Genomic DNA, 48414 nt, shown 5'->3' with positions numbered 1-48414 from the left:
TCGCTGGTGAACGCGACCACGCCTTCCAGTCCGCTGACGAAATCGTCCGGTACTGCCGCGCTAGCTGACATAGCTCGTGGACTCTCCTCGTTCGAGTGCCCCCGGTCAGAGCGGCACTGTCTCGGCGTTCGACAATTGCGCTGGGCGTGCATGCGGGATGGGCAGGCACCCTCGTCCGCGCAATCGACTTCCCTTCCCCGGGCATCGCACGATCGCGGCTGCAATCCGAGGGGACGGGTTCGGTCCCCAAAACTTTAGCCGGTGTCACCGGAGAGTTGATCAGTGCATACCCGGGAGTAGCGTTCTCGGCTGTGTCTCCAGATGCAGAACAGCCGAAACCGGTGAACAAGGACCTCGCGGCCATGCGCGTCGGTTACGCACACCAGGGCGCTGACGGACGGTACGTCGACTCCGATCTGGATGCCGACCAGCTGGGCGACGGCTGGCTTCCCCTGATGCGCCTGTGGCTCGAGGACGCCGTGGAGGCCGGGGTTCCCGAACCCAACGCGATGACACTCGGAACCGTCGACGAGCACGGACATCCGTGCACCCGCACCGTCCTCTGCAAGGGATTGAGTACGGACGGTGTGCTGTTCTTCACCAACTACGACTCGGACAAGGGCCGCCAGCTGGACGCGGTGCCCTACGCGTCGGTGACGTTCACGTGGGTGCCCGTCGCCCGGCAGATCACCGTCCGCGGTCCGGTCGAGCGCGTGAGCGCCGAGGTCACGGACGAGTACTGGCACAGCAGGCCCCGTGGATCCCGGCTGGGGGCGTGGGCGTCCGAACAGTCGAAGCCGATCGGTTCGCGGGCCGAACTGGACGCCGCGCTGCTGCACGCGGCGGAGCGCTTCCCCGTCGACGTCGACATCCCGGTCCGGCCTGACTGGGGCGGAATCCTGATCCGCCCCGCGGTCGTGGAGTTCTGGCAGGGCCGCGCCAACCGGATGCACAACCGCATCCGGACGTCGCTGGTCGACGGCTCGTGGACGGTGGAGCGACTGCAGCCGTGACGGTCGGGGAATAGTGAGCATGGGAAACGAGCTAAGGGAAGAATGACCGAGACCGTCACCGAGAAGAAGAAGCGGCGGCTGCTCGCCGACACCGCGCCGCTGCAGAACCGGGACTACCGCCGCCTGTGGGCGGCCGGGATCGTGACGGTGATCGGCGGGCAGCTCAGTGTCGTCGCCGTGCCTCAGCAGGTGTACGAGATCACCCGCAGCTCGGCGTACGTGGGTCTGACCGGCGTGTTCGCGCTGGTACCGCTGATCGTGTTCGGGTTGTGGGGCGGCGCGCTGGCCGACGTCATGGACCGGCGGAAACTGCTGACGATCACCACCGTCGGACTCGGTGTGACGTCGGTGCTGTTCTGGGTGCAGGCGGCGCTCGGACTGGACAACGTGTGGCTGGTACTCGGACTGCTGGGGTTGCAGCAGGCGTTCTTCGCGGTCAATCAGCCCACCCGCAGCGCGATCATCCCGCGGCTCATTCCGGCGGAACAGCTGGCCGCCGCCAACTCGCTCAACATGACGGTCATGCAGTTCGGCGCCATCGCCGGACCATTGCTTGCCGGTGTGATGATTCCGACGGTCGGGTTGTCGACGCTGTATCTCGTCGATTCGATCGCCCTCCTGGCCACGCTGTGGGCGGTGCTCCGGCTGCCTGCCATCCCGCCGACGGGGGAGTCGCGCCGGGCCGGGCTGCGCGAGGTGTTCGACGGGTTCGCCTACCTCGCGACACAGAAGGTGCTGCTCGCGTCGTTCGTCGTCGACATCATCGCGATGGTGTTCGGCATGCCGCGGGCGTTGTTCCCGCAGATCGCGCACGACACGTTCGGCGACCCGGCATCGGGCGGTGTGGCACTCGGACTGCTGTTCGCGGCGATGTCCTTCGGCGCGGTGGCCGGTGGGGTGTTCTCCGGTTGGCTGCCGAGGGTCCGGCGCCAGGGCCTCGCCGTGATCGTGTGCATCGTGCTGTGGGGTCTCGCGATGGTCGGCTTCGGCGTGGTGGTCGGGATCGCGTCACCCGGCGACAGTCCGGTCCTGTTGTGGATCGCGCTCGCGTTCCTCGCATTCGGTGGTGCCGTCGACATGGTCTCGGCCGCGTTCCGCAGCACCATGCTCCAGCAGGTCGCCACGGACGAGATGCGCGGACGACTCCAGGGCGTGTTCATCGTCGTCGTGGCCGGAGGCCCGCGGATCGGTGACGTCGTGCACGGCGCGGCCGCGGCGGCGGTCGGGACGAGCGTGGCGGCCGCGGGCGGCGGCGTCCTCGTCGTCGTCGGTGTGGTGATCGCCGCGCTCGCGTTCCCGGCACTGGTGCGTTACAAGGTCACCCGCTAGGTTCCTGTGCGCCATCACATATCTCGTGCCCATCTCGGGCACACTGAAGTGCATGGGTGAACCGCAGTCTTCGAAGACGGACAGGCCTTCCACGGCCGGATTCGAGATCCGGGGAGGCGGCTACCGGGCCGGTATCGCGGCCACCGGCGCCGGGCTCCGGCTACTCGAATGGGACGGTCCGGAGGGGCCGATGGCGCTCACCGAGACGTGGGACATCGGAACCCGGCCACCGTTGTCGGCCGGGTTGATCCTCGCGCCGTGGCCCAACCGGATCCGCGACGGCCAGTTCGTCTTCGACGGCATCGACCATCAGCTCGAGATCACGGAGCCGACGTTCGGCAATGCGAGTCACGGATTCGTCCGCCGCCGGGACTGGCGTGTCGCGAATCACACCGACGACCGCATCGAGTTGTCGATCGACGTCGGCCTCCACAAGGGGTGGCCGTACCCGCTGCGGCTCACCGTCGCATACGTCCTCGACGACGACGGCCTGACCGTGACGCACACGGCGACCAACACGGGAGCCATCCCGGCGCCGTTCGGGATGGGCTTCCACTCCTACGTCCGCGCCGGCGACGTCCCGCTCGACGAGTGCACGCTGCGACTGTCCGCCGGGACCCGGCTGCCCCTCGACGAGCGCATGCTGCCGAGTGGGGGCTCGCAGGCCGTGGCAGGCACCGAATACGACTTCACCAGCCCGCGCACGCTGGCGGGCGTCGCTCTCGACACTCCGTTCAGTGCACTGGACGTCGACGCGGACGGCAGGTCGCGGCACGAATTGCGCGCGCCGGACGGCACCGGAACGGTCCTCTGGGCGGCCCGTGAGTTCGGCTGGCTGCAGGCGTTCGTCGCGGATCCCGACGCCGGTAAGTCGTATCCGGGACGCGGGCGGGCGCTGGCGCTCGAACCGATGACGTGCCCGCCGGACGCGTTCAACTCCGGGATCGATCAGTTGGTGCTCGCTCCGGGGCAGCAGTGGACCGGTGTGTGGGGCATGTCCGCGCTGGGGTCGTAGCGGTTCAACTTTCGAGCATCGAGTGCCCACTTGGTGAGACGGTGTAACACCGGTCGCGGTCCGGCCGATACGTCGGGCGGGGGTTCTTCTGTCGCGGCTGCGGGGCTCTGTCCCACCCTCTGTTCTTCCCTCACCCCGTCTGGCGTCGCGGTGTGCGTTCTGCGCCGTCTCCGGCATCGGTGCAGGTAACGCGGCCGGTCCAGTCTCGGGAAACTGGCCCTCACCGATTCGACGCCCGCGCCGTGCGGGCAAATCGGACACTCGCCGATCCAGTTCGGCGACCCTTCTCCGTGGTCGCCGCGCATCCCGCGGCGGACCCGGATCACGGCCTCTGAGCGGACCCGCCTTCGGCACGCAGGCCAGAGTGGGACTAGTTTCTACCTGAATGAAGTTGTTACTCATTGGTTTGAGCTTGAGAGGGATGCTTCGTGCCTGACAATGACACAAAGCCCACGCTTACCTACCCTGGTGGTGAGCACACGATGTCCATTGCCAGGGCAACCGAGGGCAATGACGGTATCGAACTGGGCAAGCTGCTCGCCAGCACCGGGTACACCACCTTGGACCCGGGTTTCGTCAATACCGCCTCCACCAGCTCCGCGATCACCTACATCGACGGTGAGCACGGGATTCTCCGCTACCGCGGGTACCCGATCGAACAGCTGGCCGGGAAGTCGACCTTCATCGAGGTCAGCTATCTGCTGATCTACGGTGAGCTGCCCACCACGGCGCAGCTCGAGTCGTTCACCGACCGGATCCGGCGGCACACGCTGCTGCACGAGGACCTCAAGAGGTTCTTCGACGGATTCCCGCGGAACGCACACCCGATGCCGGTCCTGTCCAGCGCCGTCAACGCGCTGTCCGCGTACTACCAGGATTCCCTGGACCCGGCCGACCCGGAACAGGTCGAGTTGTCGACCATCCGTCTTCTCGCGAAGCTGCCGACCATCGCGGCGTACGCGTACAAGAAGTCCGTCGGGCAGCCGTTCCTGTACCCGGACAACTCCCTGAACCTGGTCGAGAACTTCCTCCGGATGACGTTCGGCTTCCCCGCGGAGCCCTACGAGATCGATCCCGAGATCGCCAAGGCGCTCGACATGCTGCTGATCCTGCACGCCGACCACGAGCAGAACTGCTCGACGTCGACGGTGCGGCTGGTCGGCTCGTCCGACGCCAACCTGTTCACCTCGATCTCCGGTGGCATCAACGCACTCTGGGGCCCGCTGCACGGCGGCGCCAACCAGGCCGTGCTGGAGATGCTCGACGAGATCAAGGCCAGCGGCAGCAACGCGGACGACTTCGTCCGCAAGGTCAAGAACAAGGAAGACGGTGTGAAGCTCATGGGCTTCGGGCACCGCGTCTACCGCAACTACGACCCGCGTGCGGCGATCGTCAAGCAGACAGCACACACCATCCTCGAGAAGCTCGGCGGCGACGACGAGCTGCTCGATATCGCGATGGCACTCGAAGAGGCGGCGCTCACCGACGACTACTTCGTCGAGCGCAAGCTGTACCCGAACGTCGACTTCTACACGGGTCTGATCTACCGCGCGATGGGCTTCCCCACCCGCATGTTCACCGTTCTGTTCGCCATGGGCCGCTTGCCCGGGTGGATTGCACACTGGCGCGAGATGCACGAAGATCCCGCTACGAAGATCGGCCGTCCACGCCAGATCTACACCGGTTACACCGAGCGTGACTACAAGGACGTCACAGGTCGCTGATCGCGAATACCTGTGCCGAACCATAGAGCCCTCACCGAGGAGGACATATGACCAAGCCCGAGATCGAGTTCCAAGACGGACCCGCCCCGACCGACCTGGTCATCAAGGACGTGGTGGTCGGAGACGGCGCAGAGGCCGTCCCCGGGGGCACCGTCGAGGTGCACTACGTCGGCGTCGAGTTCGAGTCCGGCGAGGAGTTCGACTCCTCCTGGAGCCGCGGCGAGTCCATCCAGTTCCCGCTTCGCGGCCTCATCAAGGGCTGGCAGGACGGCATCCCCGGCATGAAGGTGGGCGGACGCCGTCAGCTCACGATCCCGCCGGAGCTGGCCTACGGTCCCGCCGGCGCCGGACATCAGCTGTCCGGCAAGACGCTGGTCTTCATGATCGACCTGCTGGACGTGAAGGAATAGTCTCCGCAGCACGAAAAGCCCCGCATCACCTCAGGGTGAGGCGGGGCTTTCTGCTTTCGGTGTTTCCGGTCCCGGTGACTGGTGTGCCGTGTCGGTATGGAGTTCGACGACGAGGCGTGCGCCGCCGAGCGGGCTGACCTCGAAACGTGCGCTGCCGTTGTGCAGTGCCGCCTGCTGCGCGACGAGCGCGAGGCCGAGGCCCGACCCGCTCTTCGTCGCGTTGGAACCGCGGTGGAACCGTTCGAACACCGCGGCCCGTTCGGCCTCGGGCACCCCCGAGCCGTTGTCGTCGACGACGACGGTGGTGATGCCGTCGGCCGCTCTCAGCGTGATCGTCACCGCGGTGGCGCCGCCGTGCCGGACCGCGTTCTTGATGGCGTTGTCCAAAGTGAGGTGCAGTCCACCGGGCATGCCGCGGACCGTCACCGGGGTCGCGTCGACGGTCACCTGCAGGCCCGGATTGTGACGCATCGCCTCCTCGGCGGCGAGGTCGCTGATGTCGACGAGGTCGCAGTCCACGAAGTCCTTGTCGGTGGACAGTTCACCGCGGGCGAGGCGCTCGAGGTCGGACAGCGTCGATTCCACCCGGCCCTGTGAGCGGGCGAGGTCGCGGAGGATCTCGTGCTGCTGTTCCGGCGTCAGGTCGAGAGTGGTGAGGACCTCGAGGTCGGTGCGCATCGCGGTGAGAGGGGTCCGGAGTTCGTGTGCCGAGACGGCGGCGAAGTCGCGTGCGGTGGCGAGCGCGGCGGTGGTCGCGTCCTGCGCCTCCGCGACGTCGCGCAGCATCGACTCCGCGGCGGAGGCCAGTTCGTCCGCCTCCCGGACACCGGACGTCGTGGGGGTCAGCTTCGGTTCGCGGCGCACGATGCGGCCGGTCAAGTCGACCAGCGGGCGCACGGCACGACCGCCGAACAACCAGCCGAGACCGCTGGCCGCGGCGATGGCGAGCGCTCCGACGAGGGCCACCTGCCGTTGCTGCTCCGACGTCACATCCTGGGCTTCGGCGTACGGCACGGCCAGGGAGATCCGGGTGCCGAGGAGCGGCACGGTCGCGGTGTACGCCCGGTACGTCGTGTCACCCACCTCGACGGTCTGCTGGCCCGGGTCGAGTTCGGGCAGCTGGGTGGGGGTACTGACGAGCACGGTGTCGCCGTCGGCCGAACGGATCGTGATGGCGAACGCACCCTTGTCGCCGAGTGCCCCGAGGAACAGACCGGCGGTGGCGGCGTTGGGAACCAGGACGTCCGACGCCGTCTCCAGCCGCCGGTCGAGTTGCGACAGGTTGTTCCGGTTGATCGCCAGCGACACCAGGATGCCGAGCGCCACGACGATGATCGTCGCCCCCAGCGCGGTCGCGGCGGCCACACGGGTTCGGAGCGAGAACGACCGTCTCACGACGGTTCCCGGAGCACGAACCCGACTCCGCGGACCGTGTGCAGGAGGCGCGGCTGACCACCGACTTCGAACTTGCGACGCAGGTAGCCGACGAACACGTCCACCACGTTGGTGTCGGCGACGAAGTCGTACCCCCACACCAGTTCGAGGAGCCGCTCACGGCTCAGCACGATGCCGACGTTGCGGGCGAGAACCTCGAGGAGTTCGAATTCCCGTTTGGTCAGTGTGACCTCCTCGCCCGCAATGAAGACCCTTCGTGCGGACGTCCGGATCTCCAGCGCACCGACGCGGATCGGTGGGGTCGCGGGCGAGTCGGCCGGCGCGGCGGCCGTCGTACCGTGCCGCCGCAGCATCGCCCGGATCCGGGCGATCAGTTCGGCGAGGACGAACGGCTTGACCAGGTAGTCGTCGGCACCCGACTCCAGGCCGGAGATGCGGTCGTCGACGGTGTCGCGGGCGCTGAGCACGCAGATCGGGATGTCGTTGTTCATCGCGCGGAGCGCGGTCACGACACCGGTGCCGTCGATGACCGGCATGTTCATGTCGAGCACCATCGCGTCCGGACGTCGTTCGCTGACCACCCGGAGCGCGTCGGCGCCGTCGACGGCCGTGAGGACGGTGAATCCGGACAGGCGCAGGCCGCGTTCGAGGGACGTCCGCACGTCCTCGTCGTCGTCGACCACGAGGACACTGGCTGAGTCGGTGACGGTCACTCCTGCATTGTGCCGTGGGCGCGACCACTGAGCGTGCGGATGGCAGTTGTGAGAGCGTGTCTCGTCCGTACACTCGTTGGAGATGTTTTCTTCGCTGCAGGCATTCGAACTGACCGAAACCAACCGTGACTGGCTGATTCACCGCCCGGCCGAGATCGCGGCCTACGTCGTCCTGGCGCTGGTGCTGCGTTTCGCGTTGCACCGGATGATCGACCGGATGACGCGGCCCCGGGAACCTTCCGACAAACCGCCGATGCTCCGTCCCCTGCGGGAACGCGCCCCGCGGGGCGTCAAGGAGGCGATGGTCAACGAGCGTCGCGCGCAACGCGCCCGGACGATCGGGTCCGTCCTCAAATCGACGGTGTCGATCGTGGTGCTCATCTGGGTGGTGCTCCAGGTTCTCGCCGTCCTCGGCGTCAATGTGGCGCCGTTCATCGCGTCCGCCGGTGTGATCGGTGTCGCACTCGGTTTCGGTGCGCAGAACCTCGTCCGGGACTTCCTGTCGGGCATCTTCATGCTGCTCGAGGATCAGTACGGCGTCGGGGACGTCGTGGACCTCGGCGAGGCCGTGGGAACGGTCGAGACGGTGGGTCTGCGGGTCACCACGATCCGTGACGTCAACGGCACCCTGTGGTACTGCCGCAACGGTGAGATCGTGCGTGTCGGCAACATGAGCCAGGGTTACGCGGTCGCGGTGGTCGATCTGCCGATCGCGCACGCCGCCAACGTGCAACGGGCGTGCGAGGTGGCGCTGGAGGCCGTCACCGAGGCGGCCAAGGGCGACGCGATCGCCGCCGACGTACTGGAACCCCCGGAACTGCTGGGCGTCAACTCGGTGACCGCGGAATCGGTCACGCTGCGGATCACCGCGCGGACCAAGCCGGGCAGGCAGTGGGCGGTGCAGCGGGCGTTCGCCCGCGCGGCGCTGTCGGCGTTCGAGCACTACGACATCGACGCGCCGTACCTGTCGGTGCTGTCCTCGGCTCGCTCCATGAACTGATCGGCCCGCGCTTCGTTACCGTGGCAGGTATGGACACCGCACTCGTCTGGTTCCGGCGCGACCTCCGGCTCGGTGATCTGCCGACGCTCCACACGGTGGCCGAGTCGGGGGCGCGTGCGCTCGGGTTGTTCGTCCTCGACGATCGGCTGCTGACAACATCGGGCGGTGCGCGCCGGGACTTCCTCTTCCGCAGCCTCGCCGCGTTGGACGACCAACTCGACGGCCGGTTGCTGGTGGTGAAGGGCGATCCCGTCGACGTGGTCCCGAGGGTGGCGGAGAAGGTGTCGGCCGAAGAGGTGCATGTCAGCGCCGACTACGGGCCGTACGGTCGCGAGCGTGACGCCGCGGTCGCCGAGCACGTCGAACTCGTGGCCACCGGGTCGCCCTACGCGGTGGCACCGGGCCGGGTGACCAAGACGGACGGGGAGCCGTACCGCGTGTTCACCCCGTACTTCCGGCAGTGGCTCGAACACGGGTGGCGCGCCCCGATCGACACCGGTCCGGCGACGGTGGAGTGGGTGGACCCGGACGACGTGAAGGCGCGGCGGGTGCAGATCCCCGAACCCGAATCCGACGGGTACGCCGCGGGTGAGGCGGCGGCGCTGGAGCGGTGGGCGGAGTTCTGCGAGGACGACCTCGCCGGGTACGAGGACGCGCGCGATCGTCCCGGTCTCGACGCGACCAGCCGGATGTCGGTGTACCTGAAGTACGGCAACATTCATCCGCGCACGATGCTCCGTGATCTCGCGCGCCGCCGCAGCAAGAGCGCCGAACAGTACCGGCGGCAGCTCGCGTGGCGGGACTTCTACGCCGACATCCTCTTCCAGCGCCCCGACAGCGCCCGCGGAAACTACGACCGTCGCTTCGACCACATCCGCTACGACAGTGGGCCCGACGCCGAGGAGGCGTTCACGGCGTGGTGCGAGGGCCGGACCGGGTTCCCGATCGTCGACGCCGGGATGCGTCAGCTGAAAGCCGAAGCCTGGATGCACAATCGGGTGCGGATGATCGTCGCGTCGTTCTTCGTCAAGGATCTGCACCTGCCGTGGTGGCGGGGTGCCCGCTACTTCATGAACCAGCTCGTCGACGGCGATCTGGCGAACAATCAGCACGGCTGGCAGTGGACCGCGGGATCGGGGACGGACGCGTCGCCGTACTTCCGGGTGTTCAACCCGACGACGCAGGGGGAGAAGTTCGACCCCGACGGCGAGTACGTCCGGCGGTGGGTGCCCGAACTGCGTGGCATCTCCGGGAAGGCCGTTCACGCCCTGAAAGACGGTCGCCCCGAGGACTATCCGCCGCCGATCGTCGACCACGCCCACGAACGGCAGGAGGCGCTCGCCCGCTACGGCGAGATCAAGGCCCCGTGAGTACTTCTCAACCGCGGGCGGTTAAGCCTGGATCCACCGATGAAGTGTTGGTCGGGTGACGGATCCGGGTGTGGGCGTTGATGGGCTTATGGGTGTGGGTGATCGTCCGACCTCGGTGTCGGATTGTTCCACTGGGTCTTTCGGGTCGGGCCGGGGGTGGCCGGGCGGATTAGGTGGCCTGCGGTTTTCGTCTCCAGGTGTCGGTGAAGAGTTGGTTCCATTCGGTTTCCCAGGGCCAGTTCCGAGGCAGATGCAGGGTGAGGCGGCGTGCCGAGGACGCGATCCGGGCCGGGACGGTGATCAGGGTGCGGCGGATGGTGGCGGTCGTCGCCCGTGCCAGGCGGGTCCCGGTGATGGTGGCGGCGGCGCGGGTGAGATTGAACGCCATCACCGCGAGCACCAGCCAGGCACTGTTGGCGGCGAACCGTCCCGACGGCAGGTGCGCGAGCGCGGAATTCTTCAGATCGGCGTGGACCTGCTCGATGATCGCGTGCCCGCGGTGGACCTTGTCCGCGGCCACCGTATCCAGCACGGCGGGGTCGGTGGTAGTGAAAAACGCGTGGAACCGCCAGGTATCGAATAACGTGCCCTGCCCGTCCCCGGCCCGGGGATTGAGGTCGGGGATCCGGCGCACCACCAATCGGCCCGGTGTCCGCTCGGACGCGAGCCGGGTGAACGCGGTGAAGTCGATCTCGGCGACCTCGGCCCGGGAAATCCACCGGCCGCTCGGTTCGTCGTAGACGGCGTCGGTGTACTCGATCGGTGTCCACGTGCGCTCGTCGATGGCGGCGATCGCCGCTTTCACCTTCGCCGTCATCCGCACGGTGACCGACACATCCGCCCCGGCCCGGATCGCCGCGGACACCATCTTGTGCCCGTAGAACGCCGAATCTGCCCGCACCAGCACCCCACCCGGTGTGCGCGGGTGCAGGCGGCGGACGGTAGCGACGGCATCGGTGACCATCCGCGCTGCCCCGCGCGGGGACCCGCAGCCGCCGCGGCGCAGACGCTGCCCGACAATCACCGGAGCCCGTCCCTCGGTGGTCGCGGTGGCGATCAGCGCATTCAACCCCCGGACCCCGGTATATCCGTAGCCCGAACCCTGCTTACCGTGCCCGTGCACCGGCACGATGGTGTCGTCGAGGTCGACCAGCACAGACCCACCGACTTCGGGCCCATCTACCAGCGGTGTCCGTTCGGCCAAGCCATGCAGGAATCGGGTGGCGACCGCATCGAGTTGGCGGACGTGCCCGAAGGTGAACGACCGCAGAAATGAGCCCAGCGTCGACGGGGCGTACGGGCGGTCGAACACCGTCGGCATGGCACCGTGCCGCAACACTGCCATGTCGTCGATGCTGTCGGCGCCGGCGACCATACCGGCCACCAGTGCGGACACCTTCCGGCCCGGATGCGAGCCCTTGTCGGTCGGCACCGACACATGCTCGTCCGCCAGGTCAGCGAGCCCGCTTTCTTGGGCCAACCCCAGCACCGGAATCAGACCGGCCGAGGCGAGGAGGTTGCGGTCATCGAACGCCGCGGCCGTCACTGGCCGGGTATGGGATAGTTGCACCCTAGAGATGCCCTTCGTGTCGATCGAACTGGTTCTGTGAGAAGTCCAATTCTTTCAGCACGCAAGGGCATCTCGCCGTTCCGACTCACCTACCCCGACACTGCATCGGTGGATCTAGGTTAAGAAGTACTCACGGGCGCTGGGCGCATGAGGAGCCCGAGGAACGCCGCCGCGGCGAGGACGATGACGAGCCCGCCGTAGATGCGGGTGGTGTCGACGAGCCCGACCTTTCCGACGAGGTATCCGGCGATCAGTGCGGGAACGCTGTTGGCGAGATAGGCGATCACGTAGATGCTCGACAGCAATCCCGCGCGCTCGTGCGGTTCGGCCAGGGGCATGACGGTGCGGATGGTGCCCTGGAAGCCGGCGCCGAACCCGATGCCGGCCACCGCGGTTCCGGCGAGAATCCACAGCGCCGACGAGGTTTCGGCGCCGACCAGCGTGATGGCGACCCCGGCGACGAGGGCGGACGCTCCGACGTACAGGATGCGCCGTGCCGCCACGTTGCGCAGCAGGAACACCGCGAATGCGCCGGTCCCGGTGAGCGTCGCGACCATGATGGCGCCGATCAGCGACGTGTGGACGTCGAGCGCGTTGCGGGCGAGCGAAGGTCCGAGGGACAGGTAGAAGCCGCCCAGCGCCCACACCGCCACCAGGCAGGGTCCGGTGAGGACGAGCATTCCCAGTGCCGTGGACGGGACCGCGAGCGTCGGCCGCATCGACGCCAGAGCCCCCTTCTGCCGGACCGCCGTCTCGGGTGCGGCCCAGATGCCGAGGATCTCGACGACGAACAGCGCGCAGAACACCAGGAACACCGTGCTGGTGGGCCGGGGAAGGTGCTCGCTGATCAGGCTCGATCCGATGGCGCCGAGTGCGAGGCCGACCGTGGGCGCGATGCTGTTCACGGTGGCGCCGCGTCCGGGCGCGCGTTCGAGGTCGAGGAGGGTGGAACCGAGCGCGCTGATCGCGGCGCCGGTCGCGAAACCCTGCACGACTCGGGCGATCAGCAGGAGTCCGATGCCCTCGGCCGTCGCGAACATGATCATCGAGGCCGCCTCGAACACGAGTGCCGTGATCAGCACGGGCCGGCGGCCGACGTAGTCCGAGAGCGAGCCGACGGTGAGCAGCGCCAGCAGCAGGCTCACCGCGTAGATGCCGAAGACCAGCGTCGACTGCAGCGACGAGAAACCCCAGTTCGACTGGTACACCTCGTACAGCGGTGTCGGTGCGGCAGACGCGCCGAGCAGGGTGGCGATCACGACCGCGACGAGCGTGAAGGCGGCTCCTCGGCGCAGTGCGGGTCGAGACGTCGATGGTGCTTCGGGCGCGGCAAGCGTCGTCATGGCGTACTCCCCGGAGAACATTAATGCAAAGGGTTTGCGTTAATGGACGCTACGCCGCCACCATTCTTAATGCAACGTCTTTGCGTTAGCATGGGGGCATGAGTCCGGCTCCAGGCCCGCGCCCCGGTGGTCGCAGCGCCCGCATCCAGCAGGCGGTGCATGCGTCCACGCGCAAACTTCTCGACGAGCGCGACCGAGCGGACATCACCGTCCCCATGATCGCCGCCGACGCCGGGGTCACCCCGTCGACCATCTACCGGCGCTGGGGGGACATCACCGAATTGTTCGCGGACGTCGCGCTCGAGCGTCTGCATCCCGACGCGCCCCCGCGTGAAACCGGCAGTGTGCGAGGCGACCTAGTTGCCTGGGCGCAGGACTACCTCGAGGAGATGTCCTCGCCGGTGGGGCGGGCGGCACTGCGCGACGTCGTGATGAGTGCCGACACCGTCAGGTCGGAGGACGGCACCAATCAGTTCAGGTGCGCGACGTTCTGCCGCACCCAGATCGAAACGATCCTCGGACGGGGCGAACCCGTGCAGGGCGTGGTCGAGCACGTGATCGACCACGTCGTGGCGCCGATCATCTACCGCATCCTGTTCGACCTCGACCCTCTCGAAGCGGACCGCGTCGGGGAACTGGTGGATCACGCACTCGACGCGGCCGTCCGGGTCTGAGAGGTCAGCCGCCCAGCTGCTTCTTCAGCGCGTCGAGAACGGCGACGTCCTCGATGGTGGAGGGCACCGTGTACTCCTCGTGGTCGGCGATCTGCCGCATCGTCTTGCGCAGGATCTTGCCCGAGCGGGTCTTGGGCAGTGCCTGCACGACCGTCACGTCACGGAACGTGGCGACGGCGCCGATCTGCTCGCGCACCATCGCGACCAGTTCGTTGCGGAGTGTTTCCGGGTCGATCTCGACCCCGGCCTTGAGTACGACGTAGCCACTGGGCCGCTGGCCCTTGAGTTCGTCGCGGATCCCGACCACCGCGCATTCGGCCACCGCGGGGTGTCCCGCGACCACCGCTTCCATGCTGCCCGTCGAAAGCCGATGTCCGGCAACGTTGATGACGTCGTCGCTACGCCCGAGGACGTACACGTACCCGTCGTCGTCGATGTAACCGGAGTCGCCGGTCAGGTAGTAGCCCTCGAACGTGGCGAGGTACGACCGCACGTACCGCTCCGGGTCACGCCACAACCCGGCCAGGGTGCCCGGAGGCAGCGGCAGCCCGATCACGATGTTGCCCTCAGCCCCCGCCGGAACCGCGTTCCCCTCAGCGTCGACCACCTCGACCCGGTACCCGGGCACCGGAACAGTGGGGGAGCCCGCCTTCAGCGGCATGGGTTCGAGCCCGCGAAGGTTGGCGCAGATCGCCCAGCCGGTCTCGGTCTGCCACCAGTGGTCGACGACGGGACGGTCCAGGACACGGGTGGCCCACGCGTACGTGTCGGGGTCGAGGCGCTCGCCCGCCGCGAACAGCGTCTTCAGGGAGGAGATGTCGTACTTCTCGATCTCCTTCGCGTCCGGATCGGCCTTGCGCACGGCGCGGATCGCGGTCGGTGCGGTGAACAGTGCCGACACACCGTGTTCGGAGATCACCCGCCAGAACGCGCCCGCATCCGGGGTTCCGACCGGCTTGCCCTCGTAGAGCACGGACGTGGCACCGGCCAGCAGCGGCCCGTAGACGATGTACGAGTGCCCGACCACCCAGCCCACGTCGGACGCGGTCCACCACACGTCGCCCGGGCCGATGTCGTAGATGTTGCGCATCGACCACGTCAGCGCGACGGCGTGCCCACCGTTGTCGCGGATCACGCCCTTCGGCTTCCCGGTGGTGCCGGACGTGTAGAGGATGTACAGCGGGTCCGTCGCGGCCACCGGAACCGGCTCCGCGGGTGCCGCATCCGCCATCAGCGCATCCCAGTCGAACCACGCCGCGTTGCCGTCCCGGTAGTCGGCGGCCGAACCCGGGATCTGCTCCCGGTCCTTGACGATCACCGTGTGCGGAGGGGTTCCGGACAGCTCGAGCGCCTTCGCCACCATCGGCAGGTAGTCGACAGTGCGCCCCGGCTCGAGGCCGCCCGATGCCGTCAACAGGACCACCGGTCCGGCGTCGTCGATGCGGGTCGCGAGTTCCTTCGCGGCGAAGCCGCCGAACACCACCGAGTGCACGGCACCGATGCGGGCGCAGGCCAGCATCGCGATCGCCGCTTCGGGGATCATCGGCATGTAGACGATCACCCGGTCACCGGCCACCACACCCTGGTCCTTCAGGACGCCGGCGAACCGGGACACCTCGTCGAGAAGTTCTGCGTACGTGTAGGTGCGGGACGCATCGGGGGCCATCGCCGAGTCGTAGATCAACGCCGCCCGATCCCCGTTGCCGTCCCGCACGTGCCGATCGAGAGTGTTGAAGCAGGTGTTCAGCGACGCGTCCGGGAACCACCGGTACATCGGGGCGGCGGAATCGTCGAGCGCCCGCGTCGGCGGCGTCTCCCATTCCACGGCCTCGGCGGCGGCGAGCCAGAAGACCTCGGGACGTTCGGCGCTCTCGCGGTAGACCTCCGCGTAGCTGTGACCGGCGTGCTCAGTCGCGGAGCTCATCGATGTCCGTCCTCTCGTCGTCCTTGTGACCTGAAACACCCTATGTGACGTCGGTGTCCGGCGACACCGTCCGGACGGCCGGGACGCAGGCCTGCGCTGGGCGGCGGGTTTTCGTCGCCCAGTGGAGTTGCGGTGAACCGGTCAGAGACCGAGGGAACCGGCGATCATGGGCCAGGAGTTGTGCAGGTCGTCCTGCCAATAGCCCCACGAGTGGGTGCCGGCGGGCCGGAAGTCGTACGTGGCCGGGATCCCCAGAGCGTTCAGCCGGTCGGCGAGTGCATGGGTGCACTGATTGGTGCCCGCCTCGATGATGCCGCCGATTATCACTTGGTTGGCCAGGGTCCCCACATCTCCGTTGATATCCGGGCCGTTGAGGTTCTCGTGGACGCCGGGCAGTCCGGTGGCATTGCTGATGTACAAGTCGATTCCGCGCAGCTTCTCGGCGTTGACCACCGGGTCGTTGGCCACCCAGGCAGGGTCGTCGGGCGGTCCCCACATGTTCTCGACATCTCCGCCTCGGAAGCTGACGACGAAGGTGACGTAGTCCCGCCCCGGTTTGGTGCTCGTCTGGGCGCACCCGCTGAACGCGCCGACCGCGCGGTACAGCGAGGGGGCGGCCTCGGCCAAGCTCAGGACGGACGTGCCCGACATCGACAGTCCCGCGATGGCGTTTTCACCGTTCGTTCCGAGCGCGGCGTCGACGATCGGGGGAAGTTCTTCGGTGAGGAAGGTGGTCCACTCGTTCACGCCGAGGACGGGATCGGGCTTCTGCCAGTCGGTGTAGTAGCTGTACGCGCCGCCGACGGGAGTGACGACATTGACGTTCTTGTCGGCGAAGAAGTCGACCACGTCGGTCCTCGCCTGCCAGGTTGCCGAGTCCTCGCCGCCACCGGCGCCGTTGAGCAGGTACAGCGTCGGCCGGGGCACGCTCGTATCGGCGGGGCGGATCACCTCGAGGAGAATCACTTTCTCCATCGCCGCGGAGTAGACGTACATGTTCAGCTGACGGTCGTCGATCTCCTCGATGTGGTCGAGGACGGATCCGTCTGCCGATGCCGGCTTGTCGGCGGGAAGGGTCCGCCACTCGTCCGCCGACGCCGTGGCCACCTGACCGAACATGGCAGACGACGCAACGACGGCGACCGCCAGGACTGCCCGACAGTGTCCGATCGCGCTCATAGCCGCTCCTCGTGCTTGACTGCGGTGCCCGACAACCGTCTGGTGAATACTCCGAATATTCCCCCTTCACGGTAACCGGCAAACATTCCCCGGGGCGGCTGAACGGACACCGGACTTCGCCGCGACGCCCGCCCTATCGTGGAAGCATGACGCTGCTCGCCGAAGATCTGCTGTTGCTGCTGCTGGACGACACTTCGGGGAAGCCCGTCGTCGACGGGACCCGGATGCCGCGTGTCCTCGCCGGCGCCGTTCTTCTGGAACTGGCCCTGGGTCACGTCGTCACCCCGGCCGAACTCGGCGACGACGTGAAGAAGGGGCGGCTCGTCGTCCGGGGCGGAGTGCGACCGCAGGATCCGCTGCTCGCGCGTGCCGTCGACCTCATCGGTACGTCCAAGCCGATGAAACCGGAAGCAGCCATCGAGAAGCTCGCCAAGAACCTGCGCGACGAACTCGCGAAACGCATCGTCGACGCGGGATGGGTCCGCGAGGAGAGGGGCAAGGTGCTGGGAATCTTCCCCACCACGCGGTGGCCGGAAGTCGACGGCAGCCACGAACGCGCGCTGCGGTCCGAACTGAGCGCCGCGCTCCTCGACGGGGTCACCCCCACTCCGCGCACCGCCGCGCTCGTCTCGCTCCTGTCCGCGGTCGACGCGGCCCCGAAGCTGTTCCCGGACGCCGATCGTCGGGCCGTGAAGAAACGGGCGAGGGAGATCGCCGAAGGCGACTGGGCAGGCAAGGCCGTGCGCAAATCCGTCGAGGCCGTCAACGCCGCGATCGTCGTCGCCGCCACCGTGCCCGCCATCGTCGCGGGGAGTGGCTAGGCGGCGTGCGGTTCTGCGAGGCGTAGCGAGGGTTGTGGGGTCTTGTGGAGCGCAACAACTTTCGCTACTGTAGAACACATGTTCGATACGGGGGTATTCGATCGGGGGATTCGGGAGACGGTCTGCTGTCTCGTCGATGGGGAATCCGATGTGGGTCTGGTCGAGTTGATGACCGACCTCCATCGAAGCGAGTCGGTGGTGGCCGAACGGAAGTTGGCGGTGATCGCCGAGCTCTTCGTGCGCCGCACTGCCGAGGTCGAGTCGGACGGGGCGTGGACGTCGACCGCGCACGAAGTTGTCGAGGCCGAGATCGGTGCCGCGCTCACCATGGGGCGAGCGGCGGCGGGTCGGCTGATCGGCCTGGGCATGTCGCTACGCACCCGGTTGCACGCCACACGCGAGGCCATGGCACGCGGTGATCTCGACATGTACCGGGTGCGCCTGATCGAGGACGCGACGGCAAACGTCAGCGACGACCGGATCGGCGAGGTCGAACATCAACTCCTCGAACAGGTTCTGGCCCCGCCGCGCTCCGGCAAAACCGGGTTGACCGGCCACAGGCTGACGAACGCCGCCAACCGCATCATCGCAAGACTCGACCCGGCAGGGGTGCGGGCCAAGCGGGAGAAGGCACAGGTAGACCGGTTCGTCGGAGTCGGCGCGGCAGAGGACGGCATGTGCCGAATCCTCGGTTCCATCCCTGCGGGGCAGGGTCGCGCATTCGACGCGCGATTGCGCGAACTGGCAAACACCGTGTGCCCGAAGGATCTTCGAACGTACGAACAGAGACGGGCCGACGGATTGTCCGCGCTCATCGACGGGGCCGGGTTCGTGCACTGTGAATGTGGGCGGGTCGATTGCGGCCAGCGCTCCCGCATCGCGACGACCGCGCGCAAGCCTCTCGTGCACCTCATCATGCTCGACGCCACACTCGCGGGCGGCGACGAACCGGCCTACCTCGACGGCTACGGAATCGTCGACGCGGCGCACGCACGCGAGATCGCCGCCGGCGCGGATGTCGAACCGGTGCGGGCACCGAGTTCTGTCGTCCCGACCACGTACCGTCCCGGCACCGTGCTCGACACCTGGATGCGGGTGCTGGCCGGCGGGTGCGAGTGGTTGCACTGCGATGTGGCGGCCTGGAACACGGACCTCGATCATCATCGGCCGTTCGACCATGCCGATCCCGCGGCCGGAGGTCCGACAGTGGCCGGGAACATGACCGCCTACTGTCGAAATCACCACCGGCTCAAACATTCCGGTCACTGGAGGGTGACCGCTGACGGTGGAATCGAGTTGACATCGCCCACCGGTCACCGATACCGACCGCGGTCGTCGGGGCTCCTGGGTGCCGGACGAGACGTTGCTGCTGGAAGCGACCATGTCGCCAACCCCGCGGTCCGTCGCCGCACCCGTGCGCAGAACACCGCTGCGCGGATCCGGGCGGAGCGCCGCCGACGGCAGGCGCACCTGGATGCGGTGCGGCGCCGGTCGCCCGGTGCACGCGCACCCGAGGCCTACCCGACCGACGAACCCGCGCCGTTCTGACCGGCGGTGTTTCCGGGCCCACCGCCTGCGCGCCGAAAAGGGTTACCGTGGAATATAGGTGGTTAGCAAGAGTAAAGAACTGTCAATGCGATTGCTACGGTTCGGACTCGGTTCGCCGCCTCGAAACTGACCATGCGCCGAGGGAAGAGCGCCAGCGACAGCCGGAGGAACACATGTGCGGAATCGCCGGATGGATCTCGTTCGCACGCGATCTACGCGTCGAGCAGCCCACCGTGGATGCCATGGCCGAGACGATGAACTGCCGGGGGCCGGACGATCGCGGTACGTGGGTCGTCGAACACGCCGCGCTCGGGCATCGAAGGCTCGCGATCATCGATCTGCCGGGTGGGCATCAGCCGATGAGCGTGGACACCCCCGGCGGGACCGTTGCGATGGTCTACTCCGGCGAGGTGTACAACTTCGGTGAACTGCGCGAGGAGCTGTACGGGCGCGGTCACCGGTTCGCCACGGACTCCGACACCGAGGTGGTGCTCCACGGATACCTGGAGTGGGGAGAGGCTGTCGCGGAGCGGCTCAACGGCATGTACGCGTTCGCCATCTGGGATTCGCGGACCGACGCACTCGTGATGATCCGCGACCGGATGGGCATCAAGCCGTTCTACTACTACGAGACCCGAGACGGCGTCCTGTTCGGTTCGGAACCTAAAGCGATCCTTGCCAATCCGATCGCCGAGTCGACCGTCACGATGGACGGGATCCGGGAGTTGTTCGCGTTCGTCAAGACACCGGGCCACGCCGTGTGGGAGGGCATGCGTGAGGTGGAGCCGGGCACGGTGGTCACCGTCTCGCGCACCGGACTGCGGACGCACCGGTACTGGACCCTGCAGACCCGTCCGCACACCGACGATCGGGACACCTCCGTCGCCCATGTCCGCGAACTCCTCGACGACATCGTGCGCAGGCAACTGGTCGCCGACGTGCCGCGCTGCACCCTGCTGTCCGGTGGTCTCGACTCGTCCGCGATGACCGGTATCGCCGCCGAGCAGCTTGCCGAGGTGGGCGAGACGGTGCGCACGTTCGCCGTCGACTTCGTCGGTCAGACCGAACATTTCGTTGCGGACGAACTGCGGGGCACCCCGGATACTCCGTACGTGCACGACGTGGCCCGGCGATCCGGGACCGCGCACCAGGACATCGTCCTCGACTCCGACGCACTGGCCGACCCCGCGGTGCGCGCGAAGGTCATCCGGGCCCGGGACATTCCCATGGGCCTCGGCGACATGGATGCGTCGCTGTATCTGCTGTTCAAGGCGATCCGCCGGCACTCCACGGTGGCGCTGTCCGGTGAGTCGGCCGACGAGGTGTTCGGCGGGTACAAGCAGTTCTTCGACCCGAAGGCGCAGCAGGCGAACACCTTCCCGTGGCTCGTGCAGTTCGCCGAGCACTTCGGCGACGAGAGCAACATCTTCACCCCGGAGGTGACGGCGGCACTGAACATGGACGACTATGTGCAGGACTCGTACGACGCAGCGGTGTCCGGGATCGATCGGCTGGACGGCGAATCCGACTTCGAATGGCGGATGCGGAAGATCTGCTACCTGCATCTGACGCGTTTCGTCCGCGTCCTGCTCGACCGCAAGGACCGCGCGAGCATGGCCGTCGGACTCGAGGTCCGGGTGCCGTTCTGCGATCACCGGCTGGTCGAGTACGTCTACAACACGCCGTGGTCGCTGAAGACGTTCGACGGCAAGGAGAAATCGTTGCTGCGGGCGGCGACCAGGGATGTGCTGCCGCAGTCGGTGATCGACCGGGTCAAGTCGCCGTACCCGTCCACCCAGGACCCGAAGTACGCGGTGGCGTTGCAGCAGCACGGCAAGGACCTGCTCGGTGACCCCTCGCACCCGGTGTTCGGCCTGGTCAGTGCGGACTGGTTGTCGCGGGCGGTGTCCGTCGACACCCCGCAGATCAGTCAGGTGTCGCGTCGCGGACTCGAGCGCACGCTCGACCTCGCGCTGTGGATGGACATGTACAACCCGACGATCAAGTTGTCCTAGTCCAGACCGAGGTTCCGGTAGCGGGCGAGCCGGGCCGCGAAGCGCTCGCCCTCGGGAACCCCGGTCAGGGCACGGAGTTCCCGGGAGATGGCCTCGCCGACCCGCTTGGAGAAATCGACGGCCTCGTCGGCGGCGTCCGGATGCTCGGGGATGATGGCGTCGATGACGCCGTCGCGCAGCAGGTCGAGCGAACGGATGCCCTGCGCGGCCGCCATCTCGGGGGCGTGCGAGGTGTCGCGGTGGACGATCGCGCTGGCGCCTTCGGGAGGTAGCGGGGCGAGCCACCCGTTCTGCGCGGCGAGCACGCGGTCGGCGGGGAGGAAGGCGAGCGCCCCGCCGCCGGTGCCCTGACCGAGCAGTACGGACACGGTCGGCGTCTTCAACGTCACGAGGTCGGAGATGCAGCGTGCGATCTCGGGGGCCAGGCCGCGTTCCTCCGCCTCCTGAGACAGTGCTGCACCGAGGGTGTCGATCACCAGGACCAGGGGGATCTGCAACTCCTCGGCCAACCGCATGCCGCGGCGTGCCTCGCGGAGGGCGGCGGGACCCATCGTGTTCAGCGCGGACTGTCCGGCGCGGTCCTGGCCCAGCAACACGCACGGTGCGCCGCGGAAACGGGCCAGCGACAGCAGCACCGTCCCCTCGGTTTCACCCTGGCCGGTGCCGCTGAGGGGCACCTGCTCGGTTGCTGCGTGCCGCAGCAGGTGGCGGATTCCGGGCCGGTCGGCGCGCCGCGACAACATCACCGACTGCCACGCGGGCACGTCGGGGATGTCGACGGCCGGCGGCGCCGGTTCGGTTACGGCGGTCGACGTCGGCGGATCGATCAGCACCCGCAACGCCCGATGGACGAGCCGGCGCAGGCGCGTGGCAGGGACGACGCCGTCGATGACGCCGTTGCGGTACAGGTTCTCGGACGTCTGCACGCCCTCGGGGAACTTCTCGCCGTACAGCGCCTCGTAGACGCGGGGCCCGAGGAACCCGACGAGTGCACCGGGTTCGGCCACCGTGATGTGCCCGAGGGAACCCCAGGACGCGAACACGCCGCCGGTGGTCGGGTTCCGCAGATACACCAGATAGGGGAGATGGGCGGCCTTGTGGGTGGCGACGGCCGCCGCGATCTTCACCATCTGCACGAAGGCGACGGTGCCCTCCTGCATGCGTGTGCCCCCCGACGTGGGCGAGGCGAGCAGGGGGAGACCCTCACGGGTGGCGCGTTCGATGGCGGAGACGATCCGCTCGGCCGCGGCAACACCGATCGAGCCGGCCAGGAACGCGAACTCGCACGCGATCACCGCGACCGGGCGCCCGCGGACGGTGCCGACGCCGGTGATCACCGATTCGTCGACACCCGACTTCTCGGCGGCCTTCTGCAGGTCGGCGCGGTACTTCTCGTTCGGCCGCGCATCGACGGGCGCGGTGTCCCAGGAGACGAAGCTGCCTGCGTCCAGTACCAGCTCGAGCGCGTCGTGGGCGGAGATCTTGGCGGCCATGGCCCTGAGAGTAGCGGTCGGTCCGGGGCGGCGAATGTCTGCTACGGCGGGTGACGGTCGCCCACACGGTCGCCCGCGCGGCCGGAACACGGCAAACAGCGCCCGGGTGGAACCCGGCAATTGACACCGAGACCGCCGTCGCGGTGTCTAAAGTCAGATGGGTTGACGCAGGCCGGGTACGAGAACGACGACACATTTCCCGAGTGGAGCAGTCATATGGACCTCAACACCATCACCGATGTCGTTCGGCGCCCACCCGACCGGCCGGGTGCGCGGTGGCGGGAAGGTGACGCCTGGCTGGCAGGCGGAACGTGGCTGTTCTCCGATCAGCAGCCCGACCTGCGCCGTCTCGTCGATCTCACGGCGCTCGGCTGGGACACCCTGGTGCCGAGCGACGCCGGTCTCGAGATCGGAGCGACGTGCACCATCCGTGAGTTGTATGCGTTTGCGCCGCCGGACGACTGGCGCGCCGGGTCCCTGTTCGGGACGAGCTGCGAGGCGTTCCTGGCATCGTTCAAGATCTGGAATTCGGCGACGGTGGGCGGCAACATCTGCATGTCACTGCCCGCCGGCCCGATGATCACGATGACGGTCGCGCTCGAGGCGACGTACACGCTGTGGGCCGCCGACGGATCCGAGCGGACCGTCGACGCCGCCGACTTCGTGACGGGCAACCACGAGAACGTGCTCGCGCCGGGTGAGATCCTGCGGCGCATCGACATCCCGGTCAGCGCCCTGCGCAAGCAACACGCGCACCGCCGCTTCACGCTGACTCGCCTGGGCCGTTCCACTCTGTTCATGATCGGCACCAGGTCGCCCGGCGCCGACGACCTGCTGCTCACGATCACGGCGGGCACGACGCGCCCGATCCGATTCGCGTTCGACGCCGTGCCCGACGCCGAGGCGCTGCAGCAGCGCATCGACGCGCTGCCCGACGACGTGTGGTTCGACGACCCCAACGGCACCCCCGACCACCGTCGCCACCTGGCGAAGCACTTCGCCGAGGAGATCCGGACCGAGCTCGCGGCAGGAGACCGGCGATGACGTACACCGTGAACGGCAGGACGTTCGACGCGGAACCGAATCCCGGGCAGTGCCTGCGCACGTTCGTGCGCTCGCTCGGTCATCACGGCGTCAAGAAGGGTTGTGACGCAGGTGATTGCGGAGCCTGCACGGTGTGGCTCGACGGCGATCCCGTGCACAGTTGCATCACGCCCGCGTTCCGCGCCGAGGGGCGGGAGGTGACCACGATCGAGGGCCTCGGTTCGCCGGACGACCTGCATCCGCTGCAGCGGCAGTTCCGTGACGCCCCCGGATTCCAGTGCGGCTTCTGCACCGCCGGGATGATCATGACGTCCGCGACGTTCACGGACGCGCAGAAGGAAGACCTGCCGCGCGCACTCAAGGGCAATCTCTGCCGCTGCACCGGCTATCGGGCCATCGAGGACGCCGTCAACGGCGTGGCCGCGGTGGAGGTCGCCGAGCCGGGTCGCGCGGTCGGCACCAGCGTGGGGGCACCCGCGGCCACCGACGTGGTCACCGGGCGTGCCGAGTTCACGATGGACACCGAGATCGACGGCATGCTGCACGTCAAGGTGCTGCATTCCCCGCACGCCCACGCCCGCATCGTCTCGATCGACAAGACGGCGGCGCTCGCCGTCCCCGGCGTGCACCGCGTGTATACGTGGGAGGACGTGCCCCGGAAGCTGTTCACGACCGCGATCCACACCGATCACCTCGTCGACCCCGACGACACGTACATCCTCGACGACACGGTCCGCTTCGCCGGCCAGCGGGTGGTTGCGGTGCTGGCCGACTCGGTCGGCGCCGCGGAGGAGGGTTGTCGCAGGGTAGTCGTCGAATATGATGTGCTGCCTGCGGTGTTCGACCCGGAGGAGGCGATGGCCGACGGTGCACCGCAGTTGCACGGTTCGGACGATCCGTTCGTGCGGGATCCCGTGCACAACATCCTGCTCGAGCTCCACGGTGAGGTGGGCGACGTCGAGGCGGGGTTCGCCGAGGCCGACGTGATCCACGAGGGCTCGTACTTCACACCGCGCGTGCAGCACGCGCATCTCGAGACGCACGGGTCGATCGCCTGGATGGAGGACGGCCGGCTACACGTGCGCACGAGTTCGCAGTCGCCGTCGATCGCGAAGGTCAAGCTGGCTCACTTGTTCGACCTGCGCCCCGACCAGTTGCGCGTGTTCTGTATGCGCGTCGGGGGCGGTTTCGGCGGCAAACAGGAGGTGATCTCGGAGGATCTGGTCGCCCTCGCCACCCTCGACACGGGCCGGCCCGTCTGCTTCGAGTTCACCCGGGAGGAAGAGTTCACGACGGCGTCGCCGCGGCACCCGATGAAGCTGACGATCAAGCTCGGCGCCCGGGCTGACGGCACACTGACGGCGTTCCAGGTGCGCAACGTGTCGAACACGGGCGCGTACGGCAACCACGGCGGCGAGACGTTGTTCGCCGCCGGTGCCGCAATCTCGGCCTACCGGTGTCTCAACAAGAAGTTCGATGGGTACTCCGTCTACACGAACAGCGTGCCCAGCGGAGCGCTGCGCGGGTACGGCATGACCCAGCCCGCCTTCGCGGTGGAGTCCGCCATGCACGAGCTGGCGGTCGCGCTCGACATCGACCCGCTCGAGTTGCGGCGCCGCAACATCGTCCGCCCCGGTGACTCACTCGTCGCGATCGACGACGGTCCCGACGACGTCGTGTTCGCGGAGGACGGGCTCGGGCAGTGCATCGATCTCGTCGACGCCGCACTGAGGCGGACCGGGAACGGGCAGGTGCTGGGCGACGACTGGCTCGTCGGCGAGGGCACCGCGAGCTCGCTGCACGAGACGGCGCCGCCGACCGAACACATCTCGGAGGCGTGGGCGACGCTCGGCGACGACGGCGTGTACGAACTCGCCGTCGGCACCGTCGAATTCGGTGAGGGAACGTCGACCGCGCACGTGCAGATCGCGGCCACCCATCTCGGTACCACCCCGTCGCGGGTGCGTCTCGTGCAGTCCGACACCGACCGGACGGGCTTCGACACAGGGGCGTTCGCCAGCGCCGGCCTCTTCGTCGCGGGCAACGCCGTGTCGCGGGCGTCGGAGGCCCTGCGCGACCGAATCCTGGCGTTCGCCGCCGCGCACACCGGGGTCGACGTCGCGTCCTGCTCGATGGACGACGACGGGGTGCTCTGCGACGGCACGCGCGTGCCGCTGACCGAACTCCTCGACGCCGCCCGCCGGCGCGGCATCCGGTTCACCGAGGCGCGCAAGGCGTACGGTTCGCCGCGCAGCGTCGTCTCCAACACCCACGGTTTCCGCATCGCCGTCCACCGGGTGACGGGCGAGATCCGCATCCTCTACAGCGTCCACGCCACGGACGCCGGGGTGATCATCAACCCGGTGCAGGTCCGCGGCCAGATCGAGGGCGGCGTCGCCCAGGGCATCGGATTCGCGCTGACCGAGAACTTTCACGTCGACGACAACGGTGTGATGATCAACCCCAACCTGCGCAACTACCGCATCCCCACCTACGCCGACATTCCCCGTACCGAAGTGCTGCTGGTCGATTCGACGGATTCCGTCGGACCGATGCGTGCGAAGGGAATGGCGGAGTGCTGCATCAACCCGGTGGCACCTGCGCTGGCCAACGCGCTGGAGAACGCGACGGGTGTGCGTTTCCGCGCACTGCCGCTCACCCCCGAGCGGATCTACAGCCGAATCGGCGAGAACCGATCGGTTCCGACGACCTGAGCCGTGAGGAGAGGGCGATGGACACCGAGAAGCCCACCGAGAAGTCCACCGGCAACGCCGCGACGGTCATCATCGGCCAGAAGGTACGTGCCGGATCCGAGGAGGCCTTCGAAGCCTGGCAGCAGGACATGAACACCGCCGCATCCCACTACCCGGGGTTTCTGGGCGCCGAGATCTCGGCGCCCACCGCCGTGCAACCCGACTGGGTCGTGGTCTACCGCTTCGATTCCGTGGCCCACGTGCAGGCCTGGATCAACAGCGCCACCCGGCAGCACCGGCTGGACGAGGGGCAGCAGTACTTCGACGGCCCCGCCACCCAGCAGGTCATCAGCGGGGGCACGCGCGAGTCGGATCCGCTCGTGACGGTCGTCGTGACGCACCGTGTCGGTCCGGAGCACGTCGACGACTTCCTCGCGTGGCAGGATCGACTGCGATTGGAAGAGAGCAAGTTCGACGGCTTCCGCGGAAGCGAACTCTTCCGGCCCATCGAGGGAGTTCAGGACGAGTGGACCGCGCTGTACCGCTACGACAACGCCGCCGACCTCGACAGGTGGCTCACCTCGGCGAAGCGTCAGGAACTTCTCGCGGAGGGGGAGAAGTTCCACGACTTCGAATTGCGCACCATCGACAACTCCTTCGGGAGCTGGTTCGCGTTCGACGAGAACGGCAACGAGGCGCCGCCGCCGTCCGAAACCAAGACGTCGATCGCGGTGTGGGTCGGTCTCTATCCCACCGTCGTGATTCTCACCCTCGCGCTGTCGCCGCTGAAGATGCCGTTGTGGCTCGGACTGCTCGTCGGAAACCTGCTGTCCAGCTTCATCATGAGCTTCGTGACGATGCCGTACTACGTGAACCGAGTGCTGGGGCGCTGGCTGCGGCCGCCCCCCGATGTTCCGGAAGCGACAACGAACCGTCGAGGGATCGCGATCGTCGCCGGGGTTATGGTGTTCTGGGTCATCGTCTTCTACCTGCTGACCCGCCAGTTCTGGTCCCTGCCCTGAGAAGAAAGAAATGGGTGCCTCATGTCAGCCTCGGAGATCCGCGTGAGCCGAACGATCGATGCGCCCGTCGGCGCCGTGTGGGCGGTCATCACCGATCTGGACAACGCCGAATCGGTTCTGAGCGGTGTGGAGAAGCTCGAGAGGCTGGACTCGACGAAATACGAAGTCGGCACGCGCTGGCGTGAGACCCGGGTGCTGTTCGGCAAGTCGTCGACCGAGGAAATGTGGGTCACGGAGATCGACCCGGAGAAGCGCACCGTGGTGAAGGCGTCGTCCCACGGCGCGGACTATACGACGGTGTTCACCCTGGAGCCCGCCGGTGACGGCACCACCCTGACTTTCCACTTCTCAGCGGAAGCAACTGGGCTCGGCGCATTGTCGAAGTTCATGATGAAAGTGTTCGGCTCCTTCGCGCTGAAGGCCACCACCAAGGCGATCCGGCGCGATCTCGACGACATCGCCGGCGCCGCCGAGAAGCAGGCCGGCTGACCCGCTCCATCTACCGCCCACCGAGAGGCACGGACCCTTGCCCCGCGGGGAGCGCGGGGAGGGCGCCCAACGGCAGCGGCACCAGCGTGGTGGATTGGGGTTCGGCGCGGCCCAGTCCGAACTTGCGCACCTCCGTGCCGCCCGGCCCGGAGCCGCTGACGAGCAGGTCGGCGCCGCTGGTGGTGCTGGTGGTGGCCACCTGCACACCCGTCCCCGGCGCGCCGCCGGCGAACGGTGCGAACGACGCGATCTGAGTGAACACGACGTCGCCGGAGTGGTGGTTCGGGCTCTCGAGATACATGGCCGGTTCACCGTCGAGGCGTGACCCACTCGACCACACACGAACAGTGCCGTCGCCGCCCAGCATGCCGGTGACGATGCTTTTCGCTCCGCCTTCGGCACCGGCCACCCACCCCGTCGAGAGTGACACACCGCCGAGGTAGCTCTCGTCGAAAGCGAGGAACTCCGACGTCATCCGCGGTCCGTCGGTGTGGCCGGCGTGCTCGTCCGCGGTGCCGTCGGCAGTCGCGGCGGCGGTCGGCTCGAACAGGTCGTAGCGGAACGTCTTCACGCGAGGCGCTTCTCCCGGACCCGGGGCGGTGACGATGCTTGCCCGGCCCGATGCGGCGTCGACCAGGCCCGTCGCGACGGTCACCCCGGACTGCGACCCGGGATAGGGGGTGAAGCTCGAGAAGACCTCGGGTGCCGCGCCCGTCTCCGTGGGCAGGGTGGACGAGAACACCTTCACCTGCGATTCGGTGCCGGGACCCGTGCCGGCGATGATGTTGTCGGCCAGCGCGTTTCCGTCGATGTCCGCACCCGCGACGGTGACGCCTCCGCGGAAGCCGTCGTCGAACGGGGCGAACCGGGTCAGCTCGGCGGTGAACGGGCCGGAGCCGACATCGTTGCCGTCGTACGCGACGACCTCCGGCGCCACGCCCGCACCGGTCCCGGCGACGAGGTCGAGGATCATGTCGCCGTTGACGTCGGCCATCGCCACCGTCGGGGTGCCCTCGAACGACGGGAACGGTGTGACCGCAGCGATCACCTTGTCGCCGTTGCCGTCGTGGACCTGCACGGTGGCGGGGGTGCCCGCCGAACCCGGCACCGCCACCGCGTACGTCGACACCTCGGGGATGACGTTGACGGTGGCCATCAGTCCGTTGTCCTCGTGGTTGAGGCGATGGCAGTGGATCACGAAAGTGCCCGTGTATTCCGTGAACTTCGTGCGCAGCGTCACCGATGCGGGCACGAGCGGGTTCTCGTTCGCGTCGGTGACGGGCGCCGGCACGTTCACGTTGTCCTCACCCCACGGTTGCACCCCGGTCCGGGTGCCCGCGATCGGGTCGACGATCTCCATCACCTGGAAGTCGTTGACGTGGATGTGCATCGGATGCTCGTCGTTGTTGAGGTTCGTGATCAACCATTCCTCGACCGAATTGAGGCGCGGCTGGATCAGCGGGATGTTCGGGAACGTGTTGTCGGCGAACTCGTACGTGAAGGCCTTCGGGTCGCTGTTGCTGGCCTTCTCGTTGCCGAACCCGCCCGAGACCGTGAGGGTGCGCTTCACGTCGGGGGTCATCACCGACGTGTCCACGAAAGACGTGTACGCGTCGAGGTTCTGGCCGGGCTCGAACGGCGTGGTCTTCCCTTCGCCGCTGTCGGGTGTGACGTGCAGGAGGGTCTGGGTGGGGAAGGTGAAGAAGCCGTCGGCGTAGCTGATGACCGACGGGTCGACGGTCACCGTGCCCAGCTCGGCCGGTGGGTTGTCGGTGCCGTCGTTGGTGTAGAGCACGCCGGGGTTGGTGACGGGTTTCGCCTCTTCGAGCGGTGGCATGTCGAGCAGCAGATCGCCGGTGTCCGGCATCGTCACGGCGATCGCGTACCGCGACCCCGGCGGGATGACGAGCCGGGTGCCGTCACCGCCGACGGGCAGCTGCACCTGGGTGAGGGGGTTTCCGTCCTGGCCGACGACGGAGAACTTCGGGTGGTTGCCCGTCGCGGTCTCGGTGAGTCCGAGTGGCATGTAGGCGAAATCGCTGATGTTCGCCAGCGACCAGATCTCCGTTTGGCCCGGCTTCAGTTTCAGCTCCGGCTGGAACTGCCCGTTGACCGTGTACTGCACGTCGCGTTCGTTGTCCGGCAGCGACGGGTCGGCGGGAATATTCGTCGAATCATTGCTGAAACTCTGGAGATTGCCCGGCACGAACTGGTTCTGCCCGCGATGGTTCGCCGGCGACAGCGGCCCGGAATACCAGTTGGTGACGTACTGGGCGCCCTCCGTGGTCTCCGAGAAGTTCACGGGCGCCAGGCTCGGCTCGTACGTTCCGTCGGCGAGCTGCGTCCCCTCCGGCGGCGTCAGCGTACTCACGAACTGTGGCCAGTTCGGGTCGTTCAGCTGGTGGCCGTTGCCTTTACGGTCGAAGACGAAGTTGTACTGCAGCGCCATGTCGCGGATGGGTACGTCGTTCTGCGTCACGAGGGGAAGGTTGCCGTCGGGCCTGCCGATCTCCAGCAGTCCCGCGAGCCCCGCATACGTCTGCTGCGCGGTCAACGTGTGACGGTGGCTGTGGTACCAGTACAGGCCGTTCGGCATGTCCTTCGGCACCGCGTAGTCGTAGACGTTGCCCATCCCGGCGGGAATGTCGAGCAGCACGTTGTCGGCGTTGCCGTCCGGGCTCACATGCAAACCGTGGGTGTGCAGGTTCAGCGGCGCCGATTCGAGGGCCGGGGGATAGATCGGGACCTCCCCGCCCGCCGGCGTGAACGCGGGGTCGTAGAAGTCCTCGACCGTCAGGTTCCGGAGATCGTTGTCGTAGTGGATGATCAGGCGCTCACCCGGATCGACGCGCAACGTCGGTGCCGGGTAGACGTCGTCGCCCGTGGGCGAGCCGTCCGAACTCGTGCCCTGCAGAACCTCGTAACCGAAGACCAGGAAGCCCGACACCGGTTCCGAGACGGTGTCGAGGTCGACCGTGCCCTGATGGGCCGACAGTCGAACCTCGAGCACCCCGTTCTCGCTCGACAGCGTGACCGGCTCCTCGTAGGCGACCGGGGTGCCGTCGGGGCCGGCGTTGCCACCGCCCGCAGTGGTCGGCTCGTCGGACGTGCATGCCGTCAGCATCAACGTCATGGACGCGACCACTGCGACGGCGAGGGCGGCGATCGGCTTCCCGCGACGGACGACCATGGGTGTTCCCCGTTCCACGACGGCAGCTGAGCAGCATCGATCGACGATTCGAAGACTACACAGGGAACTTGGCCGTGCGCTGGGAATTCGCTACCTGCCGAGCGCCTCCTTCCACGACACGACCTTGCCGATCCGCAGGATCGAGCGCTGGTAGATCTTCGCGGCCAGCACGCTGAGTGCGGCGGTCACCGCGAGCATCAGAGCGACCGTGACGACCACCTGGACCGGGGACGCCACGCCGGCGGCGATGCGCAGCGGCATCAGGATCGCCGAGAACGGCGGAATCCAGCTGAGGACGTTGCTGAGGGTGCCGTCCGGGTTGCTCACCGAGGAGAAGGCGCTGAAGAACATGATGACGATCAGCACCATCAGCGGTGACGCGGTGGCGTTGACGTCCTCCTGCCGCGACACCATCGACCCGGCCGCGGCGTAGAGGACCGCGAAGAACGCGAATCCGAGCACGAACCAGCCGAGCGTTCCGGCCAGCACCCCGATCGCCGTCCCCGTCACGGTGAGCACGCCCGTCGCGAGTCCGGCGGCGACACCCACCACACCGTAGGCGGTCAACTGGACGAGACCGACCGCGCCGATGCCGATCACCTTGCCCCAGAGCAGCTGCAGCGGACGAAGGGTCGACAGGAGCAGTTCCACGACGCGGCTCGACTTCTCCTCGACCACACCCATCGCCACGTACATGCCGAACATCATGATCTGCATGTACAGCAGGACGACCACGGCGATGGAGAGGGCCACGCGCTGACCCTTCTCGGGGTCGGGCGGATCGAGTGCGTCGACGGTGACGACCGCCCGGCCGGTCGCCTCGGCAAGTTGCGCGGGGTCCACGCCCTGTGCGGCGAGCGCGCCGGCATGCGCCTGCTGCACCACGGCCGCGTCGATCACAGTGCGAAGCCCGGAGCCGATCTCGGATTCGGTGACGGCCGTGACGGATCCGCCGGTGCCGGGAATCAGGGCGACGTCGAGGTCACCGTTCCCCACCTCGTCGCGCGCGGCCTGCTCGTCCGTGGCCGGGACGACGTCGACCGGCGTCCCGACCGCGTCACCGGTGGCGACGAGAGCCGGCGCGAGCGACTGGTCGCCGACGAGTCCGATGGTGGCGTGTTCGTCGTCGCCGCCCGAGAACAGCGAGTACGCGACGATGCCGCCCACGATGGCCAGCAGGATGATCACGTTGCTGATGACGAAGCTCTTCTTCGCCACCTGTGTCAGGAATTCGCGGCGGGCCACGAGGCCGATCGCGCGGGCGGGGCTCAGTGGGGCACTCATGCCGTGACCACCTCTCGGAACAGATCGGTCAGGGTGGGCCGGTGCAGCGAGAATTCGTGCACCGGCCCGGTCTTCAGGGCGGTGTGCAGGATCAGCTGGTCGTCCACGTCGGTGTCGAGCGACAGCAGGGTCCGGCCGTCGAGGTGACTGATCGTGGTGACGCCTTCGAGATGGTGTGCCCAGCCGACCGGCGCTTCCGGCGCGTGGACTTCGAGTTGGGCTTTGCCGCCGCCGCGCAGTTCGTCGACGGTGCCGATTGCACGCATCCGGCCGTGGCTGATGATGCCGACGCGGTGGCACAGGCGCTGGACGAGTTCGAGCTGATGGCTCGAGAAGATCACCGGCACTCCGGTGTTCGCCTTCTCCACCAGCACGTCGCTCATGACGTCGACCGCGACGGGGTCGAGCCCGGAGAAGGGTTCGTCGAGAACCAGCACCGCCGGATCGTGGACGAGCGCAGCGGCCAGCTGGACGCGTTGCTGATTGCCCAGCGAGAGTGCGTCGACGGTGTCGCCGACACGGTCCGCGATGCCGAGTCGTTCGGTCCAGCGGGCGACCGCCTCCCGTGCCGCCGAGCGGGAAATGCCGTGCAGTTCGGCGAGGTATTCGAGTTGCTTGCCCACCTTCATCTTCGGGTACAGCCCGCGTTCCTCCGGCATGTACCCGATGGTGCGCCGCACATCCAGGTCCACCGGCTTGCCGCCGAGACGGACCTCGCCGGAATCGGCGGACAGGACGCCCAGGGCGATGCGCATGGTGGTGGTCTTGCCGGCGCCGTTGCTGCCGACGAAACCGAAGATCTCACCGGGGTGGACCTCGAAGGACAGGTCGTCGAGTGCGACGACCTCGCCGTACCGTTTGGAGATGCCGTCGATCGTGAGGGTGTGAGACATGGGTCCTTCCCGTTCTGGAGTGCGGGTGTTCCTACGAAGCGAGGTCGTCGGGGTCGGGATCGGGTTGCGTCCAGCCGAGGATCATGGCGGGCGTGCAACCCCCGACCATCAGCGCGGTGACGACGAGCAGTCCGGCGGCGTACGGCACGTTGCCGTGATCGCCGTCCAGCGCGCCGACGAAGATCAGGTACAGCGCGGGAACGAGCGTCAGTAGCTGGGTGACCGTGAGTCCGATCGACCGGGCACTATTGCGCTGCTGGATCTCCCACTCGTCGAGAGCGTCGCGCGGAGCGTCCCCCTGCCGCCCGGACACGATCTGGAGCATCGTCCACAGGGGGAAGAACAACAGGCACGCGGGCAGCCACAGCAGCGGCCCGACGACCATGTCGAAATGACAGACGATGCCGACGGCGGTCATGAACACGAACGTGACCGCGAGGGCGACCACCAGGATTCGTCTGCGGCTGCGCGTCCGCCACGCCGGTAGCCACGTCCGGTAACGGCGTTCGTTCTGGAGGAATCTGCGCGTCCGGAACCCCTGGTACCGCTCGATCAGATTGGTCTCAGACATGGGAACTCTCCCCGCTTCCTGTCGTGGACGGCGGTCGGTCGGTGCGATACAGCTCGGTGGACAGGGGTCCGAACTCGGTGCGGGAGAAAATGGCTTCCACCGGCAGTTCGAACACCCACGAGATACGGAACGCCAGGTCGAGGCTGGGGTAGTGGTCGCCCCGCTCGAGCGCGCCGACGGTCTGGGGATTGACGTCGATGAGTCCCGCCAGCTGAGCCCGGCTCATCCCGCGTTCGGCGCGAAGAACGCCGATGCGGTTGTAGATGGGGAGGGCGTCCCCACGCCGTACTGGACTCATGCAACAAAGTGTTGTGAAAACCCAACAGTTTGTCAATGGTGCACAACGGCGACGGGCGCCAAAATGACAGGTTGACCCTGGGGAATTGCGTGGCAGAGTGGAGGCGATTCGCGCGGGACGGCAGGAAAGGACAGGATTACTGACGTGACCTACACCATCGCTGAGCCCTGTGTCGATGTTCTGGACAAGGCATGCATCGAAGAATGTCCAGTCGACTGCATTTACGAAGGCGGCCGGATGCTCTACATCCACCCCGACGAATGCGTCGATTGCGGCGCCTGTGAGCCGGTCTGCCCCGTCGAGGCGATCTTCTACGAGGACGACGTCCCGGACCAGTGGGTGGAGTACACCAAGGCGAACGCCGACTTCTTCGACGACCTCGGTTCCCCCGGCGGCGCGGCGAAGCTGGGCAAGGTCGACTACGACCCGCCGTTCGTCAAGGCATTGCCGCCGATGGCCGAAGGCGACTGACTACTCCTCGGACAGCCGGCCGCCGTCCATCCGCCACCGGCGGGTGCTGCGTGTCGAATCCAGCATCCGCCGGTCGTGGGTGACCAGCAGCAGCGTGCCGTCGAAATTCTCCATGGCCTGCTCGAGCTGTTCGATCGCGGGGAGGTCGAGGTGGTTGGTGGGTTCGTCGAGCACCAGCAGGTTGACGCCCCGCGCCTGCAGCAGGGCGAGGGCGGCGCGGGTGCGTTCGCCGGGTGACAGCGACGCCGCCGGCCGCAGCACGTGGTGTCCCTTGAGCCCGAACTTCGCGAGCAGTGTCCGCACGTCGGCGTCCGGCCAGTCCGGGATCTGCGCCGCGAACGCATCGGCCACCTTCTCGCCGCCCTCGAACAGGCCGCGGGCCTGATCGATCTCGCCGATCGCCACACCCGACCCGAGTGACGCGGTGCCCGCGTCCAGCGCGATCGTGCCGAGCAGCACCTTCAGCAGGGTCGTCTTGCCGGAACCGTTGGCGCCGGTGATGAGGATCCGGTCGCCCCAGTCCACCTGAGTGGTGACCGGACCGAACGTGAACTCGCGGTCCCCGCCCCACGCGACGGTGGCGCCGTTCGCCGTCGCCACGACCGATCCGCTGCGGGGGGCGGTGGCGATCTCCATCCGCAGTTCCCACTCCTTCCGCGGTTCCTCGACCACCTCGAGCCGCTCGATCCGGCGTTGCGTCTGCCGGGCCTTCGCCGCCTGCTTCTCGGTGGACTCGGTGCGCAGACCCTTGCCGATCTTGTCGTTGTCCTTCGCCTTGCGACGCGCGTTCCGGACACCGTGCTCCATCCAGTTCCGCTGCATCTGTGCGCGGTCCTCGAGGTCCGAACGGGTCCCGGCGTACTCCTCGTACGCCTCCCGGGCATGCCTGCGCGCGATCTCCCGTTCGGCGAGATACGAGTCGTAGCTGCCGTCGTAGACCGCGATCTGCTGCTGCACGAGGTCGAGTTCCACGATGCCGGTCACGGTGCGCGCCAAGAATTCTCGATCGTGACTCACCACTACCACGGCCGCCCGGCTCTCGGCGACGAAACGCTCGAGCTGCTCGAGCCCCACGAGGTCGAGGTCGTTGGTCGGCTCGTCGAGCAGCAGCACGTCGTACCGGGACAGCAGCAGCGACGCCAATCCGGCGCGCGCCGCCTGCCCACCGGACAGCGACGTCATGTGCGCGTCGAGCGGCACTCCCAGCCCGAGTTCGCTCACGACCTTCTCCGCGCGCTCGGCGAGGTCGGCGCCGCCCAGTGCCAGCCACCGCTCGAGGGCGGGGGAGTAGAGATCCTCCTCCGACTCGCCGAGCGTTTCGGCGGCCGCGTTCATGGTGTGCTCGGCCTCGGTGACGCCGGTCCTGCGGCCGAGGAAGTCGAGCACCGTCTCGCCGGCGATCCGGTCGGGTTCCTGGGCGAGGTAGCCGACGGCAGCGTCGGGCGGGCTCAGCACGATACTGCCCTCGACGTCCGCCGAGCCGATCCCCGCGAGGGCGGTCAGCAGCGTCGACTTGCCGGCACCGTTCGCCCCCACGAGTCCGGTCACGTCGCCCGGGGCGACGGTCAGGTCGAGGCCGGCGAAGAGGGTGCGCTCACCGCGCGAAGCCGACAATCCGCTGATGCGCAGTGTTGCAGTCACCCGGCGATTATCCACTCAGCGTTTGACGAGGCGGAACCAGCGGGGGTCGGCCTTCTTGAGCGGTCCCGGCATACCGGTCGTGTCCGCGTCGACATCCGACACGAGTTTCCACTTCTCGAACGTCCGCTCCACGTCGGAGCGGGAGACCCCACGCGGCAGCGGGCCGCGATGTCCCGGCCCGAAAGCGAACATCAGCAGGGTGGCGTGCGGTTCGCTCACGGTCGTGACGTTCTCGGCATACGCGACCCGGTCGTGGTCGCTGAGCCCGTGGTAGCACCCCACATCCATGATCAAGTGGTACCCGCGGCCGACGGCGTGCTCGAGGTCGGTGGCGTCCGCGTGCATGAAACGCACGTCGACGCCCGCCTTCCGCGCCTTGGACCGCGCCTTGTCGAGGGCCAGCTGGACGGTGTCGATCCCCGTCACCTGCCACCCCCGCCGGGCCATCTCGATGGCGTGGTCACCGGTGCCGCATCCGATGTCGAGGACCTCTCCCGGTGGTGCGTCGAAGGGATCGAGCAACGTCTCGATCTGGCTTCCGAAGACGCGGCCCGCTTTCACCCAGGGCGTGATCTTGAACCGATAGGCCAATGTGTATCCGAGGCCCATGTCCGCCCCTTCCACCGGGCGCGTCACCACCTGAACGCCGATGCCGTCGGATTACCCGGTCGCACCGAAACAACACGCGAAAGTCCACATTCTGAGACGGCGGGAACATCTGGTCCGGGAGCCCGGTTGGACAGTCCCATGGGTTTCAACAATGCACAGAGTCCTGTACCTACGGTCACGCTCAACGACGGGAACAGCATTCCTGCCCTCGGCTTCGGCGTGTGGCAGGTGCCGGACGACGAGAGCCACGCCGCGGTCACCGAGGCGCTGAAGGCCGGGTACCGCAGCATCGACACCGCCAAGATCTACGAGAACGAAACCGGAGTGGGCCGCGCGCTCGCGGACTCCGGACTTGCCCGTGACGAGTTGTTCGTCACCACCAAGCTGTGGAACGACGACCAGGGCTACGACTCCACGCTCCGCGCGTTCGACGACAGCCTGAACCGCCTCGGGCTCGACTACGTCGACCTCTACCTCATCCACTGGCCCGTGCCGTCCGCGGACCGCTACGTGGACACGTTCAAGGCCTTCCAGAAGATCAAGGCCGACGGGCGTGCGCGGTCGATCGGTGTCTCCAACTTCACCCCGGAGACCCTCGACCGTCTGATCGCCGAGACGGGCGATGTGCCCGCGATCAACCAGGTCGAGCTGCACCCGCGGTTCAACCAGGCCGACCTGCGCGCCTTCCACACCGGCAAGGGCATCGCGACCGAGGCGTGGAGCCCGCTCGGGCAGGGCACCGTCCTCGAGGACGAGTCCATCGCGAAGATCGCTGCAGCGCACGGTAAGACGACCGCGCAGGTGATCATCCGGTGGCACCTGCAGATCGGCAACGTGGTCATCCCCAAGTCGGTGACGCCGGAGCGCATCGCCGCCAACTTCGACGTCTTCGACTTCGAGCTGACCCCCGACGAGATCAACACGGTCGGTTCGCTGACCCGGGCCGACGGGCGCATCGGCCCCGACCCGGCAACGCTGGGCTCCTAGACCAGCCGGAAGTCCGCGAAGTCGAAGCCCGGGGTGACGACGCAACTGACGAGAGTCGGTTCGTCGCCCTCGGGCTTCGCTCGCTGCCAATGTCGCGGCGGGACCAGCAGCTGTGGTTGCTGGCCCGCCGCGACGTCTGCGCCGAGGATTTGCGCGTCCGGCGCCGCGGGTTCGCTTCCGTCCCCGCCGAGTTCGAGCCGCAGGGGGCTGCCCCGGTGGTACAGCCAGATCTCGGCGCTGCGCACGCTGTGCCATTCCGACTGCTGTCCGGGCATCAGGAGGAACAGGATTGCGGTACCGGCCGCCCGCGGTCCGGGGTAGTCGCCGGGCAGGCTCCCCTCCGGGATCGTGACGTCGCTGCGCCACGTCTCGCGGTACCAGCCGCCTTCGGGGTGCGGGGCGAGGTCGAGGGTTCGGGCCCATTCCGGTAATTCCGTCATGGCCGCCATTCTGCCGCCCGGCGCCGCGTCCGGGGGTGCGCTGCACCACCCCTGGGGTGTCTTATCTCGGAGGGCCGGAGCCGCGAGAGTCGTAGGTGTTCAGAAAGCGGGGGCACGAAATCCCGCACACCAGCGACGAACAGGAGACAACATGCTCGGAATCATGCTCGGACTCGGCGGAGCCGCAATCGGACTCGGAATCGGCGTCATGGCCCTCGGGGTCGGACTCCTTCTCAGTGACGCGACGATCAAGCACGATGTCGGCGAACTCCCCGACTGACTCCATGTGGGTCGACACCCGTCGGGGGCGGGTCCGGGCGCGAACAGCGGCCCGTACCCGCCACCCGCTGGCGTGGTTTCACTCGGTTCTCACCCGCAAACGCGGTGTTGCCGTCCAGACGCCGCCTGCCAGTGCCGGTGAGGTGCTCGAACGTCTCGTCGACATGCCGCTCAGCGTCTGGACCTACGGTTTCGATCACGATTCGGTACGACACCTGGGACCGATGGCACAGGATTTCGCCACCGCATTCGGTCTCGGTTCCAACGACCGCCGCATAGCGATGGTCGACGCGAACGGGGTGTGCATGGCGAGCATCCAGGCCCTGTACCGGCGGGTCATCGCGCTCGAAGCGGAAGTGGAACGCCTGCGGAGGTAGCGTCCGAGTCCGGTTTTGCGTCCCGGCGTCCGCCCGGCCGCCACCAATTGGCGTTGCCCAGCAGGTACATCGTGGCAGGCACCAGCACCATCCGCACGATCGTAGCGTCGATGAGGACCGCGGTCGCGAGTCCGACGCCCATCATCTTCACGGTCACGTCCCCGTCGAGCGCGAACCCGGCGAACACCGCCACCATGATCGCCGCGGCGCTCGTGATCACCCGGCCCGTCGACGCCAGTCCCTCGACGACGCTCCGGTGCGAGTCGCCGGTGTCGAGCCAGCGCTCACGTATCCGGGAGAGCAGGAACACCTCGTAGTCCATCGACAGGCCGAACAGGATGGTGAACATCAGGATCGGCACCCAACTCGACACGGGAAGCGCATGCGGAAGTCCGAGTAGCTGCGCGCCCCAACCCCATTGGAACACCATCACCATCACGCCGTAGGCGGCGGCCACCGACAGCAGGTTCATCACGGCCGCCTTCACCGCGACCACCGGCGCACGGAACACGAAGGTGAGCAGCACGACCGACAGTGCGACGACGAACGCGATCACGAGCCACAGCCGTTCGGCGAGGCGAGCGGAGATGTCGGCGAACGTCGCGGTGAGCCCGGTGACGTGGACGCCGTCGGCGGCGTCGGACCGGATCCGCTCCAGCAGTTCGGTGCTGCGGGGATCGCTGGGGCCGGTGGTCGGCTGCACCGAGATCAGCGCGGCCGTCGAGTCGGAGTTCAGCAGGACGGGCGTCACCGAGGCCACCCCGGGTTCGGCTGCCAGTTCACGCGCGAGGGCCGGAAGCTCGGCTGCCGGAACCTTGTTCAGGTCGACTGCCACCATCAGGGGTCCGTTGGCGCCGGGCCCGAACTCGGAGTCGATCAGGTCGTACGCCTGACGGATCGTGTTGGCGGCCGGCGCGCTGCCCGCGTCCTGCGGCCACGTCCGCATGCCCAGAACCGGAGCGGCCAGGAGGAGCAGCACCCCGAGCGCCGTCAGGGCCCACAGCCACGGGCGGCGGCTCACCCGGATCGCCCACCGTTCCGTCAGCGGCGACGTCGTGCGACGTTCGGCCCGGGCACGGGACCTCTTGCCCAGTACCCGCGTGCCCGCCAGCCCGCACAGTGCGGGCACCAGCGTGACCGAGGTGAGCATCACGATGCCTACCATCGCGAACGTGGCGTAGCCGAACGACGCGTACATCGGCAGCCCGGACAGTCGCAGCCCGAACAGGGAGACGAGGACGGTGGTGCCGGCGAAGATCACCGACGTCCCGGCCGTGGAGTTGGCGGCCGCGACGGCGTCCCGCACCGACATGCCGGCCCGCAGTCCCTCCGTGTACCGGGTGACGAGCAGCAGCGCGTAGTCGATCCCGACGCCGATGCCGACCATCGTGGCGATGGTCGGGGCGATGGTGCTGATGCTGGTGAACCCGGCCATGATCGTGATGAGCCCCGACCCGATGCCGACACCGACGAGCGCGACGGCCAGGGGCAGTCCGGCGGCCACCACGGAACCGAACGCGAACACCAGGATGATCAGCGCCAGGATCATGCCCACCGCCTCGGCGGTGCCCGACGGCTTGGAGATGTTCTCCGGCACCTGCCCGCCCAGTTCCACCTGCAGCCCCTGCTCCTGAGTGTCGGCCACCGCGGCGTCGAGGGCGTCGACTCCCTCGCTGCCGTGGAAGTCGGTGACCGGGATGCGGTAGTTGAGGCTGATCACGGCCGTGTCGGAGTCCTGGGACAGGCGGGGCGGCGACACGGAGCTCACACCGTTCACGTCGGCCAGTCTGGTGCCGAGATCGGTGAGGACCGCGGGGTCGAGCGGGCCGCTGCCGGAGTGCACGACCACCCGGGCGTCCGCTCCCGACATCTCCGGGAATCGTTCACTCAGCAGATTCGTCCCCTGTTGCGACGGCAGACCGGGCACGTTGTAGTCGTCGTGGTTGGTACCGCCGAACGCGGACGCGGCGGCGAACACCAGGACGAGCAGCGTCAGCCACGTGGCGATCACCCGCCAGGGGTGGGCAGCGGCGGCCGAGCCGAGGCGCGCGAGCAGGGAACTCATGGGGGGAGCCTCCAGGAAAGCCGGTTGGTTCTGTCGCCTCCGACTGTGCGCCCGGCGGCTAGTGGCCCACTTGGAACTCGCTTGGGTGGGTGGTCACCCGGGTGCGCGCGGCCTCCACCCAGGCCGGGCAGCCGCAACGTTCGGCCAGTTCGAGCGCCGCCGCGTAGTGGGTGCGGGCGTCCTCGGGCCGGTCGAGGAGCACCTCGAGGTCGCCGAGGATCGTGTCGACGGGGCCGACCGCGAACGCCGCCGTGTCGCCGCCGCCGATCTGGCCGCTGTACGGGCTCAGCTCCGCGTGCACCGCGGCCGCCTCCTCCCGTTCACCCAGCTGCGCGACGACGATGCCCCGCAGCGACATCATCAGGGAGTGGAAGAAGTCGCGGCGGACCGGGCGCAGGTGACGCCGGACCTCACGCGCCCGGTCCGGTTTGCCGTTGCCGAGTAGCGCGAGGGCGTGCAGATCGGCGATCACGTCCATCGCGGCACTGTCGACGGTCTCGATCACCGCCTCCAGTTCTCCGGCGCGTCCCTCGGTGAGCCGGAGCGTGAACTGCGCGAGGGCAAAGACGCTGTCGGCGTCGAGACCCGCCCGGGTCATCAACTCGTGGCCGCGCCCGTAGTGTCGTTCCGCCGTGGCCAGATCGCCGGTGAGGTGAGCGACCATCGCGCGGCTCATCTCCCGGGTCGCCTGCGCCTGCTGGAACTGATACCGGTCCGCCAGCTCCGACTGGATGCCCATATGGTGTTCGATCGCCGGGATGTCACCGTTGCCGGAGGCGATCTCGGCCAGCAGGTGGTGGCCCAGCATGGTGAACACGGGAAGTTGCGTCCGGTCGCCGATCCGGAGCAGCTCGTCGCCGATGACGTGGTCGCCGAGCGTGCTGGTCGGGGACCCGGTGCCGGCGTGGACGGCGCAGAGCACCAGCCCGAGCAGCACCGGATCGTCCAGGTCGCGGGCGAGAACTTCGGCCTCCCGGACCGCGGAACCGGTGCGCTCGTGATCCTCCGCCCCGATCTCGTGGACGAGTGTCACCAGCAGCCGGCACCGCACCGCCGGTTCCAGTTGCTCGTGCCGAAGCAACGCCTCGATCTGATCGACGACGGCCGTGTCCACCTCGCCGTATCGCCGATTGATCCACGGCGTCGGGGTGTCGACGAACGCGAGCACCCGGATCGCCAGGTCGGTGCGGCCCGCGTCCCGGGCGAGCGCGAGAGCCCGCTTCCGCGAACGGGATCCCGCCAGTCCGCTGCCGGCGGCGAGTTGCGTGCGGCTCAGTTCGGTGAGGAGTTCGACGCGCTCGTCCACGGACGCCGCTGCGTCCGGCGGCAACCGGTCGGCGGCTCGAAGGGCGTTGTCGAGGAAGCCGATCTCCGCGTCGTGGGCGTAGCGATCGGCGGCCTGCGCCGCGGCCGCGACATTATGGTCGAGGGCCTGCCGCGCGGTGGCCGCCGACAGCGCCTCCGTGAAATGGTGGGCGAGAGCCGCGACGTCGTGCGGCCGCAGCTCCTCGAGTGCCGTCCCGACCCGCGCGTGCCAGCGGCTCCTGCGCAGCCGGGTGAGGTCGGAGTAGAGCGTGTCGCGGACGAGGGCGTGCGTGAACCGGACGGTCCCGGCGCGCGGCTCGCCGAGAAGTCCGGCGATCACGCCCGATTCGAGTGCGTCGAACACGGCGTCGTCGTCGATTTCGGCGGCACGGGTGAGGACGTCGATGTCGGATTCGCGGCCCACGACCGCGGCCAGCCGCAGGACGGACACGGTGAGTTCGGGGAGACGGGCGATCCGCCGGCGCAGGACGTCCCGCACCCCCTCGGGTACCTCCGACGTGGCCACCAGTTCGCCCTCACTGGCCAGGAGCCGGGCGCTCTCCTGCAGGTAGAACGGGTTTCCGCCGGTGCGGTCGGCGAGTGCGCGGAGGGTGTCGGGATCGGGGTCGCGACCCGCCACGTGCCGGATCAGCTCGGCCGAATCCTCGGGTCCGAGTCCGCCCAGTCGGACGCGTGTCGGCTGGAGCGACGCGAGATCGGCGAAGCAGTTCTCCAGGTTCGGGTCCACCTCGTCCGGGCGGAACGCGAGGATCAGCAGGATCGGCGACCGCTGCTGCGCGAGCCGCACGAGGATCGCCAGGGTGTCCTCGTCGGCGCGGTGGACGTCGTCGAGGACGACGGCGAGCGGGCCGTGCTCGCGGACGGTACCGATGTAGTCGGCGACGGCACGGTGCAGCAGGAACCGTCCGCTCGGAGCGTCCGGCCGCGCCGCGTGCGAACGGTCGTCGGAGAGCAGGGGTGCCAGCGCGTCCGTCTCGGTGCCGGGGTCGACCTTCTCGCGCAGTGCGCGCAGGATCTCTACCCACGCCCACGCGGGCGGGGCGCCGTCCACTTCGGGGCAGCGTCCCACCGCCACCTGCCACCCTGCGGCGTCCAGCGTTCGGCGGAACCGGCGCAGCAGGGACGACTTCCCGGATCCGGCGTCGCCGCCCAGGAGGACCACAGGGGTGCCGGGGTCGGCCATCAGGTCGGTCAGGGTCGCCAATTCCTCGCTGCGGCCGAGGAACCAGGGGGCCGGGGTGGTGTCGACGGGCCCGGCGGCGAGGGCGGGTGCGGGCGCGGCCGGGACGGTGCCGGTGAGGATCTGGCGTTCGAGTTCCGTCAGGGCGGGACCGGGGTCGAGTCCGAGTTCGTTCGCCAGCCGGCCGCGGGCCTCGCGCAACGCGGCCAGGGCGTCCGCCTGTCTCCCGCTGCGGTGCAAGGCCAGAGCGAGCAACCGCCATCCCTCCTCCCGGAGCGGGTGTTCCCGGGTGAGGGTCTGCGCGTCGAGCACGGCGCCGGCTGCGTCGCCGCTCGCGAGGGCGGCCGCCACCAGACGTTCGCGCGCGACCACCCGCAGTTCCTCGAGCCGGGCGATCTCGGCGAGAGCCCAGTGCTCACCGGCCACCTCGGCGAACGCAGGCCCCCGCCACAGGCTCAGTGCGCGCTCGAGATCGGCTCGCCCGGTGTCGGCGGTAGACCGGACCAGGTTCTCGAACTCCCACGCGTCGACACCGGACGGGGGCAGGGTGAGCGCATACCCCGGGGCCCGGCTCACCAGGACGGTGGAGTCCGCCCGGGGTGCGCGGTGCGGCTCCAGCGCCCGGCGCAGATTCGAAATGTATGCCTGAAGTGCGCCGACAGCCCGCGGTGGGGGAGCGCCGTGCCAGAGATCGTCGATCAGCCGATCCACCGGCACCACCTCGCCGCGTGCGACGAGCAGCAACGCGAGCACGGCGCGCTGGCGGGGGCCGCCGAGGTCCACCGTCCCCGATTCGTCCTCCGCCTCGAGCGTCCCGAGAACTCGAATACGCAGCATTGTGCCAAGGGTAGGCACTAGTGGCCTCCAAGTGCTCTCCAAGGCGCCGAACCGACCCTGATCGCATGACTACGTCAACTGCTCACACCGCCCGCCCCGACACCCGCGAGATGGTGGTGGTCCACAACTGCTTCCGTCGCCAGTTCGCCGCACTGCCCGCACTCGTCCGGGGTGTTCCCGCCGGCGACACCGCCCGGGCGGGGGAGGTGGTGACGTATTTCGAGGAACTCGCCACCGCCCTGCACCACCATCACACGAGCGAGGACGACCTGCTGTGGCCGAAGCTGCTCGACCGCGCGCCCACCGACGCGGCGCTGGTGCTGCGAATGGAGGAACAGCACGAACGCATCTCCGAACTGCTGTCGCGGGCGCAGTCGCAGGGCGCCGCGTTCACAGCGGAAGCGGTGGACGGCGAGCCGCTGGCGAAGACGCTGACCGCGCTGTCCGCCGCGCTCGACGAGCACCTCGGCGAGGAGGAGCAGCGGATCCTCCCGATGGCGGAGCAGTTCATGACGCTCGCCGAATGGCAGGAGATGGGCGATCGCGGCCGCGCATCGATCCCCAAGGACCGGCTGCTGGTGTTCCTCGGCTTCATCCTTCATGGGGCGACCCCCGACGAGCGTCGAATATTCCTGTCGGAGATGCCCTTCGCGGCCAGGATGGCGTGGTCGATCCTGGGGCGTCGGGCATTCCGCAAGGACTACCGGCGAATCTACGGCACCGAGCCGGCCGCCTTCTGACGCCGGATCACCCTGCGCCGCAGCCGGCCCCGGTTGGTGCGCTCCCAGAGGCTGGGCGGTGTGCGCTCGGGATCCATCAGTTCGTTCTCGGCCAGCGGACTGTCCTCGTCCTCGACCGTCTCCGGCTCGAACTTCTCGAGGGTCCGGCCGCCGCCGCGCAGTGCCTCCACGGTGCCCAGGAACGACGTCTCGGCCAGCGTGTCCTCGAACAGCCCGGCCGGGACACCGAGGTGCTCGCAGACGAGCTGACGGCGAATACCGAGAATGGTCTGCCGCAGCTCCTCACCGTTCGCCGTGTCCGCGGTGACCTCGACCGCCAGATCACACTCGGTGTCGAACCCCATCGACCGGTTGTTGAGGTTCGACGAACCCACCCGCAGAAGGCGGTCGTCCATCACCAGCACCTTGGCGTGGACGTAGATCGGCTCACCGCCCGCCGTGACGGGGTAGTAGACGCCCAGCCGGTTCCCGGTATCGGCCTGCCAGAGCAGGTGCAGCAACCGTCGGCGGGCGCCGTCCATGGCCTTCTGCTCGAGCCAGCCGTCGGCATTGCGCGGCAGCACCAGCACGATCTCCGGTCCGTCCGGTTCCTGTAGTCGCGCGGCGATCGCCTCGGCGAGGGTCCGGGAGGCCAGGTACTGACTCTCGATGTACAGCGACCGCTCGGCGCCCGCGATCGCAGCCAGATACAGGGCCTCGATCTCCCGGACCTCGCCCCGATCGGCGAGCTCCGGCAGCGTGCGCGCGATGCCCACGTCGACGGAGCGCATCGTCGGCTTCAGCCCCTCCGGCCACGGCGTCCTCCCCGCGATCTCGTCGACCGGCGCCAGATCCTGCCCCGTCGCCGCCTTCCACCGGGTGCGGGCGAGCTCGCCGATGGCCTTCGCCGCGTCCCCGTCGACGGCGGTCGTCGCGTCGTGCCACGGCCCGTACCGCTTGCCGTTCGGCTGCGTCCGGTAATGGTTGCGGTCACGATGCTCCGGGGTGTCCCATCGGTCCACGGTCATGTCGATGCCGCCGCAGAACGCGAGCGCGTCGTCGATGACGACGATCTTCTGGTGGTGCGCCGAGCCGACCGGGTGGGCGGCGTCGAGTTCGAAGTGCAGGCGGCGGTCGGTCACCCAGTTGACCACGAAGATCGGCGTCATGCCACGCCCGATCGCGGTGAAGGCCCCGATGTTCCATTTGAGCAGGTAGATGTCGAGATCCGGGCGTTCCCGCGTCAGCCAGGCCAGGAACCGGCCGAGCTGGTTGGGGCCGTTGAGCGTCTTCTCGTCCGGCTCGAACTTGATCCTCGTGTCGAAGTCCCAGCCGATGAGGATGATGCGCCTGCGGGCCTGCAGCATCGCGGACTTGGCATGGCGGAAGTAGTCCGCCGCATCGACGATGCACGCGAGACGGTCGGCGTGGGCAACCTGCCAGCACGTGTCACCGGGAGCCAGGATCGGGCCGTCGTCGCTCATGTCTTTTCTGCTCCCCGTCTCGTTCGTCCGCCCGTCCCCTGTGGGTGGACGATTCACAGTACTGCGCCACCCCCGCCCAGCTACCGTTGAGTAGTGCGGAGGTGGTGGCGCATCGTGGCGTTGCTCGCACTGGTCAGCGTGCTGTGGGCACCAACTGTCGGTGCGGATCCGTTGCGGGCCGGATCGACCCCCGGCGCGGTCGTCGACTCGTCCGAGTTGCCGGCCGAGCTCTGGCTCCGCGGCACCGGCAGCGCCTACCGGATGACGTATCTGACCACCGACCGGCACGGCATCACCCCGTGCACCGGGATGGTGTTCGTGCCGCCCGGTTCACCGCCCGCCGGGGGCTGGCCCGTCATCGCGTGGGCGCACGGAACGGTCGGGGACTCCGACTCCGACGCACCGTCCGTGACCGGGGTCGACAGGGAATCCTCCGACTACGTGAGCAGCTGGCTGCAACTCGGTTACGCCGTGGCCGCCACCGACTACGTGGGCCTGGGCACCCCCGGGGTGCCGCCCTACCTCGACGGGAAGGTCGCCGGGCGCAGCGTCGTGGACTCCGTGCGCGCCGCCAGGGCGATCGACGCCGATCTCTCCGCCACATGGATGGCAGTCGGACTGTCCCAGGGCGGGCAGGCCGCGGTGTTCGCCGCACACACCGCCACGACGTACGCGCCGGAACTGGACTACCGCGGGGCGGTCGCGAACGGGGTGCCGTCGAACATCGAGATGGTGGCGAACTGGAGTGGTCCCTCGTTTCCGCCGCAGGGCCTCGCCGGTCTCACCGTGTACATCTCGTACCTGATCGCCGGGGTCCGTGACGCATATCCCGAACTGGACATCGACAGCTACCTGACCCCGGTCGGGAAGCAGTTCGTGGACGCCGCTCCCGAAGTGCCGTTCCGGCAGTTCGCGGCCATGACCCGCAACGTGTCGGTGGCGCAGATGCTGTCCCGGGCACTCGACGTCCCGGCGCTGCAGGACGCGTTGCGCGAATACCTCGAAGTCCCGGTCGCGGGTTACGACCGTCCGCTGCTGCTCGTGCAGGGGGTCACCGACGCGTCGGTGCCGATCCCGCTGACGGAGAAGCTGGTCGCCGAGATGCATAGTGCGGGAACGGATCTCGACTACCGAGTGTATTCGGGTGGTCACTTCGGCAGCATGTACCAGGCCGGTCCCGACCAGGCAGCGTTCATCGCCTCGCTGATCAGGTAGGGCGTTCGGATCCGGCCGGCACGCCGAGGTGCCGGGTGAGTTCGCGGGCCGCGGCCTGCCCGGCCCGGTTCGCCCCGATCGTCGACGACGACGGGCCGTAGCCCACGAGATGAATCCGCGGATCCGACGCCACCTGGGTGGCCAGGCGCCCCGTCATCGTGATCCCACCGCCCGGCCCGCGCAGCCGCAGGGGTGCGAGATGATCGAGGGAGCTGCGAAAACCGGTGCACCACAGGATCACATCGACCTTCAGCTCGCGGCCGTCGGACCACCGGACGCCGTCCGCGGTGATCTCGCTGAACATCGGCTGCCGCGCCAGCACCCCGCGTTCGCGGGCGACGCGGATCGCAGGCGTCACGGGCAGTCCCGTCACCGACACCACCGAACCCGGCGGCAGCCCGCGACGGACCCGGTCCTCGACGAGAGCGACGGCGGCGCGGCCGATCTCGGGCGTGAACGGCTCGTCCCGGAACTCCGGTGGGCGGCGCGTCACCCACGTGGTGGTCGTGACGCGGGAGATCTCGTCCAGCAACTGCACCGCCGAGATGCCGCCGCCCACGACGAGCACGTGCTGTCCCGCGAAGTCCTGCGCCGAGGAGTAGTCCTTGGTGTGCACCTGGCGACCGGTGAACGACTCGGCGCCGGGGTAGCGGGGAATGAACGGGCGTTCCCACGTTCCCGTCGCGTTGATCAGACCGCGGGCCGACACGACGCCGCGGTCGGTCTCGATCCGCAGACGCTCGCCGCGGGCACACACCACCCGC

Annotated in this window: 40 protein-coding genes; 21 read left to right on the top strand and 19 right to left on the bottom strand. The window is 68.3% G+C overall.

Annotated elements, in window-relative coordinates; translation table 11 throughout:
* Positions 1–341: 341 nt before the first annotated feature.
* The 5 genes from pdxH (at position 342) to AZG88_RS14385 (ending at position 5491) form a co-directional block, all read left to right on the top strand.
* Complete coding sequence (gene pdxH, locus AZG88_RS14405) at positions 342–1013, top strand: pyridoxamine 5'-phosphate oxidase (RefSeq protein ID WP_082833311.1); 672 nt, start codon at positions 342–344, stop codon at positions 1011–1013.
* A 42-nt stretch (positions 1014–1055) separates the two neighbouring features.
* Complete coding sequence (locus AZG88_RS14400) at positions 1056–2342, top strand: MFS transporter (RefSeq protein ID WP_005244095.1); 1287 nt, start codon at positions 1056–1058, stop codon at positions 2340–2342.
* 52 nt (positions 2343–2394) lie between these two features.
* The gene (locus AZG88_RS14395) at positions 2395–3357 is read left to right on the top strand and encodes an aldose 1-epimerase family protein (protein WP_005244094.1); all 963 of its coding nucleotides are present in this window, start codon (positions 2395–2397) and stop codon (positions 3355–3357) included.
* A 428-nt stretch (positions 3358–3785) separates the two neighbouring features.
* Positions 3786–5081: a citrate synthase gene (locus AZG88_RS14390; protein ID WP_005244092.1), complete on the top strand. Its 1296-nt coding sequence runs from the start codon at positions 3786–3788 to the stop codon at positions 5079–5081.
* A gap of 47 nt (positions 5082–5128) precedes the next feature.
* Entirely contained in the window at positions 5129–5491 is a 363-nt protein-coding gene (locus AZG88_RS14385) for an FKBP-type peptidyl-prolyl cis-trans isomerase (protein ID WP_005244090.1), read from the top strand.
* A gap of 30 nt (positions 5492–5521) precedes the next feature.
* On the opposite strand, the gene AZG88_RS14380 is transcribed toward AZG88_RS14385, so the two are convergent.
* Together AZG88_RS14380 and AZG88_RS14375 are read right to left on the bottom strand one after the other, a co-directional pair.
* Entirely contained in the window at positions 5522–6886 is a 1365-nt protein-coding gene (locus AZG88_RS14380; RefSeq protein WP_005244088.1) for a sensor histidine kinase, read from the bottom strand.
* Positions 6883–7599, bottom strand: coding sequence for a response regulator transcription factor (locus AZG88_RS14375; protein ID WP_061041551.1), 717 nt, complete (start codon positions 7597–7599; stop codon positions 6883–6885). Before AZG88_RS14375 ends, AZG88_RS14380 begins: the two co-directional genes overlap by 4 nt.
* Before the next feature lie 82 nt (positions 7600–7681).
* On the opposite strand from AZG88_RS14375, the gene AZG88_RS14370 reads away from it, so the two are divergent.
* Positions 7682–8599 carry a mechanosensitive ion channel family protein gene (locus tag AZG88_RS14370; RefSeq protein ID WP_025431914.1) on the top strand — a complete coding sequence of 306 codons (918 nt, stop codon included), beginning with the start codon at positions 7682–7684 and terminating at the stop codon, positions 8597–8599.
* A 29-nt stretch (positions 8600–8628) separates the two neighbouring features.
* A complete protein-coding gene (locus AZG88_RS14365) occupies positions 8629–9969 on the top strand; it encodes a cryptochrome/photolyase family protein (RefSeq protein WP_061698076.1) in 1341 nt (446 codons plus the stop codon).
* 169 nt (positions 9970–10138) lie between these two features.
* On the opposite strand, the gene AZG88_RS14360 is transcribed toward AZG88_RS14365, so the two are convergent.
* Positions 10139–11539, bottom strand: a complete 1401-nt coding sequence (locus AZG88_RS14360; protein WP_005244816.1) for an IS1380 family transposase — start codon at positions 11537–11539, stop codon at positions 10139–10141.
* A 119-nt stretch (positions 11540–11658) separates the two neighbouring features.
* A complete protein-coding gene (locus AZG88_RS14355) occupies positions 11659–12882 on the bottom strand; it encodes an MFS transporter (RefSeq protein ID WP_061698075.1) in 1224 nt (407 codons plus the stop codon).
* A gap of 98 nt (positions 12883–12980) precedes the next feature.
* Between AZG88_RS14355 and AZG88_RS14350 the strand changes: the two genes are divergently transcribed.
* The gene (locus AZG88_RS14350) at positions 12981–13556 is read left to right on the top strand and encodes a TetR/AcrR family transcriptional regulator (RefSeq protein WP_005244080.1); all 576 of its coding nucleotides are present in this window, start codon (positions 12981–12983) and stop codon (positions 13554–13556) included.
* A gap of 4 nt (positions 13557–13560) precedes the next feature.
* Here the strand turns inward: AZG88_RS14350 and AZG88_RS14345 are convergent, their stop codons facing one another.
* Together AZG88_RS14345 and AZG88_RS14340 are read right to left on the bottom strand one after the other, a co-directional pair.
* The gene (locus AZG88_RS14345) at positions 13561–15480 is read right to left on the bottom strand and encodes a propionyl-CoA synthetase (RefSeq protein ID WP_061698074.1); all 1920 of its coding nucleotides are present in this window, start codon (positions 15478–15480) and stop codon (positions 13561–13563) included.
* Between the two features lie 141 nt (positions 15481–15621).
* Positions 15622–16659, bottom strand: a complete 1038-nt coding sequence (locus AZG88_RS14340) for an alpha/beta hydrolase (protein ID WP_005244077.1) — start codon at positions 16657–16659, stop codon at positions 15622–15624.
* Between the two features lie 146 nt (positions 16660–16805).
* Here AZG88_RS14340 and AZG88_RS14335 point away from each other — a divergent pair, with 146 nt between their 5' ends.
* The 3 genes from AZG88_RS14335 (at position 16806) to asnB (ending at position 21043) form a co-directional block, all read left to right on the top strand.
* Positions 16806–17480: a GOLPH3/VPS74 family protein gene (locus AZG88_RS14335; RefSeq protein WP_061698073.1), complete on the top strand. Its 675-nt coding sequence runs from the start codon at positions 16806–16808 to the stop codon at positions 17478–17480.
* Between the two features lie 78 nt (positions 17481–17558).
* The gene (locus tag AZG88_RS14330) at positions 17559–19028 is read left to right on the top strand and encodes an HNH endonuclease signature motif containing protein (protein WP_082833309.1); all 1470 of its coding nucleotides are present in this window, start codon (positions 17559–17561) and stop codon (positions 19026–19028) included.
* A 173-nt stretch (positions 19029–19201) separates the two neighbouring features.
* Complete coding sequence (gene asnB, locus AZG88_RS14325; RefSeq protein WP_061698072.1) at positions 19202–21043, top strand: asparagine synthase (glutamine-hydrolyzing); 1842 nt, start codon at positions 19202–19204, stop codon at positions 21041–21043.
* Here the strand turns inward: asnB and AZG88_RS14320 are convergent.
* Positions 21040–22536, bottom strand: a complete 1497-nt coding sequence (locus tag AZG88_RS14320) for an acetyl-coenzyme A carboxylase carboxyl transferase subunits beta/alpha (protein WP_061698071.1) — start codon at positions 22534–22536, stop codon at positions 21040–21042. The two genes, asnB and AZG88_RS14320, sit on opposite strands and share 4 nt — an antisense overlap.
* Positions 22537–22752: 216 nt before the next feature.
* Between AZG88_RS14320 and AZG88_RS14315 the strand changes: the two genes are divergently transcribed.
* Genes AZG88_RS14315 through AZG88_RS14300 form a run of 4 tightly spaced genes read left to right on the top strand, consistent with a single transcriptional unit; the run spans position 22753 to position 27784 of the window.
* Positions 22753–23580, top strand: a complete 828-nt coding sequence (locus AZG88_RS14315; RefSeq protein WP_061698070.1) for an FAD binding domain-containing protein — start codon at positions 22753–22755, stop codon at positions 23578–23580.
* On the top strand, positions 23577–26294 hold the full coding sequence (locus AZG88_RS14310) for a molybdopterin-dependent oxidoreductase (RefSeq protein ID WP_061698069.1): 2718 nt from the start codon (positions 23577–23579) through the stop codon (positions 26292–26294). The genes AZG88_RS14315 and AZG88_RS14310 overlap by 4 nt, the downstream gene beginning before the upstream one ends.
* Positions 26295–26311: 17 nt before the next feature.
* Complete coding sequence (locus AZG88_RS14305; protein WP_061041561.1) at positions 26312–27295, top strand: antibiotic biosynthesis monooxygenase; 984 nt, start codon at positions 26312–26314, stop codon at positions 27293–27295.
* Between the two features lie 21 nt (positions 27296–27316).
* Positions 27317–27784 (top strand): SRPBCC family protein, encoded by a 468-nt coding sequence (locus tag AZG88_RS14300; protein WP_005244060.1) that lies wholly within the window; start codon positions 27317–27319, stop codon positions 27782–27784.
* 10 nt (positions 27785–27794) lie between these two features.
* On the opposite strand, the gene AZG88_RS14295 is transcribed toward AZG88_RS14300, so the two are convergent.
* From AZG88_RS14295 to AZG88_RS14275, 5 genes are all read right to left on the bottom strand, one after another.
* A complete protein-coding gene (locus AZG88_RS14295) occupies positions 27795–30974 on the bottom strand; it encodes a multicopper oxidase family protein (RefSeq protein ID WP_061698068.1) in 3180 nt (1059 codons plus the stop codon).
* A gap of 90 nt (positions 30975–31064) precedes the next feature.
* Positions 31065–32258, bottom strand: coding sequence for an ABC transporter permease (locus AZG88_RS14290; RefSeq protein ID WP_061698067.1), 1194 nt, complete (start codon positions 32256–32258; stop codon positions 31065–31067).
* The gene (locus AZG88_RS14285; RefSeq protein ID WP_005244054.1) at positions 32255–33151 is read right to left on the bottom strand and encodes an ABC transporter ATP-binding protein; all 897 of its coding nucleotides are present in this window, start codon (positions 33149–33151) and stop codon (positions 32255–32257) included. The genes AZG88_RS14290 and AZG88_RS14285 overlap by 4 nt, the downstream gene beginning before the upstream one ends.
* Positions 33152–33182: 31 nt before the next feature.
* A complete protein-coding gene (locus AZG88_RS14280; protein WP_005244052.1) occupies positions 33183–33722 on the bottom strand; it encodes a hypothetical protein in 540 nt (179 codons plus the stop codon).
* Entirely contained in the window at positions 33715–34020 is a 306-nt protein-coding gene (locus AZG88_RS14275) for a helix-turn-helix transcriptional regulator (protein ID WP_061041565.1), read from the bottom strand. Before AZG88_RS14275 ends, AZG88_RS14280 begins: the two co-directional genes overlap by 8 nt.
* A gap of 144 nt (positions 34021–34164) precedes the next feature.
* Here AZG88_RS14275 and fdxA point away from each other — a divergent pair, with 144 nt between their 5' ends.
* Complete coding sequence (gene fdxA / locus AZG88_RS14270) at positions 34165–34491, top strand: ferredoxin (protein ID WP_005244047.1); 327 nt, start codon at positions 34165–34167, stop codon at positions 34489–34491.
* Here fdxA and AZG88_RS14265 read toward each other — a convergent pair whose 3' ends face one another.
* Both AZG88_RS14265 and AZG88_RS14260 read right to left on the bottom strand, forming a co-directional pair.
* Positions 34492–36132, bottom strand: a complete 1641-nt coding sequence (locus AZG88_RS14265) for an ABC-F family ATP-binding cassette domain-containing protein (RefSeq protein WP_061698066.1) — start codon at positions 36130–36132, stop codon at positions 34492–34494. It abuts the gene before it with no gap.
* A gap of 15 nt (positions 36133–36147) precedes the next feature.
* Positions 36148–36741 (bottom strand): class I SAM-dependent methyltransferase, encoded by a 594-nt coding sequence (locus AZG88_RS14260; RefSeq protein ID WP_061698065.1) that lies wholly within the window; start codon positions 36739–36741, stop codon positions 36148–36150.
* Positions 36742–36879: 138 nt separating this feature from the next.
* Here AZG88_RS14260 and AZG88_RS14255 point away from each other — a divergent pair, with 138 nt between their 5' ends.
* Positions 36880–37728: an aldo/keto reductase gene (locus AZG88_RS14255; RefSeq protein WP_025431921.1), complete on the top strand. Its 849-nt coding sequence runs from the start codon at positions 36880–36882 to the stop codon at positions 37726–37728.
* Here the strand turns inward: AZG88_RS14255 and AZG88_RS14250 are convergent.
* Entirely contained in the window at positions 37725–38168 is a 444-nt protein-coding gene (locus AZG88_RS14250) for a cupin domain-containing protein (RefSeq protein WP_025431922.1), read from the bottom strand. The genes AZG88_RS14255 and AZG88_RS14250 overlap by 4 nt on opposite strands.
* 151 nt (positions 38169–38319) lie before the next feature.
* Between AZG88_RS14250 and AZG88_RS54990 the strand changes: the two genes are divergently transcribed.
* The gene (locus tag AZG88_RS54990; protein ID WP_009478066.1) at positions 38320–38448 is read left to right on the top strand and encodes a hypothetical protein; all 129 of its coding nucleotides are present in this window, start codon (positions 38320–38322) and stop codon (positions 38446–38448) included.
* Positions 38449–38452: 4 nt separating this feature from the next.
* On the top strand, positions 38453–38824 hold the full coding sequence (locus AZG88_RS14245) for a hypothetical protein (protein ID WP_005244028.1): 372 nt from the start codon (positions 38453–38455) through the stop codon (positions 38822–38824).
* On the opposite strand, the gene AZG88_RS14240 is transcribed toward AZG88_RS14245, so the two are convergent.
* Both AZG88_RS14240 and AZG88_RS14235 read right to left on the bottom strand, forming a co-directional pair.
* Positions 38784–40889 carry an MMPL family transporter gene (locus tag AZG88_RS14240; RefSeq protein WP_061698064.1) on the bottom strand — a complete coding sequence of 702 codons (2106 nt, stop codon included), beginning with the start codon at positions 40887–40889 and terminating at the stop codon, positions 38784–38786. The two genes, AZG88_RS14245 and AZG88_RS14240, sit on opposite strands and share 41 nt — an antisense overlap.
* A gap of 58 nt (positions 40890–40947) precedes the next feature.
* Positions 40948–44232, bottom strand: coding sequence for a BTAD domain-containing putative transcriptional regulator (locus AZG88_RS14235; RefSeq protein WP_061698063.1), 3285 nt, complete (start codon positions 44230–44232; stop codon positions 40948–40950).
* 65 nt (positions 44233–44297) lie between these two features.
* Between AZG88_RS14235 and AZG88_RS14230 the strand changes: the two genes are divergently transcribed.
* Positions 44298–44972: a hemerythrin domain-containing protein gene (locus AZG88_RS14230; RefSeq protein ID WP_061698062.1), complete on the top strand. Its 675-nt coding sequence runs from the start codon at positions 44298–44300 to the stop codon at positions 44970–44972.
* Here the strand turns inward: AZG88_RS14230 and AZG88_RS14225 are convergent.
* Positions 44945–46435 carry a phospholipase D-like domain-containing protein gene (locus AZG88_RS14225; protein WP_061698061.1) on the bottom strand — a complete coding sequence of 497 codons (1491 nt, stop codon included), beginning with the start codon at positions 46433–46435 and terminating at the stop codon, positions 44945–44947. The genes AZG88_RS14230 and AZG88_RS14225 overlap by 28 nt on opposite strands.
* 114 nt (positions 46436–46549) lie before the next feature.
* Between AZG88_RS14225 and AZG88_RS14220 the strand changes: the two genes are divergently transcribed.
* Positions 46550–47650, top strand: coding sequence for a lipase family protein (locus tag AZG88_RS14220; protein ID WP_061698060.1), 1101 nt, complete (start codon positions 46550–46552; stop codon positions 47648–47650).
* Here AZG88_RS14220 and AZG88_RS14215 read toward each other — a convergent pair.
* Positions 47643–48414 (bottom strand): NAD(P)-binding domain-containing protein (locus tag AZG88_RS14215; protein ID WP_061698059.1); only part of this gene is annotated, 772 nt, incomplete at its 5' end. The two genes, AZG88_RS14220 and AZG88_RS14215, sit on opposite strands and share 8 nt — an antisense overlap.

Source organism: Rhodococcus sp. LB1, assembly GCF_001583455.1.
In the GTDB taxonomy this organism is placed as follows: domain Bacteria; phylum Actinomycetota; class Actinomycetes; order Mycobacteriales; family Mycobacteriaceae; genus Rhodococcus_F; species Rhodococcus_F opacus.
Note: the sequence above shows the minus strand (reverse complement) of the source record. Positions and strands in the feature narration are given on the sequence as shown.

Bases quoted from the DNA above. Each gene is read 5' to 3' on its own strand.
- AZG88_RS14230 (WP_061698062.1), top strand. From the start codon at position 44,298: ATGACTACGTCAACTGCTCACACCGCCCGCCCCGACACCCGCGAGATG.
- AZG88_RS14335 (WP_061698073.1), top strand. From the start codon at position 16,806: ATGACGCTGCTCGCCGAAGATCTGCTGTTGCTGCTGCTGGACGACACT.
- AZG88_RS14280 (WP_005244052.1), bottom strand. From the start codon at position 33,722: ATGTCTGAGACCAATCTGATCGAGCGGTACCAGGGGTTCCGGACGCGC.
- AZG88_RS14350 (WP_005244080.1), top strand. From the start codon at position 12,981: ATGAGTCCGGCTCCAGGCCCGCGCCCCGGTGGTCGCAGCGCCCGCATC.
- AZG88_RS14365 (WP_061698076.1), top strand. From the start codon at position 8,629: ATGGACACCGCACTCGTCTGGTTCCGGCGCGACCTCCGGCTCGGTGAT.
- AZG88_RS14320 (WP_061698071.1), bottom strand. From the start codon at position 22,536: ATGGCCGCCAAGATCTCCGCCCACGACGCGCTCGAGCTGGTACTGGAC.
- AZG88_RS14300 (WP_005244060.1), top strand. From the start codon at position 27,317: ATGTCAGCCTCGGAGATCCGCGTGAGCCGAACGATCGATGCGCCCGTC.
- AZG88_RS14330 (WP_082833309.1), top strand. From the start codon at position 17,559: ATGTTCGATACGGGGGTATTCGATCGGGGGATTCGGGAGACGGTCTGC.
- AZG88_RS14285 (WP_005244054.1), bottom strand. From the start codon at position 33,151: ATGTCTCACACCCTCACGATCGACGGCATCTCCAAACGGTACGGCGAG.
- AZG88_RS14275 (WP_061041565.1), bottom strand. From the start codon at position 34,020: ATGAGTCCAGTACGGCGTGGGGACGCCCTCCCCATCTACAACCGCATC.
- AZG88_RS14250 (WP_025431922.1), bottom strand. From the start codon at position 38,168: ATGACGGAATTACCGGAATGGGCCCGAACCCTCGACCTCGCCCCGCAC.
- AZG88_RS14245 (WP_005244028.1), top strand. From the start codon at position 38,453: ATGTGGGTCGACACCCGTCGGGGGCGGGTCCGGGCGCGAACAGCGGCC.
- AZG88_RS14385 (WP_005244090.1), top strand. From the start codon at position 5,129: ATGACCAAGCCCGAGATCGAGTTCCAAGACGGACCCGCCCCGACCGAC.
- AZG88_RS14240 (WP_061698064.1), bottom strand. From the start codon at position 40,889: ATGAGTTCCCTGCTCGCGCGCCTCGGCTCGGCCGCCGCTGCCCACCCC.
- AZG88_RS14315 (WP_061698070.1), top strand. From the start codon at position 22,753: ATGGACCTCAACACCATCACCGATGTCGTTCGGCGCCCACCCGACCGG.
- asnB (WP_061698072.1), top strand. From the start codon at position 19,202: ATGTGCGGAATCGCCGGATGGATCTCGTTCGCACGCGATCTACGCGTC.
- AZG88_RS14295 (WP_061698068.1), bottom strand. From the start codon at position 30,974: ATGGTCGTCCGTCGCGGGAAGCCGATCGCCGCCCTCGCCGTCGCAGTG.
- AZG88_RS14345 (WP_061698074.1), bottom strand. From the start codon at position 15,480: ATGAGCTCCGCGACTGAGCACGCCGGTCACAGCTACGCGGAGGTCTAC.
- AZG88_RS14310 (WP_061698069.1), top strand. From the start codon at position 23,577: ATGACGTACACCGTGAACGGCAGGACGTTCGACGCGGAACCGAATCCC.
- AZG88_RS14290 (WP_061698067.1), bottom strand. From the start codon at position 32,258: ATGAGTGCCCCACTGAGCCCCGCCCGCGCGATCGGCCTCGTGGCCCGC.
- AZG88_RS54990 (WP_009478066.1), top strand. From the start codon at position 38,320: ATGCTCGGAATCATGCTCGGACTCGGCGGAGCCGCAATCGGACTCGGA.
- AZG88_RS14225 (WP_061698061.1), bottom strand. From the start codon at position 46,435: ATGAGCGACGACGGCCCGATCCTGGCTCCCGGTGACACGTGCTGGCAG.
- AZG88_RS14400 (WP_005244095.1), top strand. From the start codon at position 1,056: ATGACCGAGACCGTCACCGAGAAGAAGAAGCGGCGGCTGCTCGCCGAC.
- AZG88_RS14395 (WP_005244094.1), top strand. From the start codon at position 2,395: ATGGGTGAACCGCAGTCTTCGAAGACGGACAGGCCTTCCACGGCCGGA.
- AZG88_RS14355 (WP_061698075.1), bottom strand. From the start codon at position 12,882: ATGACGACGCTTGCCGCGCCCGAAGCACCATCGACGTCTCGACCCGCA.
- AZG88_RS14340 (WP_005244077.1), bottom strand. From the start codon at position 16,659: ATGAGCGCGATCGGACACTGTCGGGCAGTCCTGGCGGTCGCCGTCGTT.
- AZG88_RS14260 (WP_061698065.1), bottom strand. From the start codon at position 36,741: ATGGGCCTCGGATACACATTGGCCTATCGGTTCAAGATCACGCCCTGG.
- AZG88_RS14370 (WP_025431914.1), top strand. From the start codon at position 7,682: ATGTTTTCTTCGCTGCAGGCATTCGAACTGACCGAAACCAACCGTGAC.
- AZG88_RS14235 (WP_061698063.1), bottom strand. From the start codon at position 44,232: ATGCTGCGTATTCGAGTTCTCGGGACGCTCGAGGCGGAGGACGAATCG.
- AZG88_RS14255 (WP_025431921.1), top strand. From the start codon at position 36,880: ATGGGTTTCAACAATGCACAGAGTCCTGTACCTACGGTCACGCTCAAC.
- AZG88_RS14305 (WP_061041561.1), top strand. From the start codon at position 26,312: ATGGACACCGAGAAGCCCACCGAGAAGTCCACCGGCAACGCCGCGACG.